This is a genomic window from Janthinobacterium foliorum (assembly GCF_978021625.1).
The window spans coordinates 339,603-393,949 of sequence record NZ_CDXDQE010000004.1 but is presented as its reverse complement, the minus strand read 5'-3'; the positions used below and the strand labels follow the sequence as shown (position 1 = coordinate 393,949).

The 54,347-nt window shown below is 63.3% G+C and carries 63 protein-coding genes and 1 tRNA gene (2 of these 64 cut by a window edge); 15 read left to right on the top strand and 49 right to left on the bottom strand.

Annotated elements, in window-relative coordinates; translation table 11 throughout:
- The 14 genes from gspE to gpmA form a co-directional block, all read right to left on the bottom strand.
- A protein-coding gene (gene gspE, locus ACZ92H_RS12095; RefSeq protein WP_131374503.1) for a type II secretion system ATPase GspE crosses the window boundary here: on the bottom strand, positions 1-1,356 show its 5' portion. It extends 66 nt beyond the left edge of the window; the window shows 1,356 of its 1,422 coding nt (coding positions 1-1,356); the start codon lies at positions 1,354-1,356; its stop codon lies beyond the left edge, outside the window.
- 10 nt (positions 1,357-1,366) lie between these two features.
- Positions 1,367-3,616, bottom strand: a complete 2,250-nt coding sequence (gspD, locus tag ACZ92H_RS12090; RefSeq protein WP_465049510.1) for a type II secretion system secretin GspD — start codon at positions 3,614-3,616, stop codon at positions 1,367-1,369.
- A complete protein-coding gene (locus ACZ92H_RS12085; protein WP_131374507.1) occupies positions 3,613-4,389 on the bottom strand; it encodes a type II secretion system protein N in 777 nt (258 codons plus the stop codon). The genes gspD and ACZ92H_RS12085 overlap by 4 nt, the downstream gene beginning before the upstream one ends.
- Positions 4,386-4,919 carry a type II secretion system protein M gene (gene gspM / locus ACZ92H_RS12080; protein WP_465049508.1) on the bottom strand — a complete coding sequence of 178 codons (534 nt, stop codon included), beginning with the start codon at positions 4,917-4,919 and terminating at the stop codon, positions 4,386-4,388. The genes ACZ92H_RS12085 and gspM overlap by 4 nt, the downstream gene beginning before the upstream one ends.
- Positions 4,916-6,145, bottom strand: a complete 1,230-nt coding sequence (gene gspL / locus ACZ92H_RS12075) for a type II secretion system protein GspL (RefSeq protein WP_465049507.1) — start codon at positions 6,143-6,145, stop codon at positions 4,916-4,918. Before gspL ends, gspM begins: the two co-directional genes overlap by 4 nt.
- A gap of 18 nt (positions 6,146-6,163) precedes the next feature.
- Complete coding sequence (gene gspK, locus ACZ92H_RS12070) at positions 6,164-7,135, bottom strand: type II secretion system minor pseudopilin GspK (protein ID WP_465049506.1); 972 nt, start codon at positions 7,133-7,135, stop codon at positions 6,164-6,166.
- Positions 7,132-7,755: a type II secretion system protein GspJ gene (locus ACZ92H_RS12065; RefSeq protein ID WP_131374513.1), complete on the bottom strand. Its 624-nt coding sequence runs from the start codon at positions 7,753-7,755 to the stop codon at positions 7,132-7,134. Before ACZ92H_RS12065 ends, gspK begins: the two co-directional genes overlap by 4 nt.
- Positions 7,755-8,147 carry a type II secretion system minor pseudopilin GspI gene (gene gspI, locus ACZ92H_RS12060; protein WP_465049505.1) on the bottom strand — a complete coding sequence of 131 codons (393 nt, stop codon included), beginning with the start codon at positions 8,145-8,147 and terminating at the stop codon, positions 7,755-7,757. Before gspI ends, ACZ92H_RS12065 begins: the two co-directional genes overlap by 1 nt.
- Positions 8,147-8,641, bottom strand: a complete 495-nt coding sequence (locus tag ACZ92H_RS12055) for a GspH/FimT family pseudopilin (RefSeq protein WP_465049504.1) — start codon at positions 8,639-8,641, stop codon at positions 8,147-8,149. The genes gspI and ACZ92H_RS12055 overlap by 1 nt, the downstream gene beginning before the upstream one ends.
- Before the next feature lie 12 nt (positions 8,642-8,653).
- Positions 8,654-9,106 carry a type II secretion system major pseudopilin GspG gene (gene gspG, locus ACZ92H_RS12050; RefSeq protein ID WP_131374517.1) on the bottom strand — a complete coding sequence of 151 codons (453 nt, stop codon included), beginning with the start codon at positions 9,104-9,106 and terminating at the stop codon, positions 8,654-8,656.
- A 94-nt stretch (positions 9,107-9,200) separates the two neighbouring features.
- Positions 9,201-9,962 (bottom strand): HesA/MoeB/ThiF family protein, encoded by a 762-nt coding sequence (locus ACZ92H_RS12045; protein WP_465049503.1) that lies wholly within the window; start codon positions 9,960-9,962, stop codon positions 9,201-9,203.
- A 63-nt stretch (positions 9,963-10,025) separates the two neighbouring features.
- Positions 10,026-11,519, bottom strand: coding sequence for a S41 family peptidase (locus tag ACZ92H_RS12040; RefSeq protein WP_465049502.1), 1,494 nt, complete (start codon positions 11,517-11,519; stop codon positions 10,026-10,028).
- Between the two features lie 47 nt (positions 11,520-11,566).
- Positions 11,567-13,030, bottom strand: a complete 1,464-nt coding sequence (locus ACZ92H_RS12035; protein ID WP_465049554.1) for a murein hydrolase activator EnvC family protein — start codon at positions 13,028-13,030, stop codon at positions 11,567-11,569.
- A gap of 77 nt (positions 13,031-13,107) precedes the next feature.
- A complete protein-coding gene (gene gpmA, locus ACZ92H_RS12030; protein ID WP_034753030.1) occupies positions 13,108-13,854 on the bottom strand; it encodes a 2,3-diphosphoglycerate-dependent phosphoglycerate mutase in 747 nt (248 codons plus the stop codon).
- Between the two features lie 106 nt (positions 13,855-13,960).
- On the opposite strand from gpmA, the gene ACZ92H_RS12025 reads away from it, so the two are divergent.
- From ACZ92H_RS12025 to ACZ92H_RS12005, 5 genes are all read left to right on the top strand, one after another.
- Positions 13,961-14,377: a rhodanese-like domain-containing protein gene (locus ACZ92H_RS12025; RefSeq protein WP_046681994.1), complete on the top strand. Its 417-nt coding sequence runs from the start codon at positions 13,961-13,963 to the stop codon at positions 14,375-14,377.
- 31 nt (positions 14,378-14,408) lie between these two features.
- A complete protein-coding gene (grxC, locus tag ACZ92H_RS12020; RefSeq protein WP_034783579.1) occupies positions 14,409-14,675 on the top strand; it encodes a glutaredoxin 3 in 267 nt (88 codons plus the stop codon).
- A 160-nt stretch (positions 14,676-14,835) separates the two neighbouring features.
- On the top strand, positions 14,836-15,309 hold the full coding sequence (gene secB, locus ACZ92H_RS12015) for a protein-export chaperone SecB (protein ID WP_034783580.1): 474 nt from the start codon (positions 14,836-14,838) through the stop codon (positions 15,307-15,309).
- 181 nt (positions 15,310-15,490) lie between these two features.
- Positions 15,491-15,952, top strand: a complete 462-nt coding sequence (locus ACZ92H_RS12010) for an SH3 domain-containing protein (protein WP_465049501.1) — start codon at positions 15,491-15,493, stop codon at positions 15,950-15,952.
- 44 nt (positions 15,953-15,996) lie between these two features.
- Complete coding sequence (locus ACZ92H_RS12005; RefSeq protein ID WP_465049500.1) at positions 15,997-17,049, top strand: NAD(P)H-dependent glycerol-3-phosphate dehydrogenase; 1,053 nt, start codon at positions 15,997-15,999, stop codon at positions 17,047-17,049.
- Between the two features lie 165 nt (positions 17,050-17,214).
- Here ACZ92H_RS12005 and ACZ92H_RS12000 read toward each other — a convergent pair whose 3' ends face one another.
- From ACZ92H_RS12000 to mscL, 4 genes are read right to left on the bottom strand one after another with little or no spacing between them, the layout of a single operon-like run.
- The gene (locus ACZ92H_RS12000; RefSeq protein WP_465049499.1) at positions 17,215-17,556 is read right to left on the bottom strand and encodes a cupin domain-containing protein; all 342 of its coding nucleotides are present in this window, start codon (positions 17,554-17,556) and stop codon (positions 17,215-17,217) included.
- A 19-nt stretch (positions 17,557-17,575) separates the two neighbouring features.
- Positions 17,576-18,268 (bottom strand): DUF2461 domain-containing protein, encoded by a 693-nt coding sequence (locus ACZ92H_RS11995; RefSeq protein ID WP_131374529.1) that lies wholly within the window; start codon positions 18,266-18,268, stop codon positions 17,576-17,578.
- A 21-nt stretch (positions 18,269-18,289) separates the two neighbouring features.
- Positions 18,290-19,450: a Do family serine endopeptidase gene (locus tag ACZ92H_RS11990; protein WP_465049498.1), complete on the bottom strand. Its 1,161-nt coding sequence runs from the start codon at positions 19,448-19,450 to the stop codon at positions 18,290-18,292.
- 42 nt (positions 19,451-19,492) lie between these two features.
- Positions 19,493-19,942, bottom strand: a complete 450-nt coding sequence (gene mscL / locus ACZ92H_RS11985; protein ID WP_131374531.1) for a large conductance mechanosensitive channel protein MscL — start codon at positions 19,940-19,942, stop codon at positions 19,493-19,495.
- 414 nt (positions 19,943-20,356) lie between these two features.
- On the opposite strand from mscL, the gene petA reads away from it, so the two are divergent.
- The 6 genes from petA (at position 20,357) to ACZ92H_RS11955 (ending at position 24,757) form a co-directional block, all read left to right on the top strand.
- The gene (gene petA / locus ACZ92H_RS11980) at positions 20,357-20,965 is read left to right on the top strand and encodes a ubiquinol-cytochrome c reductase iron-sulfur subunit (protein ID WP_092798641.1); all 609 of its coding nucleotides are present in this window, start codon (positions 20,357-20,359) and stop codon (positions 20,963-20,965) included.
- 2 nt (positions 20,966-20,967) lie between these two features.
- Positions 20,968-22,380, top strand: coding sequence for a cytochrome b (locus ACZ92H_RS11975; RefSeq protein WP_131374533.1), 1,413 nt, complete (start codon positions 20,968-20,970; stop codon positions 22,378-22,380).
- 36 nt (positions 22,381-22,416) lie between these two features.
- On the top strand, positions 22,417-23,181 hold the full coding sequence (locus ACZ92H_RS11970) for a cytochrome c1 (RefSeq protein ID WP_131374535.1): 765 nt from the start codon (positions 22,417-22,419) through the stop codon (positions 23,179-23,181).
- A gap of 120 nt (positions 23,182-23,301) precedes the next feature.
- Entirely contained in the window at positions 23,302-23,913 is a 612-nt protein-coding gene (locus tag ACZ92H_RS11965) for a glutathione S-transferase N-terminal domain-containing protein (RefSeq protein ID WP_010394154.1), read from the top strand.
- A 223-nt stretch (positions 23,914-24,136) separates the two neighbouring features.
- Positions 24,137-24,655, top strand: a complete 519-nt coding sequence (locus ACZ92H_RS11960) for a ClpXP protease specificity-enhancing factor (protein WP_465049497.1) — start codon at positions 24,137-24,139, stop codon at positions 24,653-24,655.
- A gap of 26 nt (positions 24,656-24,681) precedes the next feature.
- Positions 24,682-24,757 (top strand) — tRNA-Thr (locus tag ACZ92H_RS11955).
- Between the two features lie 535 nt (positions 24,758-25,292).
- Here ACZ92H_RS11955 and ACZ92H_RS11950 read toward each other — a convergent pair.
- Positions 25,293-25,856 (bottom strand): recombinase family protein, encoded by a 564-nt coding sequence (locus ACZ92H_RS11950; RefSeq protein WP_465049496.1) that lies wholly within the window; start codon positions 25,854-25,856, stop codon positions 25,293-25,295.
- Positions 25,857-26,045: 189 nt separating this feature from the next.
- Between ACZ92H_RS11950 and ACZ92H_RS11945 the strand changes: the two genes are divergently transcribed.
- Positions 26,046-26,366 (top strand): hypothetical protein, encoded by a 321-nt coding sequence (locus ACZ92H_RS11945; RefSeq protein WP_465049495.1) that lies wholly within the window; start codon positions 26,046-26,048, stop codon positions 26,364-26,366.
- 157 nt (positions 26,367-26,523) lie between these two features.
- On the opposite strand, the gene ACZ92H_RS11940 is transcribed toward ACZ92H_RS11945, so the two are convergent.
- The 16 genes from ACZ92H_RS11940 to ACZ92H_RS11865 form a co-directional block, all read right to left on the bottom strand.
- The gene (locus ACZ92H_RS11940) at positions 26,524-27,699 is read right to left on the bottom strand and encodes an AAA family ATPase (protein ID WP_465049494.1); all 1,176 of its coding nucleotides are present in this window, start codon (positions 27,697-27,699) and stop codon (positions 26,524-26,526) included.
- A complete protein-coding gene (locus tag ACZ92H_RS11935) occupies positions 27,696-28,004 on the bottom strand; it encodes a hypothetical protein (protein ID WP_131372125.1) in 309 nt (102 codons plus the stop codon). Before ACZ92H_RS11935 ends, ACZ92H_RS11940 begins: the two co-directional genes overlap by 4 nt.
- 5 nt (positions 28,005-28,009) lie before the next feature.
- Positions 28,010-28,465: a hypothetical protein gene (locus ACZ92H_RS11930; RefSeq protein WP_465049493.1), complete on the bottom strand. Its 456-nt coding sequence runs from the start codon at positions 28,463-28,465 to the stop codon at positions 28,010-28,012.
- Positions 28,462-28,692 carry a hypothetical protein gene (locus ACZ92H_RS11925; RefSeq protein WP_465049491.1) on the bottom strand — a complete coding sequence of 77 codons (231 nt, stop codon included), beginning with the start codon at positions 28,690-28,692 and terminating at the stop codon, positions 28,462-28,464. Before ACZ92H_RS11925 ends, ACZ92H_RS11930 begins: the two co-directional genes overlap by 4 nt.
- Positions 28,689-28,973: a hypothetical protein gene (locus tag ACZ92H_RS11920; protein ID WP_465049490.1), complete on the bottom strand. Its 285-nt coding sequence runs from the start codon at positions 28,971-28,973 to the stop codon at positions 28,689-28,691. The genes ACZ92H_RS11925 and ACZ92H_RS11920 overlap by 4 nt, the downstream gene beginning before the upstream one ends.
- Complete coding sequence (locus tag ACZ92H_RS11915; protein ID WP_465049489.1) at positions 28,970-29,239, bottom strand: hypothetical protein; 270 nt, start codon at positions 29,237-29,239, stop codon at positions 28,970-28,972. Before ACZ92H_RS11915 ends, ACZ92H_RS11920 begins: the two co-directional genes overlap by 4 nt.
- A gap of 838 nt (positions 29,240-30,077) precedes the next feature.
- Positions 30,078-30,836: a hypothetical protein gene (locus ACZ92H_RS11910; protein WP_465049488.1), complete on the bottom strand. Its 759-nt coding sequence runs from the start codon at positions 30,834-30,836 to the stop codon at positions 30,078-30,080.
- A 497-nt stretch (positions 30,837-31,333) separates the two neighbouring features.
- Positions 31,334-31,687, bottom strand: coding sequence for a Rap1a/Tai family immunity protein (locus tag ACZ92H_RS11905; protein WP_465049487.1), 354 nt, complete (start codon positions 31,685-31,687; stop codon positions 31,334-31,336).
- Positions 31,688-32,889: 1,202 nt separating this feature from the next.
- A complete protein-coding gene (locus ACZ92H_RS11900) occupies positions 32,890-33,276 on the bottom strand; it encodes a DUF2280 domain-containing protein (RefSeq protein ID WP_465049486.1) in 387 nt (128 codons plus the stop codon).
- Positions 33,277-33,482: 206 nt separating this feature from the next.
- Positions 33,483-34,109, bottom strand: coding sequence for a DUF6651 domain-containing protein (locus tag ACZ92H_RS11895; RefSeq protein WP_465049485.1), 627 nt, complete (start codon positions 34,107-34,109; stop codon positions 33,483-33,485).
- Between the two features lie 84 nt (positions 34,110-34,193).
- The gene (locus ACZ92H_RS11890; protein ID WP_465049484.1) at positions 34,194-34,502 is read right to left on the bottom strand and encodes a hypothetical protein; all 309 of its coding nucleotides are present in this window, start codon (positions 34,500-34,502) and stop codon (positions 34,194-34,196) included.
- A complete protein-coding gene (locus tag ACZ92H_RS11885; protein WP_465049482.1) occupies positions 34,499-36,016 on the bottom strand; it encodes a plasmid recombination protein in 1,518 nt (505 codons plus the stop codon). Before ACZ92H_RS11885 ends, ACZ92H_RS11890 begins: the two co-directional genes overlap by 4 nt.
- A gap of 112 nt (positions 36,017-36,128) precedes the next feature.
- Positions 36,129-36,533 carry a hypothetical protein gene (locus ACZ92H_RS11880; protein WP_465049481.1) on the bottom strand — a complete coding sequence of 135 codons (405 nt, stop codon included), beginning with the start codon at positions 36,531-36,533 and terminating at the stop codon, positions 36,129-36,131.
- Positions 36,530-36,751 carry a hypothetical protein gene (locus tag ACZ92H_RS11875; RefSeq protein WP_465049480.1) on the bottom strand — a complete coding sequence of 74 codons (222 nt, stop codon included), beginning with the start codon at positions 36,749-36,751 and terminating at the stop codon, positions 36,530-36,532. The genes ACZ92H_RS11880 and ACZ92H_RS11875 overlap by 4 nt, the downstream gene beginning before the upstream one ends.
- Before the next feature lie 111 nt (positions 36,752-36,862).
- Positions 36,863-37,666: a hypothetical protein gene (locus ACZ92H_RS11870; RefSeq protein WP_465049478.1), complete on the bottom strand. Its 804-nt coding sequence runs from the start codon at positions 37,664-37,666 to the stop codon at positions 36,863-36,865.
- Positions 37,667-37,780: 114 nt separating this feature from the next.
- A complete protein-coding gene (locus ACZ92H_RS11865) occupies positions 37,781-39,088 on the bottom strand; it encodes a tyrosine-type recombinase/integrase (RefSeq protein WP_465049477.1) in 1,308 nt (435 codons plus the stop codon).
- A gap of 402 nt (positions 39,089-39,490) precedes the next feature.
- On the opposite strand from ACZ92H_RS11865, the gene ACZ92H_RS11860 reads away from it, so the two are divergent.
- Complete coding sequence (locus tag ACZ92H_RS11860) at positions 39,491-39,697, top strand: dodecin (protein ID WP_071325761.1); 207 nt, start codon at positions 39,491-39,493, stop codon at positions 39,695-39,697.
- Positions 39,698-39,711: 14 nt separating this feature from the next.
- On the opposite strand, the gene ACZ92H_RS11855 is transcribed toward ACZ92H_RS11860, so the two are convergent.
- Positions 39,712-40,023 (bottom strand): hypothetical protein, encoded by a 312-nt coding sequence (locus tag ACZ92H_RS11855; protein WP_131374539.1) that lies wholly within the window; start codon positions 40,021-40,023, stop codon positions 39,712-39,714.
- Positions 40,024-40,182: 159 nt separating this feature from the next.
- Between ACZ92H_RS11855 and ACZ92H_RS11850 the strand changes: the two genes are divergently transcribed.
- Positions 40,183-40,557, top strand: coding sequence for a hypothetical protein (locus ACZ92H_RS11850; RefSeq protein ID WP_131374541.1), 375 nt, complete (start codon positions 40,183-40,185; stop codon positions 40,555-40,557).
- 211 nt (positions 40,558-40,768) lie between these two features.
- Positions 40,769-41,755, top strand: coding sequence for an EDSAP-1 family PEP-CTERM protein (locus tag ACZ92H_RS11845; protein ID WP_465049476.1), 987 nt, complete (start codon positions 40,769-40,771; stop codon positions 41,753-41,755).
- A gap of 61 nt (positions 41,756-41,816) precedes the next feature.
- Here ACZ92H_RS11845 and ACZ92H_RS11840 read toward each other — a convergent pair whose 3' ends face one another.
- From ACZ92H_RS11840 to ACZ92H_RS11780, 13 genes are all read right to left on the bottom strand, one after another.
- Positions 41,817-42,884, bottom strand: a complete 1,068-nt coding sequence (locus ACZ92H_RS11840) for a LytR C-terminal domain-containing protein (RefSeq protein ID WP_465049475.1) — start codon at positions 42,882-42,884, stop codon at positions 41,817-41,819.
- An 11-nt stretch (positions 42,885-42,895) separates the two neighbouring features.
- Positions 42,896-43,834 carry a type II secretion system F family protein gene (locus ACZ92H_RS11835; protein WP_465049474.1) on the bottom strand — a complete coding sequence of 313 codons (939 nt, stop codon included), beginning with the start codon at positions 43,832-43,834 and terminating at the stop codon, positions 42,896-42,898.
- A 120-nt stretch (positions 43,835-43,954) separates the two neighbouring features.
- Entirely contained in the window at positions 43,955-44,932 is a 978-nt protein-coding gene (locus ACZ92H_RS11830; RefSeq protein ID WP_131374549.1) for a type II secretion system F family protein, read from the bottom strand.
- Positions 44,933-45,013: 81 nt separating this feature from the next.
- Positions 45,014-46,360 (bottom strand): TadA family conjugal transfer-associated ATPase, encoded by a 1,347-nt coding sequence (locus ACZ92H_RS11825; protein ID WP_465049472.1) that lies wholly within the window; start codon positions 46,358-46,360, stop codon positions 45,014-45,016.
- 59 nt (positions 46,361-46,419) lie between these two features.
- On the bottom strand, positions 46,420-47,589 hold the full coding sequence (locus tag ACZ92H_RS11820) for a CpaE/TadZ family protein (protein WP_131374554.1): 1,170 nt from the start codon (positions 47,587-47,589) through the stop codon (positions 46,420-46,422).
- A 47-nt stretch (positions 47,590-47,636) separates the two neighbouring features.
- The gene (locus tag ACZ92H_RS11815) at positions 47,637-48,233 is read right to left on the bottom strand and encodes a TadE/TadG family type IV pilus assembly protein (protein WP_465049470.1); all 597 of its coding nucleotides are present in this window, start codon (positions 48,231-48,233) and stop codon (positions 47,637-47,639) included.
- A complete protein-coding gene (locus ACZ92H_RS11810) occupies positions 48,223-48,705 on the bottom strand; it encodes a TadE/TadG family type IV pilus assembly protein (protein ID WP_465049468.1) in 483 nt (160 codons plus the stop codon). The genes ACZ92H_RS11815 and ACZ92H_RS11810 overlap by 11 nt, the downstream gene beginning before the upstream one ends.
- A complete protein-coding gene (locus ACZ92H_RS11805) occupies positions 48,702-50,129 on the bottom strand; it encodes a pilus assembly protein TadG-related protein (protein WP_465049466.1) in 1,428 nt (475 codons plus the stop codon). The genes ACZ92H_RS11810 and ACZ92H_RS11805 overlap by 4 nt, the downstream gene beginning before the upstream one ends.
- A complete protein-coding gene (locus ACZ92H_RS11800) occupies positions 50,119-50,421 on the bottom strand; it encodes a hypothetical protein (protein ID WP_465049464.1) in 303 nt (100 codons plus the stop codon). The genes ACZ92H_RS11805 and ACZ92H_RS11800 overlap by 11 nt, the downstream gene beginning before the upstream one ends.
- Positions 50,422-50,451: 30 nt before the next feature.
- Positions 50,452-51,885 (bottom strand): type II and III secretion system protein family protein, encoded by a 1,434-nt coding sequence (locus tag ACZ92H_RS11795; protein WP_465049463.1) that lies wholly within the window; start codon positions 51,883-51,885, stop codon positions 50,452-50,454.
- A gap of 33 nt (positions 51,886-51,918) precedes the next feature.
- The gene (cpaB, locus tag ACZ92H_RS11790) at positions 51,919-52,770 is read right to left on the bottom strand and encodes a Flp pilus assembly protein CpaB (protein WP_465049462.1); all 852 of its coding nucleotides are present in this window, start codon (positions 52,768-52,770) and stop codon (positions 51,919-51,921) included.
- Positions 52,767-54,140, bottom strand: a complete 1,374-nt coding sequence (locus tag ACZ92H_RS11785) for a DUF8689 domain-containing protein (RefSeq protein WP_465049461.1) — start codon at positions 54,138-54,140, stop codon at positions 52,767-52,769. The genes cpaB and ACZ92H_RS11785 overlap by 4 nt, the downstream gene beginning before the upstream one ends.
- 93 nt (positions 54,141-54,233) lie before the next feature.
- Positions 54,234-54,347, bottom strand: the 3' portion of a protein-coding gene (locus ACZ92H_RS11780) for an A24 family peptidase (RefSeq protein ID WP_131374569.1). Its footprint extends 420 nt past the window's final position; 114 of the gene's 534 nt are visible here — the last part of the coding sequence; the start codon falls outside the window, past its right edge; the stop codon is at positions 54,234-54,236.

The window sequence follows — 54,347 nt, the reverse complement described above, 5'->3', positions numbered from 1 at the left end:
GTCTTCGCGCATGCCCGTCATGCCGTCCTGCAGGGCCACGGCGCGCACTTCCGCTTCCGAGGCGCGGTTGTGGATCTGCGCGCGGATCTGCTCCGTCGTGCGCAGCAGCTCGTACACGCCGACGCGGCCCTGATAGCCCGTCTGGCCGCAATGCTCGCAGCCCACCGCCTGCCAGTATTCGCCATCGAAGGTCTTGCAGGAGCCGCAAAGCTTGCGCACCAGGCGCTGCGCCAGCACGCCCAGCAGCGACGACGACAGCAGGAAGGGCTCGATGCCCATGTCCAGCAGGCGCGTCACGGCGGCCGAGGCGTCGTTGGTGTGCAGGGTCGCCAGCACCAGGTGGCCCGTCAGCGAAGCCTGCACGGCGATCTGCGCCGTTTCCAGGTCGCGGATCTCGCCGATCATGATCACGTCCGGATCCTGCCGCAGGATCGCCCGCAGCGCTTTCGCAAACGTCATGTCGATGCGCGGGTTGACCTGCGTCTGGCCCACGCCCGCCAGGTCGTACTCGATCGGGTCTTCCACCGTCAGGATGTTCGTCGTCGTCGCGTTGAGCATCGACAGCGCCGCGTACAGGGTGGTGGTCTTGCCCGAACCGGTCGGGCCCGTGACCAGCACGATGCCGTGCGGCTGCGTGATCAGGCCATCGAACTGCGCCAGCATGGGCGCGCTCATGCCCAGGTGCTGCAGGTCGAGGCGGCCGGCTTCCTTGTCCAGCAAGCGCAGCACGGCCCGTTCGCCATGCCCCGTCGGCAGGGTCGAGACGCGCACGTCGACGGGCTTGCCGCCCACGCGCAGGGTGATGCGGCCGTCCTGCGGCAAGCGTTTTTCAGCGATGTCGAGCTGCGCCATGATCTTGATGCGCGAGATCAGCGAGCCGTGGATGGCCTTCCTCGGGCGCACGACGTCGCGCAGGCTGCCGTCGATGCGGAAGCGCACGACGGAGGTCTGCTCGAACGGCTCGATGTGGATATCGGACGCGCCTTCGCGCAGCGCCTGCGTCAGCAAGGCGTTGATCATGCGGATGACGGGCGCGTCGTCGGACGATTCGAGCAAGTCCTCGATGGCCGGCACGTCCTGCAGCAGCTTGGTCAGATCGAGGTCGGCGTCGAATTCATCGGCCATCTGCGAGGCGTCGCCGCCACCGCCCGCATACGCGCCGGCGATGGCCGCATCGAGGTCGGCGCGCGGCAAGACCGTCAGCTGGATCTGGCCGAAACGGCGCGACACTTCGGCAATCGCCGCCGGCGCCGTCGATGCCGCCACCAGCACCTCGACGGGGGCGCCATCGGCGGCGCCGGGACGGGCCAGCAAGCTGAAATCGCGCGCGTAGGCGTAGGGAAGCAAATTACTCATGGCGACCCGATCACTTCTGCGGCTGTGGTTGTGCCTGTTGCTGCTGGTACTGCTGCAGCATCGACTGCGGCGGCGTGGCCGCATTGGCCGGCGCGCCTGGCGGCGGCGTCGGCGCGGGCGGCACGGGACGCGTCACCATGTTGCCACCCACGGGCTGGCCATCCTGCAGGGCTGGCAGCACCGGCGTGCCCAGGTCTTTCAGCATCAGGTTGCCCGTGGCCGGCACGGCGGCCGTCTCGGCCGAACGCATGTAGTCGTAGCGGTCGGCCGCCAGGCTGCCGCTCTGCTCCTTGTTGCGCACGATGACGGGGCGCAGGAAGATCATCAGGTTGGTTTTCTTGCGCTCGCGCGTCTGGTACTTGAACAGGTTGCCCAGCACGGGGATATCCCCCAGGCCGCGCACCTTTTCCGCGTTGTCGCCCGTGCTGTCCTCGATCAGGCCGCCGAGCACGATGATCTGGCCATCGTCGGCCAGCACATTGTTCTCGATCACGCGGTTGTTGATGGTGATGCCGCTGACGGCCGACGCCGTGGATTTGTCCACGCTCGACGTCTCGTGATAGATGCCCAGCTTGATGGTGCCGCCTTCGGAAATCTGCGGGCGCACCTTCAGGGTCAGGCCCACTTCCTTGCGGTCGATGGTCTGGAACGGATTCGTGTTGGTGCCGGCCGTGCTGGTGTACTGGCCCGTCAGGATCGGCACGTTCTGGCCCACCTTGATGGTCGCCAGTTCGTTGTCCAGGGTGATCAGGTTCGGCGTCGACAGGATGTTGGCGTTGCCGTCCGATTCCAGCGCATGCGCCAGCGCGCCCAGGCCCAGCGCGCCGTTGATCTGCTTGAAGATGCCCAGGGTCAGGCCGCCCGTCGGCAAGGTCTTGCCGCCGCCCGTGGCGAGGGCGCCGATATTGTTGTTGGTGCCGGAGGCGAACGACTGCAGCGCGCCCACGCGGTAGTTGCTGGTGCTGTCGCCGGAAAGCCCCAGCCACTGCACGCCGAATTCCGAGGCCTTGGCCGACGTCACTTCGACGATCAGCGCCTCGATGTAGACCTGGGCGCGGCGCACGTCGAGCTGGTCGATCACGGCGCGCAGGTTGCGGTAGACGGCTTCGTTGCAGGTCAGGATCAGGGTATTCGTCGAGGCATCGGCCTGGATGAAACCGGCCGCGCCGCCCGAGGACAGCTGCTGCGGCCCGTTGCTCAGCGAAGCGCCGCCCGTGGTGCCGCTTTGCGTATTGCCGCCCAGGCCAGTGCTGTTCATGCCGCTGCTGCTGTTCTGGCTGTTCTGGTTGTTATTCAGGCTGTTGCTGCCCGGCTGCTGCGCCGAGGCGGCCGTGCCGTCCGACGTCACCACCGAGCGCAGGGTCTGCGCCAGCTTGGTGGCGTCCGCGTTCTTCAGGTACACCACGTGCACATTGCCCAGCTGCGTGGTGGGCTGGTCCAGCTTCGAGATCAGCGACTTGGCCAGGTTGGCGCGCGCCGCCGATGGCGCGCGCAGCACCAGCGAATTGGTGCGCGGGTCGGCCAGCACGGAGACCTTGCCCGTGTCGCCGACCGCGCCGGCACCGGCGCCGCCGCCTTCCATCAGCTTGTTCACCATCGACGCCAGGTCGGAGGCGATGGCATAGCGCACGGGGATCACGTCCAGGTCCGTCGAGGCGGGCACGTCGAGCGCGGCGATGATCTTCGCCAGGCGCTTGAGGTTATCCGCGTAGTCGGTGATCACCAGCGAGTTGTTGCCCGGATTGGCGTTGATGGTGTTATTCGGCGAAATCAGGGGCCGCAGCACGGCCAGCAGGTTGGCCGACGATTCGTAGTTCAGGTAAAACACCTGGGTGGCGATCTGGTCGCCCTTCACCTGGCTGCTGCCATTGCCCACCTGGGTCGGCACGGACTGCAGCTTGGCGTCCGCTTCCGGCACCACTTTCGCGTAGCCGTCGCCGGACACCACCGCGTAGCCCTGCAGGCGCAAGGCCGAGGCCAGCAGCCCGAAGGCCTGCGTCTTGCTGATGGATTTTTCCGACACCAGCGTGATCGTACCCTTGACGCGGGGATCGATGACGAAGTTGATGTTGGTGTAATGGCCCACCGCCTTGATCACCGATTCGATGTCGGCGCCGACGAAGTTGAGCGCCGCTTCATCGCCGGGCGCGGCCCAGACGGGCGCCGGCATGCCGGCCACGGAACAGCACAGCAAGGCGGCAGCCGACAGGCGGCGCAGCGAGAAGGAGGAGGTATTTGGGCTCACGGATGGTTTTTTCATTGTCTAAACTCTAAGGCGATGATGTTTTTTTCGCTATTGCTACGGCGCTGTCCCAGCAAATTCAACAAACTCGCCAAGGTCTCTTCATATCCTGCTGCGGCCTGGGCCTGGCCGGAAAACTGCATGCGCCCCTGATTCAGGCTGCCGCTGCCGTCGAGCAGCAGCGGTCCCTTGATGGAGCGCAGTGTCAATGTCGCCTGCTGCCCCTGCCAATCGAAATCGAGTTCATAACTGCCCAGCGGACGCAAGGACGACAGGCGCGACGCCATGTCCGTCATCTGCAAGGTGGTGCGGCCGATGGCGGAAAACTGCTGCTTCTCCAGGGCCAGCTCCAGGGTGCTCCACGACAGGCGCATGCTGCCCGTCGGCGCCACGGTATTCAAGGGCGCGCCCAGGCCGCCCAGGCCATCGGCCGGCAGCAGCAGGGCCGCCGGACTGACCTGCCAGTGCGACCAGCCGCCGCGCAAGTTCACGGCCTGCGACAGCGCCTGCGGATTCTGCAATTCCACGTCCACCGATCCCCACAGCACCGAGGGCGAAATGCGCCAGCTGAAGCGCCCCGGCAGCAGCGGCGTCACGGCGCCATTTGCGCTGGCCGCCCCGCCAATAAAGGCCGAGCCGCGCCACAGGGTACCTTGCGCGTCGCCCAAGGTCAAACGCCCGCCCGTCTGCTTTTCCACGATGCCCGCGACCCAGCCGGCCGGGAAAAATACCAGCAGGGTCAGGCAGACGCTGACGACGATGGCCAGCAGCCATCCGAGCAGGCGCATCATCGCGTCGCGCCCGGACTCTGGTGCAGGCTGAAGGTGGCGTTCACCTGGCCTGCCTTGTCCTGCGCCGTGATGGTGGCTTCCTGCACGGCGATGCGGCCGTCACGGCGCAAGCCGTCCAGCCACAGCATGACGCTGGCAAACGGCACGCCGTTCAGCTGCACGCGCGCGTATTCTCCCGTCATCGACAGCGATTGCGGCGTCAATCCACGCGCCTTCAGCGACGCTTCCAGGCTGGCACGGCTCATCGGCGCCACCTGCACGGGCGCCTGGCGCGCCAGTTCGCCCGCTTCGCGCGCCAGGGCCTGCAGCTGGGCCGCATTCTGGCGCAGCTCGGGCAAGCTCTTTTGCAATTCCATGCGCCCCGTCCATGCCGGCTCGAAAAACACCGCGTAGACGAGGGCCAGGCCCGCCACCACGCCGCCGATGGCCAGCAGCTTGCGCTCCTGCTGCGTGCGCTCCGCCCAGAAAGCCTGTACGGCCTGCTGCTGCCCCGCCCACGCGGCGCGCGCCTTGCTCACTGCTGTACTCATGCTTTTGCTCCCGTGGCCAGGCTGATTTTCCACACTCCCGGCGCCGTTTCATTCAAGGCCAGCTTGCGCGCGGCCAGGCCGTCGCGCACCTGCGCCTGGGCGCTGGCGTCGACCATGTCCGGCTTGAGCTTGACGATCAGGCTGCGATCGCGGTACTCCAGCGACGCCACCACGCCGCGTCCGGCCAGGCCGCCCAGCGCCTCGCCCAGCGCCGCGCTCATGCTGGTGAAGTCATCCATGCTGGCCTGGCCGCCCTGCAGCTTGGCCGCTGCGATATTGCGCCGCATCTGCTCCGCTTCCAGGCCATACACGGGCGCTTCGTTCGGATACGCGGCCTTGAAGGTTTGCTGCATCGAGGTGCGCACGGTGGCCGCCTCGCGCTTCAAGCGCATCCATTCGATATTCATGCCGGCCAGGTTGACGACCACCGTCAGCAGCGCCAGGCGGATGGGCCAGCGCCAGCGCCGCCAGTCGGCCGCCGCACCTGACGCCGTGCCCAGCGCGCTGGCCAGGTCCAGCGGCGCGCTGCGGGCGCCGGCGATCCAGTGCGCCCAATGATCGGGCTCGACCGTCACGCCGTCCATGCCGGCGGCCAGCTGCTGGTACTGCGCCAGCTCGGCCTGCGGCACGTACAAGGTCAGGGGCACATCGCCGGCAAACGCGCGCGTCGTCAGCAGCGCCTGCTGCGGCTGCGCCGGCAGCACCAGGCCCAGGCCCTCCTGCGGTGCCTGGCGCAAGGCCAGTTCCAGGCTGGCGCCGGCCGGCTGCAGGGACGCCGCCACGCCGCCCGGCTGCAACGGCAGGCACAGCTGCGATGGCAGCAGCGCCACCTTGCGCGCGCCCTGCGCCAGCAAGGCTTGCACCAGGACCTCGGCCCAGGCGCGCTGCGCCACGGCTACCGTGCGCATGCCGCCCGCATCGGGCGCGCCGGCGGCCAGCAGGCAATCGTGCGCGTCGCCCAGGATGTGTTCTTCCACCAGGCCCGGCAAGGCCGCGCGCAGGCGGGCGCCGGCCAGCGGCGGGGTTTTCAGGCGCAGCAGGGTCACGTCGGCGGCGGCCAGCAGCAGTACCACCTGCTTCGCGCCGGCGATCAGCTGGCCCAGGCTGCCCAGCGCCGCGCTACCCTGCTGCAGCAAGGCGCCGCCGTCGCCTGCCAGCACGAAGGAGCAGGCAGGTGCGCTGTCGGTGGACGCCTTGGCCGGGTGCCGGATATACAAAGTTGTCAAAGTGACTCGCTTTCAGGGTTAATTTTCCCGCAACCAGACCAGGCTGGTGGTGCGCTGCGGATCCGTTTTTCGATTGACGAGCGCCACGGCATCGAGGGCGGCACGGTCCAGCCGCACGCGGATGACGGTGAGGAAGTAGCGGCTCTTCACGTCGAGCTCGACACCTTCGATCACTTGCTTCGCATCAATATTATTCTTGAAGTTTGCCAAATCAACAAACTTTTTACGCGGATTGCTCAAAGTCAGGGCACTGGCCTCGGACAGGGACATCATCGTCACGGCCGCCAGCACTTCGGCCGGCGCCGTATTCACGTTCACTGGCGTCAATTCCGGCAGCACGATGACGAAGTCGCGCAGTTTTTCGATCATCTGCGGCGTATAGCCGGGCACGGCCAGCAAATCCTCCACTTGCGTAAACGCCACCGGCTCGCTGCTGCCGCCCGCTGCCGGGCTAGCCGTCTTGCCATCGCTGTCGCTGCTGGCGGTGCGCGGTTTCGGCCGCGCGCGCAGCACGGCATCGGCCGTCGCCTGCGCCAGGCCGCTATCGAGCTGCACGTTCGACAGCAGGCGCTGATAGGCCTGCACATTGCCCGTATTGACACCGCCCGTGGCATTGATCAGGTTGACAATATTGAAGCGCGCCTGCGCGTCGAGCGCGCGGCCCGAGACGGTGGCGTCGAATTTTTCCGTGTCGACCTTTTCGCGGTCCACGTAATCGTCGAGCCGGGCTTCCTCGATGGGCGTGGCCCACACGCCATCGAGCGCCGTCAGCGAGGGATTGTCCTGGCGCAGCCAGAAGCGGGCGAAATCGACCATGCCGCGCATGGCCCATTGCGTCTGCAGGCGCAGGCGCTGGTTTTCCATCGAGCGCACCTGCACCTGCTGCTGCCAGAACAGGCTGGCGACGACGGTGATGGCCAGCGCCGTCAGCAGCAATGCCGTGATGACGGCCACGCCGCGCTGGCGCGCAGGAAGTGAAAAGCGCTTCATCCCGGCCCCAGCAAAAAGACTTTGGACAGGCCCGCATCCTGGCCCGGCATCTGCAAGGTCACTTCCAGGCCCGGCACCTGCGTCGAGATGGTGGCGCCGGCCGTCAGCACGTTCCAGGCGCCATTGCTCCAGCCGCGCATGACCATGCTCTCGACGCCCCGCATCAGGGGCACGTCGGCGCTGGAGGTGTCCGTGTCGTCGCGCGCCGCCTGCCACAGGGTGTCGAGCACGGCCAGGTCGCGCGTGCCGTTCGACTCGCGCCGCGTCAGCACGCCGCCGTTCAGGCGGTAAGTGACCACTTGCAACTGTTGCGGCTCCTGTTCCGAGGCGGCCAGGCGCACCAGGGTCAGGCGGTCGTTCTCGGCCGACAGGTTGGTGCGGCCATTCAGCAGATTGTTGTTCAGGCCGGCGCCAGCCAGGTGGTCGCAATCGCTTTGCATCTGGGCAAACGCCAGCTGCATGCCGCGCGCCTGTTCCAGCTGGCTCGTCAGCACTTCGCGCGAACGCACGATGCTGTCCAGGCCGCGCCAGCCCAGCACGGCGACCATGGCCAGGATGCCGATCGCCACGAGCAGCTCGATCAGCGTGAAGCCGGCGGCGGAAAGCGGGCGGCGCGCCATCAGTCGTTAAACGAAAGCAGGACCAGGCGCACGATGCGCCGGGCCGGATATTGCGCGTCATACACGTTGACGCGCACTTGCCGGATGCGGGGATTCGGCGTGGCCACCACTTCCTCTTCACAAATGAGTTTCAGGTCGCCTTGCGGGCAGTCGACCGTGCGCTTGCCCGTCTGCGGGAAGGTCTTTGCCAGGCGCAGGCGCACCAGGTGGTTTTCCGCCGACCAGGTGGCCATCATGGCGCTGCGCAAGCCATCGCTGTTCTGCGTCAGGCTGCCGACGGCGCGCAGGGACGCCCCCAGGGCCGTGCCGACGATGACGAGGGCGACCAATACTTCGAGCAAGGTAAAGCCGCACTGCGCGTGGCGCTGGCGGCGGTGAGCCGGGAAGCGCATCATTGCTCGACCGTGAAATGGCCGATGCCGTCGGCGCGGATGGCCACGCTGCGCTCGCCGCTGGCCAGGGTCAGGACAAACGGCTTGTCCACCGGTTCGCGGCCGAAGATGATGCGCAGCGGCTGCGCCACGCTGTTCGACGGCTGCACGCTGAGCAGCATGGGGGTATTGCTGAAGGCGCGCTCGCGCAGCAAGTCGTCCTGCGTCACGGGTTGCCACAGCTTTTCATTGAGCACCAGGAAACGGTATTGATTTTCATCGGCCTCGAAGGCCACTTGCCGGCTGCGCACGATGGCTTCATCGCGCGCCAGCTGCAGCAGCAGGGCGATGCGTTCGGCTTCCTTTTGCAAGGCTTGCTGGCCATTCGGCATGGCGTTCAGCGACACCAGGCCCAGGGTGACGCCGATGATGACCATCACCACCAGCAATTCGATCAGCGTAAAACCGCCGCGGCGTTGCCGGGACGCCATGCGCTGCTTGCCGAGGGTGGTCATGGAAAGAAAAACTTACAGTTCCCACGAGCCGATATCGGCATCGTCGCCGCTCCCGCCGGGCTGGCCATCGGCGCCCAGCGAAATGATGTCGACTTCGCCCTTCACGCCCGGCGACAGGTACTGGTAAGGATTACCCCATGGATCTTTCGGCATCTTTTCCAGGTAGCCGCCCGCTTTCCAGCCATTCGCGGCCGGGCCGGTCGTCGGCTTTTCAATCAGCGCCTGCAAGCCCTGCTCGGTGGTCGGGTAGCGCTGGTTATCCAGGCGGTACAGTTTCAAGGCCTGCATCACGGTGGAAATGTCGACTTTCGCCGCCGCCACTTTCGATTCGCCCGTGCGGGCGATCAGCTTGGGCACCACCAGCGACGCCAGGATGCCCATGATCACCACCACGACCATGATTTCGATCAGGGTGAAGCCACGCGCGCGGCGCTGGCGTGTCGGATGGTTTGCTGCGTTTTGCATAAGAAAGAGAGAAGAAGGTGAGTAATGAGTGCAGAGTATAAAGCGGAAATATGACAAAGCCTGTCATATGGGGAAAAAATTCTGCGGCGGGTTTTCAGAGCGACAAGACCACTTCGCCGCAGACGGCGCAGCCAGGGTCGCGCGCGACCTGCATGCTGCTCCATTCCATGTGCAAGCCGTCGAGCAGCAGCAGGCGCCCGGCCAGCGACTGTCCCGCGCCCATCACCAGTTTCAGCGCCTCGGCCGCCTGCATGGCGCCGACCACGCCGACCAGCGGCGCGAACACGCCCATGGTCGAGCATGCCTCGTCCGTGAACTGCTGCTCCTGCGGGAACAGGCAGCAATAGCAGGGCTGGGTGCCCGTGCGCGGGTCGAAGACGCTCACTTGCCCGTCGAAGCGGATCACGGCGCCCGATACCAGCGGCACCCTGGCCGCCACGCAGGCACGGTTGACGGCGTGGCGCGTGGCGAAGTTGTCCGTGCAGTCGAGCACCACCGTGGACGACAAGACCAGTTCGGCCAGGCGCGCGTCGTCGACGCGCTCCTGCAAGGCGATGATATCGATCTCGGGGTTGATGCCAAGCAATGTTTCACGCGCCGATGTGACTTTCGGCTGGCCCACGCGGGCCGTCGTGTGGGCGATCTGGCGCTGCAGATTGGTGAGATCGACCGTATCGTCATCGACCAGGGTCAGCTTGCCGACCCCGGCCGAAGCCAGGTACATGGCCGCGGGCGAGCCGAGCCCGCCCGCGCCGATCACCAGCACGTGGGCGTCAAGCAGGGCTTGCTGGCCTTCGATGCCGATCTCGTCCAACAGGATGTGGCGCGAATAGCGCAGCAGTTGCTGATCGTTCATGGGATCAGACCCGCCGGGACTCGGCGTCCCCGTCTAACCGCGGCATTGGCATTGAATCAAGCATCACGGCTTCTGCACGGGAATCTTTTTATCGTCGGCCTTGATGTCGGAGGCGATTTCCGGCTTGGCGCTGATCTTCTCGCCCTTGGCCTCGGCCTTGGCCAGCTGCACCGGCAGGCCCTGGAAGTGGTTCAAGGCTTGCTGCAGCTGGAAATCATCCTTGGCGCCGTATTCGAGCGGCTTGCGCTTTTTCGCCGTGGCGATCAGGCGCTGCTCTTCTTCCAGCTGCTCGTGCATACCTTCCATCGTCGGCTTGGCCGCTTCCGGCTTGCCGTCGTCGCTGCTCAAGTGCTTTTCCAGGTCCGCCTCGCGGATGCGCAGGCTGTTCCAGCCATCGCCCTCGGCCGTTTCATCGACCAGCAGGTCGGGCACGATGCCGCGCGCCTGGATGGCGCGGCCTTTCGGCGTGTAGTAGCGGGCCGTCGTCAGCTTGACGGCCGTATCGGCGGTGATCTGGCGCAAGGTCTGCACGGAACCCTTGCCGAAGGTTTGCGTGCCGATGACGGTGGCGCGCTGGTAATCCTGCAAGGCGCCGGCGACGATTTCCGAGGCGGAAGCGGAACCGGCATTGACCAGCACCACCAGCGGCACGGTTTTCAGCGCGGCCGGCAGCTTGGCCAGCGGGTCCGCCTTGGCGCCCGGCGGCGCATAGAATTCGCGGCGGCCATAGAACACCTGCTTCGATTCGGGCAACTGGCCCTTGGTCGAGACGATGACGGAGTTGCCCGGCAAGAAAGCCGTGGCCACGCCGATGGCGCCCGGCACAACGCCGCCCGGATCGTTGCGCAAGTCCAGCACCAGGCCCTTGAGCTTGGGGTCTTGCGCATACAGCGCGTTGATCTTCTTGACCATGTCATCGACAGTCGGTTCCTGGAACTGGGCGATGCGCAGCCAGGCATAGCCGGGCGCGACCATCTTGGCCTTCACGCTCTGCACGCGGATTTCCTCGCGCACGATGGGGAATACCAGCGGCTTGCTTTCGCCCTTGCGCGACATGGTCAGCACCAGCTTGCTGCCGGGCTGGCCGCGCATCTTCTTGATCACTTCTTCCAGCTGCAAGCCTTTCAGCGGAATATTGTCGAGGCGGGTGATCAGGTCGCCCGCCTGGATGCCGGCCTTGGCGGCGGGGCTGTCCTCGATGGGCGAGACGACTTTCACGTAGCCGTCTTCCATGCTCACTTCGATGCCGATGCCGACAAACTTGCCTTGCACGCTTTCGCGCATTTCCTTGAAGGCATTTTTATCCAGATACACGGAATGCGGGTCCAGCGAGGACACCATGCCGGAAATGGCTTCCGTCAGCAGCTTCTTGTCTTCCACCTTCTCGACGTAATCCGTCTTGATCAGGCCGAAGACGTCCGACAGCTGGCGCAGCTCGTCGAGCGGCAGCGGGGTATTCGTGATTTTCTGCGCCACGGCCGGGAACTGCAGCGACATGCCGATGCCGGCCAGCACGCCCAGACCGATCAGGCCGATATTTTTGACTTTGATGCCCATGTATTCTTCGCAATTTACAAATTCGCTGCCGCAGCAATGGTGGGAACTTAAAACTTGACCCAGCTGGCTGGATCGAAGGCGCGGCCCTGATGACGCAGTTCAAAGTATAGCCCTGATTCCTCGTTGCCGCCGCTGTTGCCGGCGCTGGCAATGGCGTCCCCGCCCTTGACGGCGTCGCCCACACGTTTCAGCAGGGACTGGTTATTGCCATAAATACTCATGTACTGGCCGCCGTGGTCGACGATGATCAGGTTGCCGAAGCCGCGCAGCCAGTCCGAAAACACGACCCTGCCGGCGGCGATGGCATGGATCTCGCTGCCTTCGCCCGTGCGGATGAACACGCCCTTCCAGCTGGGACCGTCACCGCGCTTGCTGCCGAAGCGGGCGGCGATCTTGCCCGCCACGGGCGCGCGCAGCTGGCCTTTCAGGCTGGCAAAGGCGCCGGCCGGCGCGGCCGGGCCCAGGCTTGGACGCTCGGGCTCGGGCGGCGCCGCCGGTTCCGGTTTCGGCGCCACCTTGGCCACTTGCGGCGGTTCGTCGTCATCGATCGGATCGAGTTTCACGGGAGGCGGCGGCGGCGTCTGCGGCTTGATCTTGCCCGATTTGTTCTGTTGCTCTTTAGCAATGCGCTCACGCTCGGCCTGCGCCTGGGCCGCCTTGGCGCGCGCGGCCAGCAGGCGTTCGCGTTTTTCCGCCGCGATCTTGGCGTCGGCGGCCGCTTTCGCGGCGGCGCGCTGCTCGGCCAGCAATTGCTGGCGTTTCTTTTCCGCGGCGGCGGCGGCGGCCTGCTCTTCGATGAGCTTTGCCAGCTTGTCGACCAGGTTGCCCATGCGCTGTTCATCGCGTTCGACATTGCCCGCTTCCTTGCGCTGTGCCACCAGGCGCTGCGACAAGCTCGTCAGCAAGGCGGCGCGGCGCGCCTTTTCCTGCACCAGCAGGGCTTTCTGGTCGCGCTCTTCCTGCGCGATCTCTTCCAGCTCATCCTTGGCGTTCTGCACTTCCGCCTGGTTTTTTTCCACCGCCAGCAAGTTGGCCCGCAAGGCGTCGAGCAGGCGCGCCTGCGCCTGCGACACATACGCCATGAATTGCAGGTCGCGGTTGATGCGGTTCGGGTTATCGCCGGACAAGAGCAGCTTGATGCGGTCTTCATTGCCGGCGACATATTGTTCGCGCAGCAATTTGGACAGCTGCGTCTTCTGTTTCTCGACGGTGGCCGTCAGCTGCTGGTGCTCCTGCCCCAGCGCGCCCAGTTTGACGCCCGTCTGCGTCTGTTCCTGCGCCAGGTCGCGCAAGGCGCGGTTGGCATTGGAAATGGCCTCTTCCGACTCGGCCAGGGTATCGGCCGCATCGTCCTTGGCGCTTTCCGTGCGGCTGATGTCGCGCTTGAGCGCCGTCAGCTTTTGTTGCAATCCAGCACGTTGTGCTTCCGCAGCCGCCTTCTGCTTGCTGCGTTCGGTGGGTTTGGCGGCCTGCGCAGCGCCGCTGGACAACAGCAGGGCCGCGCACAGCAGGGCAGCGGCGCGCCACGCCGGCAGGGGTCGTTCAGCAGAGGGGGCGATGGCTGTGCCGCGGAAGAGAGACGACAAAGTTACTTGGCCTTCCCTTGGTTCGCCACGGCAGCCTGGGCCGCCGCGATCGCTGCCGGGTCGCCCAGGTAGTAGTGGCGGATCGGTTTCAGGTCGGCGTCCAGTTCATACACGAGCGGCTGGCCATTCGGGATATTCAGGCCGACGATGTCGCTGTCGCTGATGCCATCGAGCATCTTGATCAGGGCGCGCAGGCTGTTGCCGTGGGCCGAGATGATGATCTTCTTGCCGGCGCGGATGGCCGGGGCGATTTCCTCGTCCCAGGCCGGCATCACGCGCGCCACGGTGTCCTTCAGGCATTCCGTCAGCGGAATCGACGCTTTCGGCAGGCCGGCGTAGCGCGGATCGTTGAACGAGGCGCGGTCGTCGTCTTCGGCCAGCGGCGGCGGCGGCGTGTCGTAGCTGCGGCGCCAGACCAGCACTTGCTCGTCGCCATACTTGGCCGCCGTCTCGCCCTTGTCCAGGCCTTGCAGGGCGCCGTAGTGGCGCTCGTTCAAGCGCCAGTCATTCTTGATCGGCAGATACATCATGTCCATCTCGTCGAGCGCCAGCCACAGGGTGCGGATGGCGCGCTTCAGGACGGAAGTGTAGGCCACGTCGAACGTAAAACCTTCCTGCTTGAGGATCTGGCCGGCGGCCTTGGCTTCGTTGACGCCCTTTTCCGTCAGATCGACGTCGGTCCAGCCGGTGAAGCGGTTATCGAGGTTCCAGGTGGACTCGCCGTGACGCATGAAAACGATTTTGTACATAGTTCTATCTTCTCAAGGGGTTCAAATCAAAAAAGCAAAACGTAAAAAGACCTCGTCCAGCTTCTATTTTATAATGCGCGGATTGACTTAAACCATTGGACCCTACGTGAAATTCATTATCGACCACATTTTTCTGTTTGCCATCGTCATTATTTCCGGCGGCGCCCTCCTCTGGCCACTGCTGTCGATGCGCGGCAAGCGCGCGACCGTGCTGGAAGTCACGCAACTGATCAACCGTGGCAAGACCATCATCGTCGACGTGCGCAGCGCGGAAGAATTCGCCACGGGCCATCTGCCTGACGCGAAAAACATTCCGCTGCCGGAACTGGCAAAACGCCTGGGCGAGCTGGAAAAATTCAAAACGCGCCCCATTGTAGTGGTTTGCCAGAAAGGTTCGCGCTCGGCTACGGCCGTCGGCCTGCTGGGCAAAGCCGGTTTCGCTGAGGCAACGAGCCTGGAAGGCGGCCTCGACGAGTGGAAGAAACAAGGTTTGCCATTGAAAACCTTGTCGCTGGCCAAGTAAGCCTGCGCCAGCACTAACCTAAGGAATCATCATGACTGTCCCAGTAATTGTGTATAGCACCGCCGTGTGCCCGTATTGCGTGCGCGCCGAGCGCCTGTTGGAAGCCAAGGGCGTGACCGTGCAAAAGATCCGCGTCGACCTCGACCCGGAAGAGCGCATCAAGATGATGGAACGCACGGGCCGCCGCACGGTGCCGCAGATCTATGTGGGCGATACCCACGTGGGCGGTTTCGACGATTTGTATGCGCTTGATCAAGCCGGCAAGCTGGACCCCTTGTTAAACGGCACAGCAGCCTGATATAAAGCGGGTTCGAGAAATTGCTTGGTTTTTTGTCGTATTGTTTTGATACAATTGCCCTCGCACCTGCTCTGGCCGTGCCTATCCGGCACGGTTTGAATACCGCAAGCACCATATTTGAACGGTGTGCCGTTCTTGTCCTTTACAACGAAAGCGTTCCATGTCTGACGAAAATCTGCAACCAGTCTTCCAAATCCAACGCGTCTACCTGAAAGACATGTCGCTGGAACAACCAAATTCCCCAGCTATTTTCCTGGAACAAGAAGCGCCAGCGATCGAAGTTGCCCTGGACGTGGGCGCCGCGCCTCTGGCCGACGGCATCTTTGAAGCCACCGTGACCATCACCGTGACGGCCAAGGTCGGCGAAAAAGTCGCTTTCCTGGTTGAAGGCAAACAAGCTGGTATCTTCGAAGCACGCAACATTCCTGCTGATCAACTCGATCCACTGCTGGGAATCGGCTGCCCGAACATCATCTACCCTTACCTGCGCGCCAACATCGCCGACGTGATCACCCGTGCCGGCTTCCCGCCAGTGCACCTGGCCGAGATCAACTTCGAAGTGTTCTACCAACAACGTCTGCAAGCTATTGCTGACGCCGCTGCCGCAGCTCCAGCAGCCAGCGAAACGCACTAAGAACAGCTCACCTGACCTGCTGCGCGGCGCGCCTGGCAAGTCGTGATGCGCGCTGTGCCCTGGCACAGCCGCGCTTCTCGGCCACCATGCACTGCCGCTCGCGGCGGTTGTGTGACTGTTCTATACTGCGGGTAAGAAACGGCGGCCTGGCCGCCGTGTTTCGTTAAGGTCCAAAAATATCATGTTGAAAAGTGCGCTCTTGAGCAAGTTCCGCTGGATGGCCGGTGCCGTGCTGCTGCTGGCGACCGCCGCCAGTCACGCCGTCGATTTCAAAACGGTGGGCGTGGCCCCCGTGATCCTGTACGACGCGCCGTCCGCCAAGGGTGGCAAGCTGTACGTGGCGCCACGCGGCATGCCGCTGGAAGTGGTGCTCAGCTATGGCGACTGGGTCAAGGTGCGCGACGCCAGCGGCGAAATGGCCTGGACCGAAGCCAAGGGCCTGTCCGCCAAGCGCAACGTCGTGGCGCGCGCCGCCAACCTCAAGGTTCGCGCCAGCCCCGACGACACCGCCTCCGCCATCCTCCTCGTCGACAAGGGCGTGCTGCTGGAAATGAGCGAACAGCCGGGTTCCGGCTGGGTCAAGGTGCGCCACAAGGATGGCCTGAGCGGCTACGTCAAGACCAGCGAAGTGTGGGGCCTGTAAGCACGCGCCCGCCGCACCCGTTTCCCCTGCCCGTTTGAGGTTGCATGCAAGTTTCTCCTGAAGTCACCCCCGATGCCGTCCCTGCCGCCAAGGCGGCTCCCCGCCCGATCACCGTGCTGGGCGCCGGCGCCTGGGGCACGGCCGTGGCCATGGCCCTGGCCGGCCGCCACGACGTGCTGCTGTGGGGCCGCAACGGCGACGCCATGGCCGCCATGGCCGCCAGCGGCGAAAACAGCTATTTGCCGGGTTTCGCGTTACCGCCGCAATTGCGCATCGGCGCCGATTTCGACGCCGCCGTGGCGCATGCCGGCGGCGCGCATGGCCTGTTGATCGCCGCCTGTCCCGTGGCGGGCTTGCGGCCCATGCTGCATCAGTTGCAAGACAAGGCCATCGCCAACCTGGTGTGGCTCTGTAAAGGTTTTGAAGGCGGCACGGGCATGCTGCCGCACCAGATCGTGCAGGAAGTGCTGGGCGACAAGATCGCCGGCGGCGCCCTGTCCGGCCCCTCGTTCGCGCAGGAAGTGGCGCGCGGCCTGCCGTGCGCGCTGACCATCGCCTCGCACAGCCCGGCCTTGCGCGCCAGCGTCGTCTCGGCCTTGCATGGCGGCACCATCCGCGTGTATGCCAGCGACGACCTGGTGGGCGTGGAAGTGGGCGGCGCCGTCAAGAACGTCCTGGCGATTGCCACCGGCGTGGCCGACGGCCTGGGCCTGGGCCTGAATGCGCGCGCCGCCCTGATCACGCGGGGCCTGGCGGAAATCACGCGCCTGGGCACGGCCCTGGGCGGCCAGACGGAAACGTTCATGGGCCTGACGGGCATGGGCGATTTGATTCTGACGTGCACGGGCGACCTGTCGCGCAACCGCCGCGTCGGCCTGGGCCTGGCGCAAGGCAAGGCGCTGGACACCATCGTGGCCGAACTGGGCCATGTGGCCGAAGGCGTGCCCTGCGCCAAGGCCGTGCGCGAACTGGCGCGCCGCATGGGCGTCGAGATGCCGATCACGAATGCCGTGGCCGGCGTGCTGTTCGATGGAGATTTGCCGCACGTGATGGTGCAGCAGCTGCTGTCGCGCGATCCGCGCGCCGAGGCGGCCTGAGTAAATATACGGGTATGCACCAGGCCTGACAAAACCGGCGCGGGCGGATATGGGGCGCGGCGCCCCCGTCGGGCTGAGAAGCGCAGCGCGACGAATGCACGGCGACGCCGGGCCGGTGAGCATCGGCGGCCGCGACCCGCGTTGCGCCGCAGGTTGGCTGAGGCCTTAGCGCCCCGCCTTGTGCATGAGTATAGTCAGCAGCAACAGACTGTCGTCGCGCGCTTCCAGCGCATGCGCCTGGCCGCCGTGCAAATACAGCATCTGCCCCGGCCCCAGCACGTGCACGCCGCCATGCGCATCCACCGCCACCTGGCCCTGCAGGCACAATAAAGTGATCTCGCCGAGCACATGATGCTCGGGCATGGTCTTGCCCTTGGGCATGCACATGCGGATCAATTCCAGTTCATCCGTCTTGGCCAGGGCGATGGCGGAAAATTGCGACAGGTCTTCCCCTGCCGCCCCCTGCACGTCGATCACCTGGCCCGATGCCGCATGTGCCAATGCCATATCCGCTCTCCCCTTAAGATCAGGCGGCTTCTTCCGCCGCTTCCTGCGCGCCGCGCATCCACTCGACCAGCGGCCACGCATCCTTCAAGCCTTCCGTCAATGCCGGCAGCAATTGTTCCGGCGCATTCACGGGCAGCGGCACCTCGGTCCAGACGAAAAAGCTTTTCAGCTTGATGAATTCGATATGTTCGGCATCCGCATCGAAGCCCTTGGGCGGACGCTGCAGCTTGCCCTCGTTCTGGATGGTGCCGTAGCGGGCCTTCAGGCGCTTATTTTTCAGCACTTTGGAAAACCCTGGCGCATCGTTGACCATGTGCTCGCGCAGCGCCTTCAGGCGGCCTGGCGGCGGCATGTATTCGCCGGCGCCGAACAGCAAATGACCCTGGCCATCGATCTGCAGATAATACGTGGGGCCGCCCGCCTTGCTGGGACGGCGCATGTCATTCGGCGCGATGGCGGCGGAAAAGCGCGTCTTGTACGGGCTCTTGTCGTGCGCAAAGCGCACGTCGCGGTTGATGCGGAACAAGGCCTTCTTCGGATTGCAGTATTTGACGGCGGGGTCGAATTTGCCCAGCTCGCCTATCAGCGATGTCACCAGCGCGAGAAATTCCTCGCGCAGGATGTCGTAGCGGGGCTTGTTCATCACAAACCAGGGACGGTTATTGTTTTCGCTCAGTTCACGTAAAAATTGGGTCAAGTCACGCACATGCATGGGTCAGCTTCCGATCAGCAACTATTTGGAAAGCTCTTTCGGGATGGGGCGCTTGCCCACCACCACGTCGAGCGCCGCTTCGCGATTCTTGCGCAGCACCGTCATTTTAGCTTTTCCGCCGGGCGGCAGTTGGGCGATCAGGTTGAGCATTTCCGTCGTGTCGCCGACGGGCTTGCCTTCGACGGCCAGCAGGATGTCGCCGGGCACGATGCCCGCCTTGTCTGCCGGGCCGTTGCGCACCACGCCGGCGATGATGGCGCCGCTGCTGCGCTGCAGGCCGAAGCTTTGCGCCAGCTCGGGCGTAATGTCCTGCGTTTCCACGCCGATCCAGCCGCGCACCACGTGGCCATCCTTGATGATGGCTTCCATCACCGTCTTGGCCGTCGAGACGGGAATGGCGAAGCCGATGCCGACGGAGCCGCCGCTTTGCGAATAGATGGCCGTGTTGATGCCGATCAGGTTGCCGCGCGTATCGACCAGGGCGCCGCCCGAGTTGCCGAAGTTAATCGCCGCATCCGTCTGGATGAAATTCTCGAAACTGTTGATGTGCAGATTGTTGCGCCCCAGCGCGGAGATGATGCCCATGGTCACCGTCTGGCCCACGCCGAACGGGTTACCGATGGCCAGCACCACGTCGCCCACGCGCGCCAGTTCCGACTGGCCCAGGACGATGACGGGCAGCTTGTCGAGGTCGATCTTGATGACGGCCAGGTCCGTCTCCGGGTCCAGGCCGACGATCTTCGCGGGCGCCTTGCGGCCGTCCGTCAGCACCACTTCGATTTCGTCGGCGCCTTCGACCACGTGGTTGTTGGTCAGCACATAGCCTTCATGGCTGACGATGACGCCGGAACCGAGGCTGTTGCGCAGGTCGTCGTCGTCATCGAGGCCGGGATCGCGGTCGCCGAAGAAGCGCTTGAAGAAGGGGTCGCGCGCCAGCGGATGGGCGCCGCGCTTGGGCACCTGCATGGTGAGGATGTTGACCACGGCGGGCATGGCGCGCGCCGCGGCGTCGCGGTAGGAACCGGGCGCCAGGCTGCTGGACGCCGTTTCCACCACGGGCACCGGTTTCGCCGGCGAACCCAGTTGCTGTACCCGGCTGGCCGGGCGCAGCGCGCCATACACAAAGTACAGCGCCAACGCGATGGTCACGGTTTGCGCAAACAACAACCAAAATCGTCGCATAAGGCTCTCTGTCCAGGTCAGCCGGCCCGGTGCCGGTCCGGCTTATTTTGCCAGATCGTTGCTTTTCTGTCCGTTCTTCTGCAGAGAGTCGCGGATTTCACGCAGCAGCACGATGTCTTCCGGTGTCGCCGGCGGGGCCGCCGGTGCGGCAGGCTGGGCGCGGCGGGCCTTGTTCATCAGGCGCACCATCTGGAAGATGATGAAGGCGAGAATGATGAAATTCAGCAAGATGGTGAGGAAATTACCGTAGGCCAGCACGGCGCCCGCTTTTTTCGCCTCCACCAGCGTCATGGTCGTGGCCTGGCCATTCAGGGGCAGGTAGTAATTGGCGAAATCGAGGCCGCCGAAAATGCGCCCGATGGGCGGCATGATCACATCTTGCACCAAGGAATCGACAATCTTGCCGAAGGCGCCACCGATAATGACACCGACCGCCAGATCGACGACGTTGCCCTTCATTGCAAATTCTTTAAATTCTTGCATCATTGCCATGAATTATTCTCCTTCGGATGTATATAAAAACATGCCGATCATACTATTGATTCCCATCGTCACCAACTTGCGGTTGCGTGCGCGAGCCATTCTGGTACAGCCGCGCGCATCTAGTTCGAAAGAACTAGCCACCTCCTGCAAAAGTATATAAATTATGGTACAAGCAACGTTTTTGTTTTATTCGTTGTTTGCTTCACTTATAATTTGCGGTTGCCAGAAGCGGCTTTTTCGCTTCCGGATAATCAACAAGAAACTGGCACGGGCTGCGCCATTGGCCGAAGTTCCGCAGGGATGTTGTCACTTTACCGCACAAAGATGCGGGTTGCGGCAAACAGTGGGATAGAGCTTCGGCGACGGGTTTTTCGCGGCTGCCACTCATAATAAAGATTCGCATTTTGACTGATTGGGGTTTGCATGAGTAACGAAAAGCAGGTCGATTCAGGCCGTCGCGGCTTGCTCGTCGCCACGTGCGCGGCGGGCAGTGTAGTTGGATTGGCAACCGCGGGAGCCTTGGTAAGCACCTTCCAGCCGTCGGAGCGCGCGAAAGCGGCTGGCGCGCCGGTCGAAGTAGACATCACCACCTTGCAACCCGGCGAAATGCGCACCGTCGAATGGCGCGGCAAGCCGGTCTGGATCATCAAGCGCACGCCCGACATGGTCGCGTCGCTGAAGAAAACCGACGACAAAGTCGCCGACGCCGATTCGAAACGCAACCCCGCCGAATTCACTCCCGAATACTGCATGAATGAATGGCGCTCCATCAAGCCTGAAATTCTCGTCGCCGTCGGCATCTGCACCCACCTGGGCTGCTCCCCTTCCTCGAAATTTACCCCTGGCCCGCAACCGTCCCTGCCCGATGACTGGGAAGGCGGCTTCCTGTGCCCTTGCCACGGCTCCACCTTCGACATGGCTGGCCGCGTGTTCAAGAACAAGCCTGCGCCGGACAACCTGCAAGTGCCGCGCCATATGTATCTGAGCGACACCAAACTGCTGATAGGTAAAGACGAGAAAGGCGAGGCTTGATCATGGCTGCTTTCAAAGAAACGAAATTTCCTGCCGATGCACCTGTCGCCGAAAAAGCCCTGGGCTGGGTGGATGACCGCTTTCCCCTGACCAAGCTGTGGAATGACCAGTGGGGCAAGTACTACGCCCCGAAAAACTTCAACTTCTGGTACATCTTCGGCTCGCTGGCCATGCTGGTGCTGGTGCTGCAGATCGTCACCGGCATCTTCCTGACCATGCACTACAAACCGGATGCGGCCCTGGCCTTCAATTCCGTCGAGTACATCATGCGCGAAGTACCGTGGGGCTGGCTGGTGCGCTACATGCACTCGACGGGCGCCTCGGCCTTCTTCATCATCGTCTACCTGCACATGACGCGCGGCCTGCTGTACGGCTCGTACCGCAAGCCACGCGAGCTGATCTGGCTGTTCGGTTTCGCCATCTTCCTGTGCCTGATGGCCGAAGCGTTCTTCGGCTACCTGCTGCCATGGGGCCAGATGTCGTACTGGGGCGCCCAAGTGATCGTCAACCTGTTTGGCGCCATCCCTTTCATCGGCCCCGACCTCTCGCTGTGGATCCGCGGCGACTATGTCGTCTCCGACGCAACCCTGAACCGCTTCTTCGCCTTCCACGTGATCGCCATCCCGCTGGTGTTGCTGGGCCTGGTAGCCGCCCACTTGATCGCCCTGCATGAAGTGGGTTCGAGCAATCCGGACGGCATCGAAGTGAAGGAAAACCTGGGCGCCGACGGCCACCCCGTCGATTCCATCCCGTCGCACCCGTATTACACGGTGCACGACCTGTTCGGCGTGTCGATCTTCCTCGTCATTTTCAGCGCCGTCGTCTTCTTTGCGCCGGAAATGGGCGGTTACTTCCTGGAATACAACAACTTCCTCCCGGGCGACTCGCTGAAGACCCCGCTGCACATCGCGCCGACCTGGTACTTCACGCCGTTCTACTCGGTGCTGCGCGCCACCACGGCCGACTTCATGTACGTGCTAATGGCTGCCGTGGCCGCCTACGTGGTGTTCATCTGGCTCAAGTCGCGCCTGTCGACGACGGTCAAGTCCATCATCGCCGTCATCGCCCTGCTCGCCATCGTCGGCATGCTGCCGCAGGTGCTGGACGCGAAATTCTGGGGCGTCGTGTTCTTTGGCGGTTCCGTGGTGATCCTGGCCTTCCTGCCATGGTTAGACCATTCGCCCGTGAAATCGATCCGCTACCGTCCGACCTGGCATAAATACATCTATGCCATCTTCGGCCTGTCGTTCCTGGTGCTGGGCTACCTCGGCACCCAGGCGCCGACGGATGCGAAGACCATCGTGTCGCAAGTGTGCACCCTGATTTACTTCAGCTTTTTCCTGCTGATGCCATGGTGGAGTGCAATGGGCAAGTTCAAGACCGTGCCGTCGCGTGTGACGTTTCACCCGCACTAAGCCGATCCCACGCCACGCTCAAAGGACATACATCATATGAAGATTGCAAAAAAACTGCTCGCCATCCTGGCCCTCGTGCCCGCCATGGCTCTCGCCAGCGAAGGCGGCTTTCCGCTGGACAAGGCGCCTGACCGCCAGACCAACATGGCAGCGCTGCAGCACGGCGCCAAATTGTTCGTCAACTATTGCCTGAATTGCCACTCTGCCGTGTCGATGCGCTACAACCGCCTGCGCGACCTGGGTTTGACGGAAGACCAGATCAAGCAGAATTTGTTGTTCACCAGTGATAAAGTGGGCGACCTGATGACAACAGCGCTGGCACCGCAGGACGCCAAGGCCTTCTTTGGCGTCGTGCCGCCGGATTTGTCGGTAATTTCGCGCGCGAAATCATCTTCCGCTGGCACAGGCGGCGACTACCTGTATACTTACCTGCGTACGTTCTATAAAGACGACACGCGTCCGACCGGCTGGAACAACATGGTCGTGCCGAATGTTGCCATGCCGCATGTGTTATGGGAATTGCAAGGCATCCAGACCGCCAAGTTCGTGGAAGAGACTGACCCGCACGACGCGGGCAAGAAAATCCACAAATTTGTCGGCTTCGAGCAAGTCAAGCCAGGCACGTTGAACAAGATCGAGTATGACACTGCGGTAGCCGACCTGGTCGGCTACATGGAGTGGATGGCCGAACCGGCACAGCAGACACGCAAGCGCCTGGGCGTTTGGGTACTGCTGTTCCTGTCGGTATTTGCTCTGCTGGCATGGCGCCTGAATGCGTCGTTCTGGAAAGAAGTCAAATAAGTGAGGCGCCGGCCGAAGGCCGGCTGGTGCCTGTTTCTGCGTTGTCCGCAAGAGTGGACAAGCGACCTGGGGTGAGCCGTTCGCGGCTTCACCCCCTTTGTTTCTAAGGAACTATAAAAAATGATGGTTCTCTATTCGGGTACAACCTGCCCATTTTCGCAACGCTGCCGCCTGGTCCTGTTTGAAAAAGGCATGGACTTCGAAGTGCGCGACGTCGACCTGTTCAACAAACCGGAAGACATTTCGACCATGAACCCGTACGGCCAGGTGCCGATCCTGGTCGAGCGCGAACTGATCCTGTATGAATCGAACATCATCAACGAGTACATCGATGAGCGCTTCCCGCATCCGCAGCTGATGCCGGCCGATCCGCTGATGCGTGCCCGCGCGCGCCTGATGCTGTTCAACTTCGAGAAAGAACTGTTCGTGCACGTGCACGTGCTGGAAAGCGAACGCGCCAAGAGCAACGACAAGGCCCACGACAAGGCACGCGCGGAAATCCGCGACCGCCTGACGACCCTGGCACCGCTGTTCCTGAAAAACAAGTACATGCTGGGCGACGAATTCTCGATGCTCGACGTGGCTGTCGCGCCGCTGCTGTGGCGCCTGGACCACTACGGCATCGAACTGTCGAAGACGGCTGCACCGCTGATGAAATACGCCGAACGCATCTTCTCGCGTCCGGCCTACATCGAAGCGCTGACGCCATCCGAGAAAGTCATGCGCCGCTAGAAGATATCCCCGGAAAGCTGCTGCGCAGCCCGCTCTCGACCTGGCGTGACTCGCCGTACGCAAGTACGTGCGTTACTCAAGCCGATAGCGGGCTTGCTCGCTACGCTTTCCGGGGCATCTTGGGCCATGTGTTAAAGTTGTTTTTTGCGCTGCCCCCGTCTTTTGAACTACCGGTGCGCCCGCCTCATGCTGACGGGGGCGCTCCCGCCTCACCGTGCCTACCATGTCTGAAATCTCAACCAAACCTTATATGCTGCGCGCCATCTACGAGTGGTGCACCGACAGCGGCTACACGCCTTACCTCGCGGTCAAAGTCGATTCGCGCACCACGGTACCGATGGAATACGTGAAAAAGGGCGAAATCGTGCTCAACATCAGCTTCGGCGCCACCAGCGGCCTGAAGATGGACAACGACGCCATCCGCTTCCACGCCCGCTTTGGCGGCGTCTCGCGCGAAATCTACGTGCCGGTCGACAATGTGATGGCCATCTACGCCAACGAAAACGGCCAGGGCATGGCTTTCGAGCCCGTGCTGGGCAACGATGACCCGGACGCGCAACCGACGGACAGCCCCGCCTCCGCCGACGTGCCAGCGCCCGCGCCCGCGCCCGCCCCGGCCGCCAGCGCCCCGACCCTGTCGTCCGTACCCACCGGTTCCCCCGAACAACGCGACGCCGCCACGCCAGGCGACGACGAACCGCCAAAAAAAGGCGGCCGCCCGACCCTGACGCGCATTAAATAGCGTATAATTCGCAACGCGCAGTTTTTGCCGACTTAGCTCATTTGGTAGAGCAGTTGATTTGTAATCATCAGGTGGCCAGTTCGAAACCGGCAGTCGGCACCAGAATTTAGTAGGAAAATCAAAGGGTTACATGCTTCGGCTTGTAACCCTTTTTTGTTTTTTAGCTTGCCTACATGAGCCATGTAGGCACTGTGTAGGTTTTTCAACCTCAAATAAATATTTCATTAGAGGGGTTGAATTTCAAATAACATGCCGTTAACTTTGTCTTGGCACTTTTGCCATTTCTAGGGACAAATAAAATGACAGACTTTTGCATTTCCGCAGTCAGTTATGATGCTACGAAACAGCATATTGATTGGGTGAGGGTACATCAAGACTTGGGCACCAAAATAGGGCCAGCGCGAACTGTGGCCCGTGCGTTCGTCGCCGACCTCATTCGCTTGAATAAGGCGACCTTCCAGACCATCATAATGGATAGCAAAGGTACGTGGCAGAATGGTGCTCATGTGCACGTGACAGACGGCGAATATCTGACTACAGACCGCAATAGCACGAAGCGGGACAACCTGGGCAACTTACCTACGTTTTAAAAATGAAAGCCCGGCTAGTTAGCTGGGCTTTTTTCCGTGACAAGCATCTATGGCTTCACCACTCCCAAGATGTTGGCCCGCGATACCTCATATATCCGGGCCAACGCGCTGATGCTCTCGCCAGCGGCGTATTTTGCGATGATGTCGGCGCGCTGGTCGGCCGTGGTCTTCGACGGACGGCCCAGCGTCTTGCCTTCGCTCTTGGCGCGGGCCAGGCCGGCTTGTGTACGCTCCACCAGCAAATCGCGCTCCATCTCGGCCACGGCCGCCAGCATGGTCATCATCATCTTGCCAGCCGGCGAGGTCAGGTCCAGCTTGCCCAGCTGCAGGACGATGACGGCAATCTTGCGGGCCGCCAGCAACTTGACCGTGGTGCCGACGTCCTGCGCATCGCGGCCCAGGCGGTCGAGCTTCGCCACCACCAGCGTTTCGCCGTTGCGAATCTGTGCCAACAGCGCAGCGAACTCCGGACGTTCGCTGGCGCTGGTCTTGCCGCTAATAGTGTCCGCATACCAGTAATCGACCTGGTGGCCGGCCGCTTCGATTTCCATCTTCTGATTGTCTGCGGTTTGCTCTTTGGTGCTGACGCGGCCGTATGCGAAGGTTGCCATGGTATTGCTCCGGTTAAGACTGTTAGAAAACACTGTTAGAATATATCTACCTGTTAGAAATAGCAAGCCCTATATTTCCAACATAGATTTATGTTGATGTTTGTAGATGTTAGAAATCGTTCGTTTTCTAACAGTATGTTTTTCCCCACTCTGCGATAGAATTTCACATATAACAACTAAAGGTAATGTATGAAACTTTCTCGCAATTCTTTCAGTTCTGGCCTCGCCGTGCTCTGTCTTCTGACCTTGGCCGGCTGCGCAACAGTGAAGGAGAGTTATGGACCAGATGGAAGAAAAGCGTATGCGTTGAACTGCAGCGGCACTGCACGGGGATGGGATAAATGCCTGGCCGCAGCAGGTGATATTTGTGGCAGCGCTGGTTACGATGTACTCGATAAGTCAAGTGAAGCCATGTCGATTGCGAGCGCTGCAGCAAGCAACGGCTCGTTTGGCGCATCAGCTGTAAAAACTTCAGAACGCACTATGCTGGTTGCATGTAAGGCGAGATAAGACATTTTCAAATGGCCGTCAGCGACTCCGACCTGCCGCCAATGTCTACTGGTCGCCAGGTCAACTGCAGCGGCATCAAGCCGGTCCGAAGGGAGCGCGAAGGGAGCGAAGGGAGCACTGTTTTTTCTGCGCTCCCTTCGCTCCCTTCGCGCTCCCTTCACGCTGTAGTTTCCGGAAGGCACCATACCCAGGCGCCGCCCATACTGAGTTTCTTGGCCTCAACGCCGAGTGATTTCTTGAGTCGCTTGGCCGCGTCCCATGAGTGTCCAGCGTCGCGCACCTCAGCCTGCAGTGCTTTCGCAGTCATCTTGCCGCCAGCCTCGCGCAGCGTATCAACCAGCATGCGCTCCAAGTCTTGCCGGGCACCATCGTCCTCGCTGCTTTCGTCGTGCTCAACGTCCCCTAAGATTTCCCGAGCCGTGCCCTCGATGGCGCCGGCCCATACCGCATGGGTCGCCTCAATGCCGCCGGCGATGGTAGCCAGCTCCAGCGAGTAGGCGACACCGCCATCATCCGGCGCAATGTTCGATTTCGCCCTGGCCATAACGCGCCGATTGCTGCCCTCTTCCTTCGCAGTCACCAGCACCATACGCGCCAGGGCGCCGAATGCCTGCGAGCCGATAACCCGGTCCTGTGGCGCCTTGCCGGCGCCGCCCTTGGCAAAGTGGGTGATGCCGATGACCGCGCAGCCGTGAGCGTCCGCGAAGTCCACCACCGCCTGCAGGCTGCGGCGCACGTCGTTGGCCCGGTGCATGTCGCCGGCAACAGCCGACACAATCGGGTCTATCAGCAGCAGACTCACGCCGCCAATGGCATCGACCGCGCGGCGCAGGTCTGGTATATCCTGCGACGGGTCGAAAGGCACGCTTTCGCCATCCTGGGCGATACCCTCAATGAAGTGGCAGCGCGCCAGGTCGGCGCCGGAAGCAATCAGGCGCGGCACCAGTGTATCGTCGGCCACGTCCTCGCTTGACCATATCAGGACATTGCCGCCACCCTTGCATTCGCTACCATCTGGCCACCGGCCGCCCGTCGTGATGACGCCGGCCAGCGCCAGCGCAAGGGTAGTCTTGCCGGTACCGGCGGCGCCGGCCAAAATGGTCAGCTTCCCAGCCGGCACCCAGCCAGGCCACAGCCAAGTGATGGGCAGCGGCTTGATGTCGGCACCACAGCGGATTTTCACCACACGCTCACCGTGCTGCATGCTCCGGTCAAACTGGCGTGCTGTTTCTCCCTGGCGCTCCAGCTCGATGCGGGCGGCGCGCGCAGCATCATCCTCCCTGCCCAGCGTGAAGCCGGCCATCTGGCCATCTGTGTGTTTGTCCATGATCATGATTCCGCCAGTTTGAGAAAGGCCGTGCGTTTGTGGTCACCATCGACCAACAGCAGCCGGCGTGGCCTGGCCTGATACAGCCGGTCGGACAGCGTGCGCAGCGCGCCGTACCTTGTCAACTTTCCGGGGAATATCAGCACTACGTCCAGGCCGGCCACCGCGCGGCACTCCAGCGCGGTGGGCAGGTTGGCCGGGTCGATTTCGATGGCGTTGCGTTTGGGCGGCAACATGCCGACACCCAGCCACAGGACGCCGTCCACCGGCGCCAGTCCATACTCGGCACGTATGCGTGCCAGTTCCGCCAAGGTACTCATACGCGACCGCCGGGCATGTCGAAGTGGTAAGGCAGCACCAGCAGAATGCGAGTGCGGCCAGGTTCGGCGAAGTGGTCAATGTAGCGCAGCGCCTGCTCAAGCTTCATGCTGACCAGGCCAGCAGGTGAGCTCGCTTGAATCGTCACCTTGCTGGCATCCTCAAGGCCAAGGGTTCCACCGCCATATACCAGCGCCGGCGGCGGCCCGACTTCGGGCGGCTCGGGGAGCTGGTACCGGCTGACTGCTTGCTGCTCGCTCTGGTGGCGAATGCGCACCGAGCGAATTGATAGCTCACGGTAGGCGGGGCAATCCTGTTTGGCTTGCTCTTTGCAGACGAATGCATGCGCTGCATCACATGTGAGGTCCAGCGCCAGCACTTCGCCGGTTTCGCTCAGGACATCGTACAGGGGCTCGTCGGTCCCACTATCGCGCGGCGCGCGCGGGGCGTTCATTTCGGCCCCCGTTGGTTATCGGTGCTGACCAACTGGATGGCGGCCGGCGCAGTGCTAGGCTTTTCCAGCGGGAACATCTTTGCCACGGTATTGGCGAAGTCAACGATGTCAGCGCGCCAGTGCGGTGCCGTGGCGCGGTAGCGCTGCAGCAACGTGCTTTCGTCGGCGGTCAGTGAGAGCGGCACCAGCGCAAGGGCGGCGGCCTCTTCTTTCGATGGCGTTTTCATGCGTCACCGCCTTCCGCTACCAGGGCGGCTATCTGCTCGGCCGCCTCACGCATCAACACGCCGTTGCGCAGAGCGCAGGTGGTGAAACACTCCACCGCGTCGACTGAGCCACGCGTGGCCTCGTCCTTGGGTTTGATGTCGTCCAGCTTGTCGAAGACTTCCAGCAGCAGAATTTCCAGCCGGGCCGCGTGCGCGCTGATGTCGGAGGCATGCTGGCGGATAGCGGCGCTGTATAGCACTCGGCTGCTCGCGCTGGTCCGCGTACTGAGGGCGGAGCTCATGCTGCACCGCCAATCTTTGCTGCAGCAGCGCGCCATATGTTTTTGCCTTCCTCGATGCCGGCAAAGAAAGCATCAGCGGCGGCCGTGCCCACCTGGTATGGCATGTCGAAGTCCTTGCGCTCGATGCGGTGCTCAAGCGCCATGCGGGCACCGGCCTTGTATTCATTGCTGCGCGGCGTGCGGCCGTTGGAGAACGCGGTTTGATAAAGCTGGTCGACGGACAGGGCTGCTGCTGGGATGTGTTGGGGTGTGGTGGTGCCTGGCATGGTACTGCCTCCAAAGTCGGTTACAAAACCGAACACCACGCTGCTAAACGGGGTGAGCGGCGAATGGCGGGTTAGCAGACCGGTGACAAAGGAAACCGGCAGGCCGAAGCCTCCCACCACCGCCGCTCATTGAAAGGGTACAGTGGTACGGACGAAAAAAAGCCGCCGGATGGCGGATGTCCGCCTTGTCAGTTCGGGCTGCTAAACCCGTTCCCCCTCTTTATCGGGGACGTTTTTAGGATAGGCCAGCTGGAAGGAACCGTCAAGGCGTTTTCGTCCGGCGTAGTTTACCAGCGACAAGCCCAAGTTGCATTAAAATAAATTCTTTACCTGCATCAGCAACTTTAGGAGGGCATCATGCAAAGCATGGGCACGGGAATTTGGAACGTAGCCGGCGTATTTGCGCTGGCCGTACTATTGGTGGGGTGTAGGGGCGACGACAACGACAAGCCGGTGTATGGCGAGGGTACAGGGCTGCCGGTGAACTGCCGAGCGTATGTCCAGGTTGCTGTCGATGGCTATAGAGCGAAACGGTTTACAGCAGAGGAGACGATAGTCGGACTAGAGCGAAACTGTGGCGCCGAAGGGCGCATCTGGCTGAATAACCGCGGCTGATTGTGCACGCAGGTGAGCGGAAAATGGCAAGCTTGACAGACCAATATACAGGGCAACGGGCAGCCCGAAGCCTCCCTGCCACCGCCGCTCATTGAAAGCACGACAGGGGACAGACGAAAAAATACCGCCATTGGCGGTTGTCCGCCTTTGTCAAGTCAGGCGACTAAGCCTGGCACCGTCTTTATTCGGTGCTTTTTTAGGATAGGCCAGCGCGCTGGCCGCGTTAAGGCATGGACAGCAGCTTTATTTCAGGCAACTTCGCATCTAGCTGTGCATTCAAATTGGTGAATCGCGTAACGAGTTGATTGTTAACAAAGCTCACTAGGAACTCTATTTTCGGGCCAAGGTCTTGAGCTTTCAGCCCCGCCCCACAGAAATCCGCTGGAAGGTGGATGCGATTTCTGCTTTGCCGATATTCTTCAATCACGTTTCGCTCAGAAACCGATATGCCAGTCGCGTTGCAATATGTGACTAAGAGCAGTCCGTTAAAATTGATTGAAGCGTGGTCTAGGCCCGGCAAATAGTTTTGTGTGCCATCGAACCGCGCGGGGCGCAGCGCCGCAAATTCAGCAACCGAGATAGGCCTCATCCTCTGTTCCTCACCGAGCGGCTCATTCTTACGAATCTTGTGCGCAAGGTATCCATTCTCGATTAACGCTGCATTGATGAAGAGCTCAAAGCCGGCTGCGATTTTAAAATTTTCAAGATGAATTAGCTTTGCTCTCTGAAGAACAGCAGGTATGTTGGGTAATCGCCGCCCCATAGCCTGAGGCCAATACTCCTGAAGCGCACCATACTCACGCACCAATTGATGGCGCCTACGAAGGGTCAAGGAATCAACAAAAGCTAAATAAGACTCTCGATAAATCTCAGCCGCTCCGTATCGACGCATGCTTTCATGCTGATAACGCATGTGTGAATAGGACCAGGCATCCGCACCTGGCAATCCTTGTGATTGGGCATCGACCGTTAAAATATCCATGATTGCTCTTAGCTGTGACTGGGCCAGTGGCATTTCCGCATCGACGTCTTGCCGGTGACGTTGAGCGATGTGCGGCCCAGTAGCGCCACGGCGCCGGTCTGGTTGGCATGGGACAGCAACACGGTAAGGACGGCGCCGCGCGCAGTCAGCGGACCGGGGAATTTGGGAGGTTTTGACATCCTAGCATTCTATCGGACTGATGATTTCAGCGGATACTCAACGCCTGTTGAACGACCGTTTAACGCTCGTTGCCTATCAGTCATGACCAGGTCGCATGCCCGTCGCATCCGGATAGAAACCGGCTGGGTTTCCACAAACCCCTTTGCTCACCGTGCGCAACTCGCCCGGCATGCCAGGCCCACCGAAGGGCCTTGCAAGGCACTTCGTAGGATATAGGAGGAGTTAGCAAAGCCGTCCCAAAGGACTTTTTGAACGCACACGCAACGCTTGCAACTGACCGCGATAGTCGAGAATCCTCGTAAGCTTGAGATGCGTCTTTATTTTGGGGTAACGGGGCATGGCCATGCGTCTTTCATTGCGAATGCGACGATTAGAGCAGCACTCAAGTGACGAATACGCGGCCTGTTCTCGAGATACTTAACAGTCACGTCCGCTATTTGCCCGTAAGTCGCTTTAACTGGTGCACATCCCCATAACTGCGATAGCCCTGTCGAGCCACTTTCCGCTATCTGCGTCTGTAGGCCGCCCGGGTTGACATCAAAAAAATGTTTGGTAATCGATGCTGCATCAGTTATACCAGCAACATACTGAAGGGCAGAGATATCATTACGCCGGAGTTGCTCCAGCAGTTCATTACCGGTCAGGCTCTCAGCTCTTGTTGATAATGCCATTAACTGTAGGCATAGCAATACGAGAAATCTAAGCTTTGTTCTCATGGTCGTGAAGAATAGTTAAAAAAGCAGCATAGCACTTGTAGATATAAGAGCAACAAATCTTGAACACTATTAGATGTGTGCCTTTATAACAAAAACATTCAAATGCTACACCACACTCCTTTGAAAATCGGATGATTTACTCATATGTGCATGCCAATTTAGTGTGCAGGTGTGCGCCTATCGTCCGGGAAAGCAGGTCCACCGAAGGGGCTTGCAAGGGGCTTTGACGGGTATCGAAAGGGTTTGCGAAACGTTACCCAAAGGGTTCCTTTAACGCATCTGCAACGCGTTACAGGCGTTACAGGTGCCGTTGCAGGTCGCATACCGGGATTTTCCGCATTGAACGTGGCCCAAATCACGTGGCCTAAATCTTTGGGCCAGTGCTGGCGCTGGCAGGCAATCCCCTGAAAGCTCAGGACGTCGACGCGCGACGATATGGGATTGTAAATGCGGGAAATTCCCGTATTTGAGGCCGCACGGGCAAAGTGTGGTTTATCGCACTTCGGCATCAGGTGGCTTTGACGCGTGCAGCACGGGTGCGTGACGCGTGAGCCAGGACGCTGGCAAGGTAGACGCCGGAAAATTTTCCGGCGTCTATCGCTCGGCACGGCAACAGCAGCACTCTACTTGCCTGCCGGCGGCGCGTTCGACCTGTTGCCGCCCGATACCTGCCCGGTCGTGCTTGGCCAGCCGCCGGCGTTACCTGGGCCCGGCCCTCTGCCTCCACCGCTGCCGCCTTTACCACCGCCAGAACTGGAGCCGCCCTTGCCGGCGCCGCCGCTACCGCCACTCTTTGCCATGATGACCTCCGTCGCCGGATAATTCCAGCGCCAGCCAAGGCTACACCGGTCGCGTACTTATTGGCGCACAACTGCGCACCAATAAATTTATTTTCTTAAGGAATTTCCTTAATAAACAAGGCACTAGTTGCGAACCATCCAAATGGATGCAAAAAGTTGGGATCAGATATAAATGGGGTAAATATAAGCAGTCCACCATCCAGACGGAAACAAGGACTTAGAAATGCAAAAACTCACTCACATCATCATTGTCATCATCACTTCCTGCGCTTTGGCCAGTTGCCCCACAAAGCTTAGCTACTCAGACAAGCCACTCAAGACCCCAAGCACGGATAACACGCTAGCTTGCCCCAAAGGTTAGCTACATTCTGCGCGAGGCGCGGCCGACGGGGCCGCCATTTCCCTGGCCGCCTGCTCGATGATGCGCGCGGCCAGCAGCAGGTTACCCATGCTTTCGGCCTGTGCAGCTACACGCTCCAATACGCGCAGGCGGTATGCCTGGCAGGCGATAGGGATATCGTCCAGCTGGGCCAGCAGCCGCGCTCTGGTGTCGTAGAACATGGCCCGCCACTTGGGGCTCAGCTTAGCGCCGGCCCGCCGCTCAGGGTGGTACGCCTCGATGCGCTGGCGCGACAAGGCCAGGCCGAATTTCTCCTTGACGGTGGTGGCCACCTGGGCGGGCGTGTCGAAGCATGCCAGCTCTATGACAATGTGCATGATTACGGCGGTTGGGAGGGCTGTCATCTTTCTAAATCCGTCAAGGCAGGTCAAGCAAGGCGTCGCCTGTGTGCTAGGTGCCAGTGCAAGCCACGCACGTCCGTTCGTGGTCGTTATTCATATCGTCAGCATCGGCGGCAAGGGCCGGAATCGGGCCGTGGTGGCACGAACGGCCCTCGCCTGATGTTCCGACATAGCCAAGCAGCGCCAGCCGCTCAGCAGGCCGGATTTCGTCAGCCTTCGATGGTTCCGCCCGATTTGCAGTATGCCGCCCGGTCGGTGTGCGGCATCTGGTCGAACTGGGCGCGCGTCACTACTTTGGCGCCTTGGCTGGACGCGGCCGGCGCTGGCTTGCTGGCGCCGTCTGCGACGGTACCGCCGGCTTTGATGTGGTTCATGCGCTCTTGCGGGTTCATGGCGTCGAACTGCTGGCGGCTGACCGTGCCGCTGGTACCGGGCTGGCCAGCTTGAACCGCACCGCCAGCACCTGGCGCGGCCGGTGCGCCGCCTTCGCGCTGAATCATGGCCTTGTTTGGGTAGCCATCCACCAGCTTGCCGAACGCCTCATCGAAGTTTGCCACCTCACCGTGGCGCGTAGGTGAGTACAGCGCCATGCCGTGCTGGTCGACCGCCACCAGCTTGCCACCCTCGATGCGGAATGCATCCGAGAACGCGGCGGCCGCCAGGTCGTGCGGGATTTTCAGGCCGGCCATTGTCGGTGAGGTCTCGAAGTGCTTGCCCAGCGCCAGCTTCCATGCAGCAGGGGCGTCGAATGCTTCTTCGCGGCCGTTGGCGTGCACGTACACGGGTTTGCCATCTCTGACGACGGCCGAGCCGTCCTTGTTCAATTTCAGTTTCATGATGTTGCCTTTCGTTGAGGGGTGATTTGCCTTTTTGCTGCTACTGCGCGCCCGGCCGGCACCTGGTCGGCGGGCGAGATTCGTTTATCCGAATGCCAAGCCGATGCGTTCGCATAGCCGACGCATTGCAACGGCACCTGCTGCATCGCATGCGCGGCGTGCCATGTGTGCAGTTCGCGCGGTGATTTCGCACCTGGCCAGCAGCGTTGCCAAGATGTCGACCTGCGGGAAACGCTGGGCGCCGGCCGCTGCCAATACGCCATCAATCAGATTGCGGGCGAACTGCTGCGCCTCCGGTGTCAGGTCATCCGGGCAGCCGTACAGCGCCTCAGCGGCGGCCAGCAGCATGCCGTCAGGCGTATTGGCGTCGGGTTCAATGGTCTTTATGCTCATGCTTCGACTTTCTGCCCGGTGGCCGGGCGATATGGTGTGATGGATTCCAGGGCTGTACGCAGGGTGCGCGCGCTGGGCGGGCCGGTAGCCGGCATGAACTCGCCGCGCTCGCTGTCCCAATGCTCGACGGGCTGGTCGGCCTCACGCTGGCGGGTGTAGTTGCCGGGCACGTCGTGGGCGGCCGGGCTGGTGCTGGCGCGTCGAACAGGTGCCGCGCGGGGCGGGCCTTTGGGCACCAGGTCACACTCGGGCACCGAGAACACCACTTCGGCGGGCTCAATGCTCGGCGCCGATGGGATGCCGGAAAAATTTCCCGCTTCTGCTTCGGCCTGGTGCTGCGCCAAACTGGCGGTCTGGAAATAATCGGGTGTCGACGCGGCGTCGATATCGGCCAGCGCGTTGGACGCGGCCAGGGCGCCCAGCGGCTTTTGTTCGCCAGTGGGCGGGTGGCGCTGGTCGGCGCAGGAGATGCGCTCAGATTTCAGCGCATCTCTGCTTGAAGCGGGCGGCCTGCTGGCGCTCGATGCCGCTGGCGCGCTGCCCGGCATGTGCGGGACTGGCCTGGCGCTGGTCGGCTCGATTGCCTGCTGGGTGCCGGTGCTACCGCTTGCAACTTGGTGCTGGAAATCGGTGGATTTGAGAGCCGCGACTTCGGCAACCCCTACACAGGATAGGGGTTGGTCGCTTTTCGGCATGCCGTCCGACGCGAACCCTATAGGCTTTGAACGTGCAACCCCTATAGGCTTCCGCTCAGGCTTACATGGCCGCGTCATGATGCCGACGAAGGTGTCGGCGCGCTTTGTCTTCGGCTGCACCGCTGGCATGGCGATGCCCAGCGCCAGCAAGAGCGGTTCCGGGTTGGCCTTGTGCGGTTCCAGTAACACGCGCAGCAACCCGCCCTGCAGTCCGCTATTCGCTTCAAGCACAGAAAGTGCTGCGTCTATTGCCTGCTGTCGGCGCGCGGCGCTGGGGCGTGCTGGCGCTGCCTGGCGCACTAGTCCGTAGCGCTGCCCTACCTTCGCCTGAAAGTCGCCCTGCATCGCCATGATTTTCATGCGGTTGCCCATCAGCTCGCTGCCGCGCATCCGGCCGTCGACCAGCGGCAGCAGGACTACATGGCAGTGCGGTGCCGCTTCGTCGTTATGGACGATGGCACTGAGGATGGGCACGGAAAACCACTGCTCGGTCCATGCCAGGGCATCATCAAAGAATCCGCGCTGGTCGACGGCGGTGCCGGCTGGCAGGCTGAAAATGATTTCGAGACCGCGCAATGCATCTTTGCGCAGCGTGGCGATACCAGCGGCGGCCATGAGCGCGCGCGCCTCGCTGGCCACGCCGGCGGCGGTTGCCGTGCCGCGCAGGATGCAATTCAGCGGCGTGCGGCTCGGGTCGATGGCAGCGCCCTGGTTGCCGTCCAGTTCTGTCAATATCTCGCGCAGGTTGTGCTTAGCCGCTGTCACGATGATGGCCTTGCCCTTCAAACCTTTCATCCGCAAGAAATGCGCGTGTGTCATGCGCATCCCCGCGCTGCAACGCAGACCAGTAGCGTAGCCATCGCGGCAACAGGTGCCGGTGGTGGGCAGGAGAGCAGCGCCAGCAACAGACGCGTGCAAACAGTCTTCAGCATCAGTCACCCGCCAGCTTGTCGCGCGAGCGCATCCACGCATGAATAGCGCGGCGGCCAGTCTCGGCCAGGTGATAGACGCCGCGCCGGATGGGCTGGCCATCCCGGTCGTGGTCGGGAATCATTGTGCATGGCAGGCCGAACATGCCTAAACCCAAGTCGCGCAGCGCAGCAATCAGGGCCGGGCCATTGCTGCAGCCGGCAACACGGTCGAGATGCTCGCGCGGTACCGGGCGCAGCAGGAGTGCATGCAGCGCGCGCAGATAGCGCGGGTTGTCTGTGCCAGCGAAGCGAACAGGTGTGGTAGAGTGCGCAGCAGGTACTGCTGTTTCAAAGAGGTCCGGTTCTGCTTGGCGGCGGCCGGACTTTTTCTTTGGGCGGTCGCCCGGTGGCGAGCGGTCCATCATGCCTCCGAGCTCAGCGCGCGGGCAACGCCGGCCAATGGCCACATCAACATTTTTCCGCGCTTGATGGGGCGCACGCCGTAGCACTCGCCGGTGAGACAGTGATTTTTCAGGACAGTCTGGGTGGCGCGGCACATGGCGTGCGCAAACTCGGCGGTGGTGATGTGGTCGCGGCCTTGAGCGACGGCGGCCAGCGCCGGAGGAAGGGAAACTGTTAGCATCTGATGCACTCCTGTGAGCCCGTTTTCACGGTATGAGTGCATCATTTCCGGCTTATTGATTTTCTCCGATAGAACGAACCGCTATTGACCGCTATCGAACGATACAGACCATTAGTGACCGCTATCGACCAACTTTTTGATCCGCTGACGCAATGCATCCTTGGAGAAATAAGCTACTTTCCCCTCCTTGTTATAAGCGATTCCTTCCGGGGCATCCACTTCGCCGGTAAAGGGTGGCGTAGCCGCCAAGGCCATCTCTGTCAATGCAGTCCACACAGCATGATAGTCATTGTTGCCTACGTTTTCACAAGCACGCGTAATCTCCGAATCAAGTAGGCGTATGCGCGTTTTTGTCCTATGGACTTTCGCCCCGAGGACCAGCTCAGGTGGAGGGATTACTTGGGTATCAGACTGAACCGTCGATGGTTCAATAACTTGCACTGATTCGCTTAGAGAGTTATGTGGATGCCCATATTGGCCTGGCTGCACACCAACAAGCTGGCAGATGTCACCATCCAGCATATAACCGCGCGCCATCGCCCACAACACGCCTTGGCGCGGCGTGAATGCCTGCGCTAACTCGCCAGCTTGCTGGGCAAGGGTAATTGCCCTCAATGCTGTGGCTGCGTTTCTGGTGCTGCCAGACATCGCAATAACACGCGCAACCTCTTCCCCGGACCAGTAGGGCATGTAGCTCAGTTCCCACTTTTCGAGGAACGCACGGGCATCAACTTTGGACGCACCATCAAAAGCCTCTGCAAACTCTGCATCATCATCTTCGTCGATGGCTTTTTGAATCAGTTCGGCGCTAATCGGATTTATGCCATCGGGTGTAAGCCAGTAAGCGAGGCTGGTGATAGTTTGCTGACCAGGGCCGTCGACGCGGATATAGTCTTTCGCTTCAAATTTTGGCATGTGCACCCCTTCAGGTGTCCGCCTTCATAAAATAGGTGCTGCAACCAGGTCGGTGAAGGAGCCGACTTTTCCCCCGCTAAAGGTAGGCTGCAGCGTAAATCGTGCCCGATACGGTCAGGCAGTCGATACTACTCGCAATCCTGCTGGCGCTGGTTGGAACTGGATTTCCGCTTGCTCCAACATCCACTCTTCTATTTTAACGTGCCATTTCCGCAGCAGGTCCAGTGGGCGGCGGATATAGTTCTGTTCGCGGACGCCCTGGGGCGCATGGCCTTGAATCTGCGCGGCGATGCCTGCCGGCGTCTCGGTCCACTCGCTCAATGTTGCGAAGCTGCGGCGCAGGCCGTGCAAGGTCAGGTGCGGCAAGCCGGCGGCGGCCACCGCCTCGTTATGGGCAATGCGAGGCTCGGCCAGCTTGCCCGACTCGGCGCTGGGGCTGCTGAATACCCACTCATTGCGGCGCGGCAGGGCGGCCAGCAGGTGCGCAACATAGGGCGTCAGCGGCACCATACGAAAATCCTCTACCTTGTCTCCCAGCTTCATGCTGCCCCACTGAAAATCGACGTCGGCCCAGCGCAGCCCAGCCACCTCTTCGCGGCGAGCCCCAATCATTAGCAGGGTTTGCAGGTAGGCCGCGATGACCGGATTGCCTATCTTGCGAACCTCACCGAACCATGCCTTGAGCTGCTCGCGCTGCAACAGGTCGTGCTTCACCTTCGGTTTGCCTAGTATTTCGCGCGCCTTGGCACTTTTGGCCGCGTTTCTGGTAACGATGCCGGAATAGTGCGGGTGGGCCGTGCACCAGTTCAAGAAGGCTTTCAACAGACGCATGGCCAGGCGCGCGCTGGACGGCCGCGTCTGAGCTTCGACTTTCGCCCAAGCCTCAATACGCGCATCGGTCAAGTCGACAAGGCGCTCGGCGGCGAGAACGGAAAGCGGCCCCGGCTTAGTCGGCTTGGGGCTGCGCTTGCGCCCTTCCCCGCCGGCCTGAATGATTTTTCGATGCGCAGAAATCTGATGCTCGCCCCAGTGTGGTGTACGCTCCGCAACATAAACAGGCCATACAGCGCCAAGGGTGACGGAGTCCCGCAACGCAGCGGCCGCTGTTTCGACCTTTACTGCCACCTGCGCTGCAACCTGTTCGGCGCGCACCTGGCGCGGGTCAATGCCCTGGTCGGTCTGCGCCTTATGGCGCGTGGCCTCCGCCTGGGCCTTGCCTACCGTCCATGTCCGGACATCGCCGATGGTGATGCGGATGGTTTTGCCCTCAAGGCGAGTTTCAAAGATGTAAGAACGCGCGCCGGCGGCGGTAACGCGAAGTCCCAAGCCTGGCGTTTTCGCGTCCCACATAATGCTCTGCTGCTTGCCGGCCTCGCATTGAAATACGGCCACCCGGTCGGCCGTGAAATTCACCTTCGCCACTTATCTGTTCTCCCCTGTGTAGGCGCCATGTAGGCACTGTGTAGGCAGATTCTATCAAACTAAGGGAAAGTATCGGCAAGTCCAGTCGCTGCCAATATGACAAAAATCGGCAATCCCCCCCTATGAGAGTGGCACTTTTCGACCTCAAAAGGAAACCATGGAAAACCAAAATCCCAGCGATTTGTAATCATCAGGTGGCCAGTTCGAAACCGGCAGTCGGCACCAGAATTCAGTAGGAAATCAAAGGGTTACCCGCTTCGGCCGGTAGCCTTTTTTTCTTTCCGAAACGCGTCTCCCAGCGCATTGATGCACTGCGCCATGACTGCCAGCACGTTTAGGCGCACTATGGGCACATGCTTGCAAAAAGCAAACTCTGTCTGGCTTGCCTACCTGGAGAACATCATGTCCGCACACACTTACAAGCTGATCGAACTGGTCGGCACGTCGACGGAGAGCAGCGATCAGGCGATCCGCGATGCCATTGCCAAGGCGGCGCTGACGGTCAAGCACATGGACTGGTATGAAGTGACTGACTCGCGCGGGCATATCGTCGATGGCAAGGTGGCGCACTTCCAGGTCACGCTCAAGGTCGGCTTCCGGCTGGAATAGGGCCAGGCGGCAATTCAGCGCCGCCCGCCCCCTCCCCGGCTCTCCAGCCACTCCCGGCCGCCGGCCTCCAGCGCGGCTTGAATCACCTTTTCCGGCAAGCTGTACACGGTTGCCCAGCTGGCGCGGCCGTCCTGCGTGTTGGCGGGAAAGCTGTGCGTCTCGATGGGCCAGTGGTATTTGCGTTTCAGCGCCTTGACGATGGCGGCCAGCGAGACGCGGCCTTGCAGCGGTTCGGCGCCGGACTGGTCGCGGTTCGACAGCAGCACGGCCAGGACCTGGCCGCGGCCCGTGCGCGCGCCGGGGAAAGTAGGAGTTTTGTTTGCCATGGCCCATTTTACCGGCCGAGGCGCAATGTGCCGCACCTTTGCGCACCTTTGATGTGGCGCAAGCGCCGCATCGGCGTTGCGGCCACGATGACTCTTTCGCCAGGCGTGCCAGCGCCCCTACGGCAGCCTGGACCTGTACAAGGGGCACAGGAGAAAATCATGCACAGCCTGAACATCCACGCCATGCAATGGCAACCCGTTGCCGATATTGCCGCCGTCAATCCGCTGCTGCCCGAGGACGTGGCCTGCTTTCGCGAATTGCGCGACGTGCTGCAACGCTATGGCGCGCTCGACCGCTTCGGCATTTCCCTGATCCACCGCCATTTCGACATCGCCGACGACGAAGAGCTGATGGAGTACGCGGATGCGCAGCAGCGCACCCTGACGGTCAAACCTGTCAAGAAAAGCGACATCGACTGGCAGCACACCACGATTACTAACTGGAAACTGACGGAGGGCGACGAAGTGGCGCGCATCGGTTGTGGCTGCGCGCGCAATTCAGGCGGCCACCTGGGCTATCACCGCGGCACCTGAAGCCCGCCGCGGCAAACGTCAAGCGGCGTCGGCCTTTCTTACACATTGCCTCCACCAGCCCAGTCCGCTTCGCGCAAGTCGTTGATTCGACGTTCTTTTATTTTGTGGCACGCAAGCTGCTTATCACTGTCTACGAGATGCATCCAGGCAAGCGGCCTGGAGCGTCACCCCGGATGTCACTTCCGACAATGACCACGATAATGAGGCTGCGATGAACGTCGATCACACACGAAGCAAGGCCATGGGATGGCTGGGCGTACTGGCCACCGCCGGCTTGCTGGCCAGCGGCCAGGCGCAGGCTGGCGCGTATGGCCTGGCCGTCAACGAGTTGAATAATTTCCGCATCACCACCAGCGCCGGCAGCCTGTCGCTGGCCGGCGCCAACCGCAATGCCAGCGACAGCGCGTTTTTCGAAGGCGGCGTGGCCGTCAATCCGCGCGCCGTCAATACGGGACCGGCCGCCAACGCCGACGTGCTGCAAGTGTGCTCGGGCAGCGGCTGCGGCGCTGCGCCGCAAAACCACTACGCCCCCACCACCGCGCTCGAGTTCGCCCGCGGCGATGCGCATGCCTTCGGCAACATGCTCAATGGCGGCGCCACCGTCAGCGCCGTGGCGGAAGCACAGCGCAACACGGTGGGCGCCGCCACGGCCACGGCCGGCGACACGCTGACCGGCTCCATCAACCTGACCCTGTCGAGCGCCGGCTTCATCACCTTCAGCTTCATGGGACGGCGCGACTTGCGCACCAACGTGACGACCATGGGCGACAAGTCGAACGTGTCGATCATGGATATCTTCAATATTTCGTGCAACAGCGCCAGCCCCGTCGGCTGCCTGTCGAACGCGAACGCCGACGGCGTGATCTTCCAGTTCGCGCCCGATGGCGACCCCAACAATGGCAGCGACATCAACGGCAACCACACGGTGGGCAGCCTGGACCCGTTCAGCCTGAACATGACGACCGGCACCAACGATCCCGCCACCCCGCGCGCGTTCACGAATGGCTTTGCCATGTTTTCCCTGACCTCGAATTTCGCCCTACCCGCCGGCAGCTATACCTTGAATTTTTCCAAGTCCACGCGCACCGATATCGTCGTCATCGACCCGCCGCTGGCCGTACCCGAGCCAGGCACGCTGTTCCTGCTGGGCACAGGATTGGCGGCCCTGGCCTTTACGCGGCGGCGCCGGCCGCGCTAACGGGCGGCAGGCAAAAGAGCGGCGCCGCAAGGGCGCCGTTTTTTTTGCCTCGACAGGCGCTTCAACCCAGCCGCGCCAGCGCCTGGCGCGCCAGTTGCAGCTGCTGCACGTAATAGCGGTGCAGCATGGCGGGGTCGCCAAGGTCATGCCCGAGGATCAGCCGCAGGTCGCTGGCGGGACAGGCGGCGGGCACGGCCTGTACCTGGGGACCCAGCTGACGGGCCAGCTGGCGGGCCGCCGGTTCCTGCGCGGGCCGGTATTCCACGCGCGTATGCGTCACCTGGAAACCGCTCTCATTGCCCAGGCGCACCACTTGCACGGGTCCGCCAGCCAGGCTGCGCGCCAGCGCGGCGGCCATGCCGGGCACGCCGTTGCCATTCAGGATTTCCAGGCGGGGACGCGGCATGCTGGCCGCCGGGAGGTGTCCCGCTGTCCCGGCTGGCCGCGCCAGCGCGGTAGCGGGCGTGGCGGAAACCGCCGGCACGCGCTGCAAGCGGGCCATGCCGTCGCTCTGCGTGATGTCGATGCGCGCCATGGCGGGAGCCGCTTGCACGGGCGCCGGCTGCGGCGGTGCGGCGGACTGCAGCAAGGCCACATCGCGGCGCAAGTCGTGCTCCAGCAGACTGTGCGCCTGGCGCCGCATGACGGCGGCCCGCTCGTGCTGGCCCAGGCGCTCCAGCACCAGCGCCAGGTGCTGCCAGGCCAGCGCATTGAGCGGGTCGAGCAGGCACGCCTGTTCCAGCGCCGGCAAAGCCAGCGCATCGCGTCCGCTCAAATAATAGGCATGGCCAAGATTGCTGAACAGGTAGGCCTGCTGCGGGCGCGGCGTGCCGGCATCCTGCGTCAAGGCCAGCCACCGGGCAATCGCGGCGTCATGCTCGCCCCGCTGCGCATGCAGCACGGCCAGGCCATTGCCCGCATTCACATGCCGCGGCGCGCTGCGCAAGGCCTGTTCATAGGCGGCTTGCGCCGCGGACAGCTCGCCGGCGTCAAAATGGCGCCGGCCCGCCGCATAGGCAAGGTCGGCATCGGCCGGCGTTGCGCGTGGCGCCTGCGCCGTGTGGCTGGCGCAGGCGCCCAGGCCCAGGCAGGCGCAGGTGGCGGTCAAACGGGAAATTGTCCAGCGCATGATAGCTCCTTTCAGCGGTTGGCCATGGCGGGCACGAGCACGCGATAGACTTCGATCACGGCCGGCCCCATGAGTACCAGCATGAGGGTGGGAAAGACGCAAAAAATCAGCGGAAACAGCAATTTCAAGGCGATCTTCGCCGCCGCCTCCTCGGCCAGCAGGCTGCGCTTGCTGCGCAGGTTTTCCGAATGCACGCGCAGCGAATCGCCCATGCTGGTGCCGAAACGTTCCGACTGAATCAGCATGGCGACGAGGGTATCGACATCTTCCACGCCGCTGCGCAGGGCCAGGTTGCGCAGCGCCTTGTCCTTGGAGAAGCCGGCGCGCATTTCCATCAGCACCAGCTGCAATTCCTGCGCCAGCACCACGCTCTTGATGTGGATCTCGCCCGACACTTTCACCAGCGCGCGCTCCAGGCTCAGGCCCGCCTCCACGCACACCGTCAGCAGGTCGAGCGCGTCGGGGATGTTTTCAAAGATGTCGCGCTGGCGCCGCTTGGCCGTGCTGGCCAGCACCAGGTTCGGCAGGTAGTAGCCGAAGGTGGCGCTCACGCACAGCAACAGCAGCAGCACGCTGCGCAGCTGGGCCGCCATGGCGCTGGCCGCATACAGGCCCAGCACGGTGGGAAACAGCAGCGCCAGCACGGTCTTCGCCGCGAAATACAAGGCCGGCGCGCCGGCCTGCCGCCAGCCCGCGTTCATGAAGCGCGTGCGCAGCGGCGAACGCTCCCAGCCTTCTTCCGGCAGCGACAGCTTGCTGAAGGGCTGCGCCGCGCGCGCCACCCGCTCGACCCAGCCATGTTCAGCGACCGTGTCGCTGGCGGCCGGCGCCATGGCGCCGAACAGGCGCTGGCGCAAGGCGCCGGGAAAGAAGATCAGCCACGCCAGCAGGGCCAGCGCCACCACCACGGCAAAGACGATCGCGAGAAACAGCAGTTGCGCACCGGTCATGATGTGTTTCTCCTCGCATCGGCCAACGATAAACGTGCACGACCCGGCGCATCGCCGAAGACAGCACGCAGGAACGGCGGGGCGACGCCACCACGCCATGGACTTTTTCCAGCGCCTTTGTCAAATGCGGATGCGGATCACCTTGCGCATCCAGACGACGCCCAGCACCACCATGCCGGCCGCATACCACAGCAGCCTGATGCCGCTGGGATCGGTCCACAGCAGGCGGATATATTGCGGATTCACCAGCGCCATGACGCCGATCATGACCACCGGCATCAGCCCCAGCACCCACGCCGACATGCGTCCCTCGGCCGACAGCACGCGCACCTGTCCCAGCAGCTTTAGCCGGGCGCGGATGATGCGCGCGATGCTGACCAGCACTTCGGCCAGGTTCCCGCCCGATTCGCGCTGCACCAGCACGGCGATGACGAGGTAGCGCAAGTCCGTCAGCGGGATGCGCGCGGCCAGGTTTTGCAGCGCTTCGTTCATCGGCACGCCGTAATTGATTTCTTCGTGCGCCATCTTGAATTCACCGCTGATCGGCTCGCTCAACTCATCGCCGACCATTTGCAGCACGTTGGAAAACGAGTGGCCGGCGCGCAGCGCGCGGGCGAGGAAATCGGCCGCCTCCGGCAACTGCGCCTCGATCTTCTGCAGCCGCGCCGCGCGCGCGCGCAGCACGAACATGAGGGGCCCGCCAGCGGCCACGCCCAGCAGCAGCAAGGCGCCCGGCAAGGGCAGGCTCCAGACGGTCAACAGCAGCAGTGCCGCCAGCAGCAGGCCGCCGGCGCCGCCGAGGAACTGCGCCACCGACCACGACAAGCCCGATTGCAGCAGCAGGTGATCTAGCTGCGCGGCATGCGGCGCGCGGCGCAGCCAGCGGTCCAGGCCAGGCGCGCGCGCATAGCGGCGCTGCTTGAGGATGGATACCCGCTCGCTGCCCGCCTCGCCGCGCGCCGCCATCAGGCGCAGGCGCCGGTTGATGCGCCGCGCCGCGCTGCCGTGCGTGCCCGACCACCACAGCCAGGCCCCTTCCACCATCAGGATGCAGGCGGCGAACAGCAGCACGGCAAAGCCATAGAAGACCAGGTCCATGATCCCTCCTTGGAACGTCGAACAAAACCGTCGCGGGCGGCACTGATTCGTGGCCGCAAACGCGACGCGCAGCGGCTTGGCTTACTCGTAGATGCGGTCCGGGTCGAAGACGCTGTCCGGCACGGGCGCGCCGAACATGCGCAGGCGTTCCGTGAAGCGGGGCCGCACGCCGGTGGCGCAAAAATGGCCCAGCACCTTGCCGGCGGCATCGACGCCCGTCTGCTCGAAGCGGAAGATTTCATGCATGGCGATGATGTCGCCTTCCATGCCCGTCACTTCCTGCAGGCTGACCAGCTTGCGCGCGCCGTCCGTCAGGCGCGACACCTGCATCACCACCGTCACGGCCGAGCAGATCTGCTGGCGCGTGGCGCGCGGCGTCAGGTTCACGCTGGCCATGCCGACCATGTTTTCCAGCCGCGCCAGCGCATCGCGCGCCGTGTTCGAGTGGATCGTCGCCAGGGAACCCTCATGGCCCGTGTTCATCGCCTGCAGCATGTCGAGCGCCTCGGCGCCGCGCACCTCGCCCAGGATGATGCGGTCGGGGCGCATGCGCAGCGCGTTGCGCACCAGCGCGCGCTGGCTCACTTCGCCCTTGCCTTCGATATTCGGCGGCCGCGTTTCCAGGCGCACCACGTGCGGCTGGCGCAGCGCCAGTTCGGCCGCATCCTCGATGGTGACGATGCGCTCGCTGCCCGGGATAAAGCCGGACAGCACGTTGAGCAGGGTCGTCTTGCCGCTGCCCGTGCCGCCCGAAATCAGGATGTTGACCTTGGCCTGGCCCAGCGCCTGCAGCACCTGCACCATGGGCGGCGTCAGGCTCTTGTAGTCGAGCAGGTTGGCGATGCTCAAAGGCTGCACGGCAAAGCGGCGGATCGATAAAATCGGTCCATCGACGGCCAGCGGCGGGATGATGGCATTCACACGCGAACCGTCCGGCAGGCGCGCATCGACCATCGGGCTCGATTCATCGACCCGGCGCCCCACGCGCGAGACGATTTTTTCGATGATCTTCATCAGGTGCGCATTGTCGTGGAAGGTCACGTCCGTCAGGTGCAGCCGCCCGCCCCGTTCGACATACACCTTGTCGCAGGTATTGACGAGGATATCGGACACGCTGGCGTCGGCCAGCAAGGGTTCGAGCGGCCCGAAGCCCAGCATCTCGTGCTGGATGTCGAGCACCAGGCTATGCCGCTCGTGCTGGTTGAGGACGATGCGCTCTTCCTCGATGACGCGCTGCACCAGCAGCGCCAGCTCGTGCTTGAACTGCTCGGCCGTCAGGCGTTTTAGTCTCTCCAGGTCGATACGGTCGAGTATCGTCTGGTGCATGGTTTTTTTCAGCTCCTGGTAGGCGTGCAGCGCCAGCGCGCCTTGTCCATTGCTGGCGGGGCGCAGCGTTTCGTTCGCCGCCAGGCGTTCGCGTAAAGTCATCTCGGCTCCCATGATGGCTCCCGGCGGGAGCCTTGATACTGCATCTGCCGCACCGCGCCTCAAGCCTCGCTGCGGCTGAACAGGCGGTCGAACAGGCCGCGGTTTTCCGTCACGCGGCGCGCCGTCACCAGTTCCACCAGCTCGGCCAGGCTGCGCGCCACGGCGCTGGTGCGCGACAGCTGCAGCAGCGGAATGCCCTGGTTGACGGAATCGGTGGCGGCCAGATAATCGTTGGGCACCGTGTGCACCACCTCGGCGCCCAGCGCCTGCTCCAGGTCGGCCAGGCGCAGGCGGCCGCCCTTTTCATAGCGGTTGACGATCAGCCGCAGGCGCTCGCCCGGATAGCCGAGCGAACGGAAGATATCGAGCAGGCGGCGGCCGTCGCGGATATCGGGCAGGGCCAGCTGCAGCACCGGGTAGATGGCGTCGGCATTGTCGAGCGCGCGCAGCGACAGCGCATCGATCTGGCGTCCCACGTCCAGCACGATGTAGTCGTAGTGCTGGCGCGCCACGGCCAGGATGCGGTCCATGTGCTCGGGCTGCATGTCCACCTTGTGCGACGGATCGTCGGCCGCCGCCAGCACGCCGAAATTGGGCGTCACATGCACCAGGCAGGAAGCGAGAAAGGCGCCATCCATGCGCGTGATCTGCGCGCAGATATCCGACAAGGTCATGCTCGGCTTCTGGTCCGACACGTACAAGGTGGCGTCGCCAAACTGGCCGTGCAGATCGATCAGCAGGACCTTGCAGCCAGCCAGGCTGGCCAGCGCATACGAAAAATTCGTCGATAAAAACGTGGCGCCGCTGCCACCCTTGCACGAGATGAAGGCCAGCACCTTGCCGTCGCGCATCTGCGTCACGCCGGCCTGGATATCCACCCGGTCCATCGCCTCGTGGAAGGCCTTGTGCACCAGCGGCAGTTGCAGCACCTCGCGCATGCCGGCGCGCATGGCGCGGATCAGCACATCCTGCTGCTGGCCCCGCGTGAGCAGCATCAGCACGGCCAGCGGATACTGGCGCGCCAGCCGTTCCAGCAGATCGGCTTCGTCGGCCTCGATGCCGCTGGCGTCGACGATCACCAGTTCCGGCGCCTCCGGCAACATGCGATCGACCGCATCGCGCAAGCCGCTGCGCCGTTCCAGCAGGCGCAGCACAGGCATGCGCGCCGCCCCCTGCGCGGCGATTTCATCGTGCAAGCTGGCATCGCGGCTGATCATCAAGGCTTTCATCGCACTTCCTTCAAGTCAATATGTTCGGCTTGCCCCGGCAGCGGCGTTCAAGGGCAGAAATTCGGGTTCTCCGCATAGCCCAGCGACTCGGCCACGGCCATGGTGGCGCCATTGGGCAGGCGCACGGCCTTCGCGCCGGACGGAAACACCTTCCCCAGCAAGGGCAGGATGGGCCGGTACGGCACGCTCTCGCAGCGCGCGCCGTCACCGGGCACGCACAAACGGGCGCGCACGAAACGGATGCAGCTGGCGCCATGCGGATCGTTCAGGCAATTGATGCGGTTGCGCTGCGGGCAGCCCGGCAGCGCGCTGACCGGCAAGGCCGCCGGCGTGCCATTGGCCAGCGACAGATAATCGATGCGCACATAGGCATCGCTGATGCTCCCGCCCAGCGGCAAGGCGCCGGGGCCGGCGCGCAGCACGGCGTGCTCGCGCACGGCCTGCAGCGCGCTGGCGTTGCTGAAATCGGTGACGGCGGCGGCGCGCGCGGCGCGGCGCGTAATCTCGTGCACCATGTTCCAGACATACATGGCGCGCGCCACTTCGAGCATGGCAAAGACAAATAAAAAGAACAGCAGCGCCAGCATGGCGAATTCGACGGCAAACACGCCGCCCTGGTGCCGCTGGCCTGGTTTAATTAACATAGCGCAAGGTCGCATTGGCGCGCAGCGGTATCGACCACAGGTCGGGCATCCAGGCGCGCACCAGGTCGGGCAGGAAGCTGACGCGCATGTCCACGGCCACCTTGATGCGCACCTGCGTCGGCGCTTTGCCAAAGGTGCCGCAGTTATAATCTTCGTCGAGATAGAGGCAGTTCAGACTCACGCTGACGGCCTTCAATTGCGGCGCGGTGTCCGCCATCGCATCGACCACCATTTGCCGCGCAAACGCGCCGTGCTGCGCGGCGGTGTCGACATTCGCCATCTGCGGCAGCGGCAAGGTGGCCATGTAGCGCGCCGCGTCATGCGCCCCTTTCTGCAGGACGGTGTAAGCGAAGAACGCGCGGCCGAACAGCAGCACCACGGGTAGCAGCCCCATGAAGAACAGCATGATCAGCGCCAGCTCGATGGCCGCCACGCCGCCCTGGCGCCGCCCCGCGCGGCGAGGCGGCCTCATTGCAGCAGCTCCGCCGGGCCGGCCAGCGTGCCTTCGGCCACCACGCCGGCAAATTCGGCGCTCAGCACGCCATTGCTGGCCGGCGCCGTCATGTAAAAGCGGCCGATGCCCTGCACCTGGGCCAGCACGTCGCTGCCGGCCGGCACGGGGCACGCCAGCAAGGCGATATTGAGCGCGCGCCGCAGCGCCACGCCCGTGTTGCCGAGCGGCACCGTCTGAAATCCCGACGCCAGGTAGGGCGTGCCGCTGGTCGGATAGCCGGCCTTGGCGGCCGGCGCGGCCGGCGTAGCGGGATACAGCTTGCTCCAGTCGCCGGGGGCAAACGGCAGATAGCCGCCGGCCGGTTTCGGGCTGCTGTATTTCGCCGCCCTGGCAAACGACCACAGCGGTCCATAGCTGCCCAGCGCCGGCGGTGTCGCCGGCGTCTCCGGGTCGGCCACGGACAGCAGGGGATTGCCGCTGCTGAGCGCACTGGGCGCGTCAGGCGTATTCGCCATCCACCAATTCGAGGCCGTGTTCGGAAAGGCGCGGATATTCGTGTCGGGCGGCGCCGTGACCGCGTGGCAGCCGCTGCCCGCATGCAGATTGAAGCGGGCATTGAAAGCCGGCCACAGAGCGGCGGGAAACGGCCGGTGCACGTGCACCGCCGCGCTGCCGATATGCGGGTACAGCACGCTGCCCGTGCAGACGAAGGGCAAGATGGCCGCATCGCTGACCTGCGCCGGCACGCCCAGGGTACCCGGCTTGCCCAGCGGATTGAGCACGAAATGTTCAGCCGCCGGACCGTGCGGATTGAGCTTCAGCAGGTTATACGCCACGCCGCGGCGGAAACCATATTCCAGCAATTCATCCGGCGACAGCCCCGCGTTCTTGCGTGGACTGGCCGCGAGGTTCGACAGCGCGCAGATGGCCAACGGGGCCAGGTGCAAGCTGGTACGGCCGGCCACGGCGCGCGCCCGCGTATCGAGCGTGCGCAGCGCCGGCGCCCAGGCGCCCAGGAAGGCGGTCGCCACTTTCCCCAGCGCCGGCTCGTTGGCTTGCGTATCGACGCGCACGAACAGGGCCGTGGCGGGATCGGACACGCTGCCCGCCGCATGCCACCCGTCGGCGGGCGCATCGGCGGCGCTGGCAAAACGGATGCTGGTATCCGACAAAATGGCGCCCTCCATGCGGCGCTGATAGGCGCTCTTGTCCGCCGCGCTGCTCCTGGCTTTCGCCACGGCGGCGAGCAGGCCGTCGGAGGTCCCCACCAGTTCCGCCGCCGCGGCCAGCGCCGCGTTATCGGCCAGGTTCTGCAGTTCAGTCTTGCGGCCGATGACTTGCCCCACGTCGAGCGCCAGGCCGATAAAGCCCAGTATCACGATGAGCAGCAGGGAAAAGGCGATGATCATCGCGCCGCGCTGGCCCTGGCGTCTATTTGCCATTGCCGCCTCCCAGCATGAACTGCACCGGCTGCGGCGCCTGGCCATTCGGTTCGACAAACGAGGCGCGGTAGCGCTGCATGGCGGCGTGCGCGCTGGGGCCGTCCAGTCCGTCGGCAGGCGTGCGCTTGCCGGCGCTGGCCGGATAGCGTACCTGCTGCGCCATGGCCACACGCACGGCGTCGCCAAAGCGCTGGTCCAGCTGCGGCGTGCTGCTATGTGCGCAAGCGGCCAGCTGCAGCGTCAAGGTCAACGCCGCCAGGCGCCGCAGCGAACTCACCAGTGATGTCGGCATGGCTTGGCTCCCCCTCTCAATGCACAGCGTTCATTTCAGCTCGAAGCCGCCGGCCGCGCGCGGCGCCGGCGCCGGCAGCGGCACCGTGGGCGGCGGCCCTTCCATCATGCCGCCCAACATCAGATCCTTGCGCGAAGGCGGCGTCAGCTGCGCCGTCGGCAGCAGCGTATCGGGCGGCAGGGGTTTCACCAGATGCGCGGTGATGACAAACAGCAGTTCCGTGCGGTCGTGCTGGAAGTCCGTGCTGCGAAACAGCGCGCCGAGGATCGGCACTTCGCTGAGCCACGGCACGCCCGTGATATTGCTCACCTGGTTGTTCTTGATCAGGCCGCCGATGGCATAGCTCTGGCCATCGAACAGCTGCACCGTGGTCGAGGCGCGCCGCGTGGTAATCACCGGCAAGATCGAGCGCCCGCTGACCCCGGCGGCGGAAATGCCCACGCCTTCGCGCGACAATTCCGACACTTCCGGCGCCACCTTCAGATGGATGCGCCCGCCCGCCAGCACGGTGGGCGTGAAGCGCAGGCCGACGCCGTATTCGCGCTCTTCCAGGGTGACCTTGTTATTGTCCTGGCCGACGGGAATGAAAATCTTGCCACCGGCCAGGAAACTGCCCTCCTGCCCGCTGATCGCCATCACAGTCGGTTCGGCCAGGATGCGGATCAGGCCATCCTGCTTCTGCGCCTCGATGGTCAGCCGCTGGCCGTTCGACTTGCGCACGTCGAGCGAGCCATTCGCCGCGCCGCTGAGAAAATTCGACAGCAAGGTGGTGGCCCAGCTGCCGGAGGCGAAGCGCAAGGTGGCGCCCACTTCCAGGCGCTCCAGCAGCGACTTCGACACTTCGGCGATCTGCACGGCCAGCATCACTTGCTGCGGCGCACTGACGTCGAGCATGTTGATGATGCGGCTGTTCGGTGTGGCCGCGCCGGAGGCAGCCACGGCCGGCGGCGGCACGGCGCTGCCGTCGGCCGGCTTGGGCAGGGCCAGCGGCACGGTAGCGCGGCGCACATAGGCGTGCGCCAGCTCGACGGCACGCAGCACGGCGCCCGCATCCTGCACCGTGCCCGACAGCACCAGCGTATCGGCCACGGCCGTGACGCGGATGGCTTTTTCTTCCGGCATCAGGGCCGCCAGGGTGGCTTGCAGGCCGGCCGGGTCCATGCCGACACTGACGTTGACGACGCTGCACACGCCGCTCTTGCCCTGGATAATCATGTTCGTGCTGCCCACGTCGACGCCCACCACATACAAGGTGTCGGGCGCCACCAGCATGGCTTGCAGCACGGCCGGATTGCCGACGCTGCGGGCCAGCACGGCTTCCGGCAGGCGCAGCATGCTCGACTTGCCCACCTGCAGCTGCAGGTGGCCGGGCGTGGCCGCCTCGCCGCCGCAGCGCGGGCCAGAGTCGGCGGCGGCGCTGGCGAGCGGCAGCAAACAGCACAGTGTCAGCAGGGCGCGGTTCATGTGAGCGTGTCCATGGTTGATCAGGGCAAGGGGCTAAAAACACTCGCGCGACTGGCGCGTACCATCGATGACGCCGCTGCACTGGCGCTGGACCGCCTGCGCCACGCGGGCCGCACGCGGCGCCACGGCGGCGGCCGGCGCGGGCGGCGCGGCCTGTTCCGGCTCGGGCTCGGATTTCGCCCCCAGCAGGGTCAGCTTGGTGGCTCCCGCGGTCACGCCCGGCTGCGGGTCGACCTGGTTGCGCAACACCAGCGACAAGGTGCCCACGCTGCGCGCCAGGTCCAGGTTTTCCGCCTGTTCCGGCGTCACTTCCAGGGTCACCGCATTGACCACGCGCGGCTTGGTCTCATCGCGCCCCACTTCCTGCGCCACGGCCAGCACCAGGATACGTTCGAGCACGATCTTGGAAATGCTGCGGCCCTGCGCCCCGCTCCGCTCGCCGTCATCCTGATGCGTACTCACGATGATGTCGACATAGTTGCCTGGCAAGGCGAAGCCGGCCACGCCGATCACGTCGTTGACGCGCACGGTGATGGCGCGCCGCCCCTCCGTGATCAGGGCCGACAGGCCACCCAGGGTACCGGCCGGCGCCAGCTTGGCCTCGCTCAAGGGTTCGCCGCGCAGCACGCTGGTTTTCAGCACGCGCCCGGACAATGTCAGCGGGTCTTGCAGCGCGCCCTGCGGCAAGCTTTCCGCCGGCCATTCGGCCAGGCGCAGCATCTCCGGGGTCAGGCGCTGGCCCAGGTTGACATCGCTGGCGGCGACGACGATCTTGCCCTTGCCGGCCGGCGTCTGGCGCAGCAGCCAGTGCGAGGCCAGCAGCACGGCCAGCAGGCCCAGCACGACCGCCATGGCCATCATCAGGAGGGCGCGCCGGTTTTTCATGCGATACGCTCGCACAGGCTGGCGGCCGGCATGTCGCAGCTGGCAAACAGGCTGTTCCAGGCTTGCTCCAGGGTCGCCACCGTCAGCTGCGCTTCGCTGCCGGCAAAGCCGGCAAAGTCGGCGATGCGCGCCAGCAATTCACGGGGATAGCTGGCCAGCAGGGGCCGCCCCTGGGCGCCATGCAACTGCTGCATCAGGTGGCTCAGGGCCAGCTCGTCAAACGCGATGCCCGCTACCCGGCACTGCTGGCGGAACAGGGCGCGGTACGCGCCGTCGCCCAGCGGCCCCACCTGCACCTTGTAACCGATGCGGCGCAGCAAGGAGGGATCGAGCAGTTCGCCGGGCGCCATATTCGTGGCCAGCACCAGCGCACTGTCGAACGGCACGCTGACATGCACGCCACCCGGCAAGCCCAGCTGGTCGACGCCGCGCGCCAGCGGTTGCATCAGCCGCGTCAGCAATTCCGGCGCGCCGAGACGCTGGCGGCCCAGGTCATCGACGATCAGCATGCCGTTGTTGGCGCGCACGTGCAACGGCGCCTGGTAGCAGCCGCCGCTGGCGTCCTGGCGCAATTCCAGCATGCCGGCGTCGAGCTCGGCCCCCACGTGGATCACGGGGCGCTGGCACAGCACCCAGCGGATATCCGTGCTGCGCCGCTCCAGCGCCTGGCGCGCATGGCTGACGTGTTGCGGCGCCGGCGGCAAGTGCTGCGCCGCGTCGTATAACTGGATGATGTCCTGGCCGACGACGATGGCGTAGGGTACGGCCACGAGGCCATGCAGCAATTGTCCCAGCTGCAGCGCCAGAGTCGACTTGCCGCTGCCGGGCGGGCCGTACAGCAGCAGCGAACGCCCCGAATGCAGGGCTGCGCCGACCACGTCGAGCATGCCCGGTCCCGCATGGACACCGCCCAGCACGGCCGCCAGGTCATCGCTGGCGACCCTTTGTTCCTGCGCCAGCCACGACTGGCGCGCCACCATGGCGCGGTAGGCTTCCAGGGTGACGGGGGCGGCGCCGATATAGGCGCAGCGCTCGAGGAAAGCGCCGGCGCGCTGCTTGCCGGCCCCCGTCAGCTGATACTGCACGTCGATGTCGGACTCGCCGCGCCAGGCCACTTCCGCCATCTGTTCCGTCACCATGAAATCGAGGACTTCGCGCAAGACATTGATCGACAGGCGCAAGCGCGTGGTGAGCACGGACAGATGCGTCTTGCCGCCCACAAACATCAGCTTGGCGATCAGCTCGACCACCAGTTGCCGTTCCAATCCCGTTTCACGCAGGCTCTTCGGCTGCGGCGGCAGGGGCGGCATCAGGTTCGCGTCGGCGGGGCGCGGCATACTTTCGGTACTGGAATAGTCGACCTCGGTCATGCTGTGTCTCCAAGCCGGTAAAGGCTGCGTTGAACAGATTTCATTCTAGCGAGCAGGTGTCATTGCCCATTGATTCAGAGCAATGAATACCACTCAGAAATAATGGCGACCTTGTACCGCCAGGCTGCCCAGGGCGATGGCCAGTCCGTAGGGCATGTTGCCCACGCTGGCCTGGCTGGCCAGTGCGGCAGGCGCCAGGGGAATGCC

Coding starts and splice junctions, on each gene's coding strand:
- gspK (WP_465049506.1), bottom strand. CDS start 7,135: ATGAAGCGCTTTTCACTTCCTGCGCGCCAGCGCGGCGTGGCCGTCATC.
- gpmA (WP_034753030.1), bottom strand. CDS start 13,854: ATGTACAAAATCGTTTTCATGCGTCACGGCGAGTCCACCTGGAACCTC.
- ACZ92H_RS11810 (WP_465049468.1), bottom strand. CDS start 48,705: ATGAGGCCGCCTCGCCGCGCGGGGCGGCGCCAGGGCGGCGTGGCGGCC.
- ACZ92H_RS11785 (WP_465049461.1), bottom strand. CDS start 54,140: ATGACCGAGGTCGACTATTCCAGTACCGAAAGTATGCCGCGCCCCGCC.
- ACZ92H_RS12010 (WP_465049501.1), top strand. CDS start 15,491: ATGTTGAAAAGTGCGCTCTTGAGCAAGTTCCGCTGGATGGCCGGTGCC.
- ACZ92H_RS11800 (WP_465049464.1), bottom strand. CDS start 50,421: ATGCCGACATCACTGGTGAGTTCGCTGCGGCGCCTGGCGGCGTTGACC.
- ACZ92H_RS11960 (WP_465049497.1), top strand. CDS start 24,137: ATGTCTGAAATCTCAACCAAACCTTATATGCTGCGCGCCATCTACGAG.
- ACZ92H_RS11915 (WP_465049489.1), bottom strand. CDS start 29,239: ATGCCAGGCACCACCACACCCCAACACATCCCAGCAGCAGCCCTGTCC.
- ACZ92H_RS12040 (WP_465049502.1), bottom strand. CDS start 11,519: ATGGGCATCAAAGTCAAAAATATCGGCCTGATCGGTCTGGGCGTGCTG.
- gspG (WP_131374517.1), bottom strand. CDS start 9,106: ATGCAAAACGCAGCAAACCATCCGACACGCCAGCGCCGCGCGCGTGGC.
- ACZ92H_RS11860 (WP_071325761.1), top strand. CDS start 39,491: ATGTCCGCACACACTTACAAGCTGATCGAACTGGTCGGCACGTCGACG.
- ACZ92H_RS12005 (WP_465049500.1), top strand. CDS start 15,997: ATGCAAGTTTCTCCTGAAGTCACCCCCGATGCCGTCCCTGCCGCCAAG.
- ACZ92H_RS12065 (WP_131374513.1), bottom strand. CDS start 7,755: ATGGCGCGCCGCCCGCTTTCCGCCGCCGGCTTCACGCTGATCGAGCTG.
- ACZ92H_RS11825 (WP_465049472.1), bottom strand. CDS start 46,360: ATGACTTTACGCGAACGCCTGGCGGCGAACGAAACGCTGCGCCCCGCC.
- ACZ92H_RS11905 (WP_465049487.1), bottom strand. CDS start 31,687: ATGGCATTATCAACAAGAGCTGAGAGCCTGACCGGTAATGAACTGCTG.
- ACZ92H_RS12055 (WP_465049504.1), bottom strand. CDS start 8,641: ATGACCACCCTCGGCAAGCAGCGCATGGCGTCCCGGCAACGCCGCGGC.
- ACZ92H_RS11805 (WP_465049466.1), bottom strand. CDS start 50,129: ATGGCAAATAGACGCCAGGGCCAGCGCGGCGCGATGATCATCGCCTTT.
- ACZ92H_RS12085 (WP_131374507.1), bottom strand. CDS start 4,389: ATGATGCGCCTGCTCGGATGGCTGCTGGCCATCGTCGTCAGCGTCTGC.
- secB (WP_034783580.1), top strand. CDS start 14,836: ATGTCTGACGAAAATCTGCAACCAGTCTTCCAAATCCAACGCGTCTAC.
- ACZ92H_RS11870 (WP_465049478.1), bottom strand. CDS start 37,666: ATGCCAAAATTTGAAGCGAAAGACTATATCCGCGTCGACGGCCCTGGT.
- gspD (WP_465049510.1), bottom strand. CDS start 3,616: ATGAAAAAACCATCCGTGAGCCCAAATACCTCCTCCTTCTCGCTGCGC.
- ACZ92H_RS11830 (WP_131374549.1), bottom strand. CDS start 44,932: ATGGACCTGGTCTTCTATGGCTTTGCCGTGCTGCTGTTCGCCGCCTGC.
- ACZ92H_RS11950 (WP_465049496.1), bottom strand. CDS start 25,856: ATGGCAACCTTCGCATACGGCCGCGTCAGCACCAAAGAGCAAACCGCA.
- ACZ92H_RS11885 (WP_465049482.1), bottom strand. CDS start 36,016: ATGACACACGCGCATTTCTTGCGGATGAAAGGTTTGAAGGGCAAGGCC.
- ACZ92H_RS12045 (WP_465049503.1), bottom strand. CDS start 9,962: ATGAACGATCAGCAACTGCTGCGCTATTCGCGCCACATCCTGTTGGAC.
- ACZ92H_RS11990 (WP_465049498.1), bottom strand. CDS start 19,450: ATGCGACGATTTTGGTTGTTGTTTGCGCAAACCGTGACCATCGCGTTG.
- ACZ92H_RS11910 (WP_465049488.1), bottom strand. CDS start 30,836: ATGGATATTTTAACGGTCGATGCCCAATCACAAGGATTGCCAGGTGCG.
- cpaB (WP_465049462.1), bottom strand. CDS start 52,770: ATGAAAAACCGGCGCGCCCTCCTGATGATGGCCATGGCGGTCGTGCTG.
- ACZ92H_RS11890 (WP_465049484.1), bottom strand. CDS start 34,502: ATGAGCATAAAGACCATTGAACCCGACGCCAATACGCCTGACGGCATG.
- ACZ92H_RS11795 (WP_465049463.1), bottom strand. CDS start 51,885: ATGAACCGCGCCCTGCTGACACTGTGCTGTTTGCTGCCGCTCGCCAGC.
- ACZ92H_RS11975 (WP_131374533.1), top strand. CDS start 20,968: ATGGCTGCTTTCAAAGAAACGAAATTTCCTGCCGATGCACCTGTCGCC.
- ACZ92H_RS11940 (WP_465049494.1), bottom strand. CDS start 27,699: ATGATCATGGACAAACACACAGATGGCCAGATGGCCGGCTTCACGCTG.
- ACZ92H_RS11930 (WP_465049493.1), bottom strand. CDS start 28,465: ATGAACGCCCCGCGCGCGCCGCGCGATAGTGGGACCGACGAGCCCCTG.
- ACZ92H_RS11945 (WP_465049495.1), top strand. CDS start 26,046: ATGAAACTTTCTCGCAATTCTTTCAGTTCTGGCCTCGCCGTGCTCTGT.
- ACZ92H_RS11820 (WP_131374554.1), bottom strand. CDS start 47,589: ATGAAAGCCTTGATGATCAGCCGCGATGCCAGCTTGCACGATGAAATC.
- ACZ92H_RS11900 (WP_465049486.1), bottom strand. CDS start 33,276: ATGACAGCCCTCCCAACCGCCGTAATCATGCACATTGTCATAGAGCTG.
- ACZ92H_RS11840 (WP_465049475.1), bottom strand. CDS start 42,884: ATGCGCTGGACAATTTCCCGTTTGACCGCCACCTGCGCCTGCCTGGGC.
- ACZ92H_RS11895 (WP_465049485.1), bottom strand. CDS start 34,109: ATGAAACTGAAATTGAACAAGGACGGCTCGGCCGTCGTCAGAGATGGC.
- ACZ92H_RS11815 (WP_465049470.1), bottom strand. CDS start 48,233: ATGTTAATTAAACCAGGCCAGCGGCACCAGGGCGGCGTGTTTGCCGTC.
- mscL (WP_131374531.1), bottom strand. CDS start 19,942: ATGGCAATGATGCAAGAATTTAAAGAATTTGCAATGAAGGGCAACGTC.
- ACZ92H_RS11920 (WP_465049490.1), bottom strand. CDS start 28,973: ATGAGCTCCGCCCTCAGTACGCGGACCAGCGCGAGCAGCCGAGTGCTA.
- ACZ92H_RS11925 (WP_465049491.1), bottom strand. CDS start 28,692: ATGAAAACGCCATCGAAAGAAGAGGCCGCCGCCCTTGCGCTGGTGCCG.
- ACZ92H_RS11875 (WP_465049480.1), bottom strand. CDS start 36,751: ATGCTAACAGTTTCCCTTCCTCCGGCGCTGGCCGCCGTCGCTCAAGGC.
- ACZ92H_RS11855 (WP_131374539.1), bottom strand. CDS start 40,023: ATGGCAAACAAAACTCCTACTTTCCCCGGCGCGCGCACGGGCCGCGGC.
- ACZ92H_RS11845 (WP_465049476.1), top strand. CDS start 40,769: ATGAACGTCGATCACACACGAAGCAAGGCCATGGGATGGCTGGGCGTA.
- grxC (WP_034783579.1), top strand. CDS start 14,409: ATGACTGTCCCAGTAATTGTGTATAGCACCGCCGTGTGCCCGTATTGC.
- gspI (WP_465049505.1), bottom strand. CDS start 8,147: ATGCGCTTCCCGGCTCACCGCCGCCAGCGCCACGCGCAGTGCGGCTTT.
- ACZ92H_RS11850 (WP_131374541.1), top strand. CDS start 40,183: ATGCACAGCCTGAACATCCACGCCATGCAATGGCAACCCGTTGCCGAT.
- ACZ92H_RS11965 (WP_010394154.1), top strand. CDS start 23,302: ATGATGGTTCTCTATTCGGGTACAACCTGCCCATTTTCGCAACGCTGC.
- gspM (WP_465049508.1), bottom strand. CDS start 4,919: ATGAGTACAGCAGTGAGCAAGGCGCGCGCCGCGTGGGCGGGGCAGCAG.
- ACZ92H_RS11995 (WP_131374529.1), bottom strand. CDS start 18,268: ATGCATGTGCGTGACTTGACCCAATTTTTACGTGAACTGAGCGAAAAC.
- petA (WP_092798641.1), top strand. CDS start 20,357: ATGAGTAACGAAAAGCAGGTCGATTCAGGCCGTCGCGGCTTGCTCGTC.
- ACZ92H_RS11835 (WP_465049474.1), bottom strand. CDS start 43,834: ATGACCGGTGCGCAACTGCTGTTTCTCGCGATCGTCTTTGCCGTGGTG.
- ACZ92H_RS11970 (WP_131374535.1), top strand. CDS start 22,417: ATGAAGATTGCAAAAAAACTGCTCGCCATCCTGGCCCTCGTGCCCGCC.
- ACZ92H_RS11880 (WP_465049481.1), bottom strand. CDS start 36,533: ATGATGGACCGCTCGCCACCGGGCGACCGCCCAAAGAAAAAGTCCGGC.
- ACZ92H_RS12000 (WP_465049499.1), bottom strand. CDS start 17,556: ATGGCATTGGCACATGCGGCATCGGGCCAGGTGATCGACGTGCAGGGG.